The sequence below is a fragment of the Delftia sp. PX-1 genome (assembly GCF_055797465.1).
Genome location: NZ_CP184764.1, coordinates 54,319 through 96,442 on the forward strand (window position 1 = coordinate 54,319; position 42,124 = coordinate 96,442).

Sequence of the window (42,124 nt, forward strand, 5' to 3'; positions counted from 1 at the left end):
CGCATCACGGTTGAAGGGGAACAGAATCTTTCCCACAGGCGCATGCTCGGCGTTGAACACAGTGTCCTCCGCTCCGGGCCCGCCGCCAAGGCGAAGGGCAGCGCCAGGCGGTGGTGGGACCCCATGCCACGCGACCGGCCCACTGTAACCTTGCACCGTCCACGGAGCTGCGTTCCCGCTTCCATGCGGTGCGGTGAACTCTTTCCACAGCTCGTGAGACTCATCCGTCGGCCAGTCAAAGTGGTCTCTGCGCGCACGAACATCCGGTGATGCGAGCCATTCCCGCATTCCGGCTGGAGAGTTGAAATTCGCCGCGGTCTCCGCCACGGCACTAATAGCACCAAGTGAATCGCCCCGGATTCAGTAGACACCTTCGAGCCTCAAACCTGAGGCCCAATAGGAGGTGCCATGACAGCAAAGCAACCCTACCCGGAAGAATTCAAGATCGAGGCGGTCAAGCAGATCACGGAGCGAGGCCACCGGGTGGCTGACGTATCGGCCCGGATCGGCGTGAGCCAGCACAGCCTGTACAAGTGGATCAAGGTCTACTCGGCGCCGAAGGCCGAGCGGCAGGTGCAGGTGTCGCAAACGGAGGAACTGCGGCGCTTGAAGGCTGAACTGCGCCGCGTGACCGAGGAGCGCGACATCCTAAAAAAGGCCGCCGCGTACTTTGCCAAGCAGTCCGGGTGAGGTACGCGTTCATGAAGGCGCACGAGGCTCAGCACTGCGTTCGGCGCATGTGCCGGGTCATGCAGGTGCACCCCAGCGGCTACTACGCCTGGAAGGCGCAACCGCACAGCGCGCGGGCTAAGGACGACCAGCGGCTGCGAGGTCTTCTCAAACAAGCGTGGCTGGAGAGCGGTGGCGTGTACGGCTACCGCAAATTGACACTGGACATGCGCGATCTGGGCGAGCGCTGTGGCAAGCACCGTGTGGCTCGGCTGCTCAAGCAGGAAGGGCTGCGCTCACAGACAGGCTATCGCCGTCGCCCTGGCGTGCGTGCAGGCAAGCCGGCCGTGGTGGCTCCCAACCATCTGCAGCGTCAGTTCAAGGTCGCCCAGCCCAACCAATCCTGGGTGACCGACATCACCTACATCCGCACGCACGAGGGCTGGCTGTATCTGGCCGTTGTGGTCGATCTGTTTTCGCGTCAGGTGGTGGGCTGGTCCATGGGCAGCCGCATCGACACCAGCCTGGTCCTGGACGCGTTGCTGATGGCACTGTGGCGCCGCAGACCACAAGCTGCCGTTACGGTGCACTCGGACCAGGGCTGTCAATTCACTGGTCACGAGTGGCAGACGTTCCTGCGCGAGCACGACCTGGTCAGCAGCATGAGCCGACGGGGCAACTGCCACGACAACGCAGTGGCCGAGAGCTTCTTTCAACTGCTCAAGCGCGAGCGTGTGCGCCGGCAGATCTACGCCACGCGCAGCGACGCCCGTGCCGACGTCTTCAACTACATCGAGATGTTCTACAACCCCAAGCGGCGTCACGGAACCGCCGGCGATACTTCGCCGATCGAGTTCGAACGACGCCATTCCCAACGGCTCACAGGTGTCTAGGAAATCCGGGGCGATTCAACGTCCGCAACCTCTATGACTTGACTGCAGTCGCAGTGAGCCGCTTGAGCCTGGAGGGGGCCATGCTTTGGAACATGATGCGAGCTGTCTGGGAGCGCGAGCCGTCGAGCAACTCCGGGACGGCCACGGCGCTTTCTGACGCGCTGATTCAAGTGACGACCGCCGCACTGCAGGCCGCACCGGGAGCTCGGAACACGGAGCTCACCAACTTGGACGCGTACTACCTGTCACGAGCAAAGTCGCACGTCGCGCGGCACCTGCGCGATGAGTCTCTCGACATTGCGGACGTTGCGCGCGCGGTCGGAATTTCGGCTCGCCACCTTTCCCGGCTCTTCGAAACAGAGCCGGTGACGCTCTCCAAGTACATCTGGAAAGAGCGCTTGGAAGGCTGCCGGCGAGAGCTTTCGCGACGCAGGCACTCCAAGCTCAGTATCAGCGACATTGCCTTCACCTGGGGGTTCACCAGCGCAAGCCACTTCAGCAAGGCCTTCCGAGTCCAGTTCGGCGTAGCCCCTTCTGAATGGCTGACTTCTGGCTGTGCGGAGCCCGCGGCCGCGCATTCGCGCTCCGACCGAAACGCTTGCTAGGCTGCCCGGCGCAGGAACCCGCAGATGGCCTCGACCACGACAGCCGGGCTATCGCGGTGAGGCACATGGCCGAATCCGGTGAGGATTCGAGTCGTCCCTTCTCGGACACCGGTTCCAATCCTGCGTGCGTGGTCAATGGTTCCGTACTCGTCCGTGTCACCGTGCAGGGCCAGCGCCGGAGCGCTGACAGCCGGCAGGACGTCGACGATGGACCACTTCGCGAAACCAGGGTCGAGCCAGTTCTCAATCCATGCGTCGAGAACCCACCGCGCCTTGGTGCCGTGGTATCGCGCGAGGCGCTCGACCTGCGCGGGAATCTTGAAGTTCTCCCTCGCAGCCCGAATGCCTTCCAGCGTTCGGTCTTCGGCGTAGACCTGGCTCGCAATCGTCACCAGCGCCGTACAACCGGCGCTGAACCGTGCCGCTCCCTCGATGGCCATGGCGCCGCCAACGCTATGGCCCAGCAGCACGAACCGACTGAGCTGCAACTGCGCGAGGACGTGAGGCAAAACCTCCCGGGCCTCGTCGGCGACGAAGGTGAGCGCAGGCAGCGCTTCGCCTGGGTCGGAGCGGCCGAAGCCCAGGCGGTCGTAGGCGATGACCTCACGACCCGTGGCAATGGCCAGCCTGGCCGGCAGGTCGCGCCACAACTCCACGCAGCCCAACGAATCGTGGAGCATGACGATTGGCGCCAGTTGCGATGGCGCCTGGACTTTCCAGCGACGGGCGAACAGCCGCCGAGGTCCGTACTGGAGCCATTGGTCGGTCACTTGAACCGAATCTTCGATGACCTCGTTCAAGACCGCTCCTCAGCCGGCAATCGCGCTCAGGCCGCGCAGCTTGAAGCGCTGAATCTTGCCTGTCGCGGTTTTGGGAAGTTCATCGACGAACTCGATGAGCCGCGGGTACTTGTACGGTGCGAGCTTGTCCTTCACGAAGAGCTTGAGCTCCTCGGCACTCGCATGGCGCTCCGCCTTCAGCACCACGAAGGCTTTGGTCTTGGTCAGACCATCGACATCCTCGACGCCCACCACGGCGGCCTCGAGTACAGCCGGATGCTGCAAGATGGTCGCCTCGACCTCGAACGGGCTAACGTAGATGCCGCTGACCTTGAGCATGTCATCGCTGCGGCCGGCGTATGTGAAGGTTCCATCGCCATTTCGGATGTACTTGTCGCCGCTCTTGGTCCATCCACCTTGGAAGGTGTCGCGCGTTTTCTGGCGATTGCTCCAGTACATCATCGCCGCGCTCGGCCCCTTGATGAAGAGGTCACCCGGCTCGCCTTCGGGAACGGGGCCACCGTCCTCGCCGCGCAGGCTGATGTCGTAGCCCGGAACAGGCCAGCCAGTTGTGCCGTAGCGGACCTGGCCCGGCAGGTTCGACAGGAAGATGTGCAGCATTTCGGTCGAACCGATGCCGTCGACGATGTCGACACCAAAGTGGGCTTTCCACCGCTCACCAAGTTCGGCCGGCAAAGCCTCGCCGGCAGAAGACACCAGCCTGACGCCGACGTCTTCCTTCGCAGGCAATGCAGAAGACGCCAGCATGCCGGCGAAGCCTGTCGGAGCTCCGAAGAACACGGTCGGTCTGGGCGCGCCGGTCAAGCGCGCGAAGGTAGCTTCGGGTGTGGGGCGCTCGTCCATGAGCACCACCGTGGCCCCTACGCTCATGGGGAACGTCAGTGCGTTGCCCAGCCCGTAGGCGAAGAACAGCTTCGCAGCACTAAAGCAGGTGTCCTGCTCCGTGAGCTTGAGGATGCGCTTGCCGTAGAGCTCAGCCGTCCAGTACGGGTTCGCGTGCGAGTGCACCGTGCCTTTCGGGCGCCCCGTCGAGCCAGACGAGTAGAGCCAGAACGCGGCATCGTCTGAACGCGTGTTGGCGGGCTTGGCAGCTAGCCCTTGCGCAGCGATGAACGCGTAGAGCTCGCGCTCACCAAAGTCCAGAGGGGCAAGCGGTCGAGACACGATGACTTGGCGCACCTCGTGGTCCGACCGCGTCAGGGCCGCTTTGATGGCGGGCAGCACAGCGCCTGAAACGACGACGGCCTGGGAGCGCGAGTGCTCCAGCATGTACGCGTAGTCGTCGGCCGTCAGAAGCGTATTGACGGCGACCGGTACAGCACCTGCGTAGATGGCACCAAGGAAGGCGACTGGCCAGTCCACCGTGTCCTGCATTACCAGCAGAACACGTTCCTCGCGCTTGACCCCGAGCTCACGCAGCCCCGTTGCAAAACGCCGCACCTGGTCCTGCAACTCGGCATAGCTCAGGCTGGCTTGCCCATCCACGAAGGCCGGTTTGTCGGGCCGGCAGGCATTGGCGAGCAAGAGATGCTGTGCGATGTTGAAGAACTCCGGGGGGGCCTCCACCCCGCCGCGTTCGTCGGTATCGTTGGTTGCCATGCGGGCTCCTCAGGTCAGCTCTGGAACGCTTCGACCACGCCGGGGGCGGCCTGCACGGCGGCCCGCCGATGGTAGAAGTTCAAGGCGCGCAGGCCGCCGAGCTCCTCGCCACCGCCTGCGCGCCCCGGCCCACCGTGGAGCGACTGCGGCATCACGTTGCCATGTCCGCTCTGCACTGCAGCGGCGTCCGGCGTGATGACATGCACGCGACCGTGACACTCTGCAAGCTCGACGGCCGCGCGCGCGAGCGCGCCTTCGTCGGCGCCGTACAGCGATACCACCAGGGAACCACGCCCGCGCCGCACCAAGGCCTGCGCATGGTCCAAGTCGCGGTACGGCACAAGGGTCGCAACCGGTCCGAAGACCTCGTGGTCGTGGACGCTTTTAGCCGCATCTGCGTCGCGGACACCGAGGAGCGTCGGAGCCACGCAGCAGGCGACGGCCGGGTCAGCGTCCACGAAGGCCAGGCCGCTACCGTCATGCAAGGTTTCGGCGCCCTGCTTCAAGAGTGCCAGTCCTTCCTTGACGGCGGCCAACTGCGCGCGGCTCACCAGCGCACCCATGCGAACCGCCTCGTTTCGGGGATTGCCCACGGTCACTTTCGCAAGCCGCCCCCCAATCGCCTGGGCGGCCGCGTCGTAAAGGTCCTGGGGCACGAACACGCGACGGATTGCCGTGCACTTCTGCCCCGACTTGACGGTCATCTCACGCGCGACTTCCTTCACCAAAGCGTCAAACGCCGGCGTGTCTGCGCCTTCGCCTGGAAGCAGGACTGCAGAGTTGATGCTGTCGGCTTCGATGTTCACGCGGACCGAGCGCTCCGCGACCGCGGCATGCCGCCGGATGGTGGCCGCGGTATCGGCACTGCCGGTGAAGGACAGGACATCGAACTCGTCCAACGCGTCCAGCAGACCGGCGCTGCTGCCGCAAACGACGGACAACGCACCGGCCGGAAGCACACCCGCGTCGACCACGTCCTTGACCATGCGCTGAGTCAACCAGGCTGTCGATGTCGCCGGCTTCACCACGACAGGCACGCCGGAGAGCAATGCGGGTGCGGCCTTCTCCCACAAGCCCCAAGCCGGGAAGTTGAACGCATTGATGAACAAGGCCAAACCCTTCGTGGGCACCTGCAGGTGCTGGCTCAGAAACTTGGCGTCCTTGGCCAAGCTGGTGGCCTGGCCATCCACCAGGTAGCGCCTGTCGCCCAGGCTCCTGCCCAGCTTGGCAAACGTCGCGATGGTGTAGATGGCACCGTCGATGTCGACCGCCGAGTCGTTCTTCACAGTACCGCTGTTGGCCGTTGCAATTGCGTAGTAGGCGTCACGATGGGCCTGCAGGACTTGGCCAATCCGCTCGAGCAGTGCAGCGCGCTCCACATAGGTCAGTGCCCGCAGCGTACTTCCGCCCTGCTCGCGCGCGAAGGCGAAACCCGTGGCAAGGTCCAGTCCCGAGGAGTCGACACGAACCAATTCCGTGCCGAGCACCGGGTCAAGCAGCGTAGTACCAGCACCTTTGCCTGCGACCCATTGGCCGCCAAGATGGTTGTTGAGCAGTTCGGTCATGAGAATTTGATTTCGCCGTTGGGAAGGAGATAAAGGACGAGCGCGCGCCCGCCGGTCACTGTGGGGGGATGGGCACTGCCCGCCGGATAGACAACCCAGCCGGCGGGCCGACCATCGAACTTGGCCTGCTCGTCGATAGGCATCACCAGGTCGATTTCTCCCGTGGGATGCACGTGGTAAGGGCCCGCCACATCGGTCATGTCCACCACGTCGACGGAGAAGCCGCCGAGGTCGTCGGCAGCCTTGAAGATTCGGCCGTACTTGATTCCTCCGGCTTCGCGGTTGCACAGCCATCCGTCCCGCACCCCGGCGACGCAGGCATCGCGAATGGCACCGTAGGTGGCCGTGGTAGGCCCATGCGACGCGTTTAGCCAACTCTCCAGTTCGTGGTCAAGGGGCTTTCCCGCCAATTGCGCTGTCAGAACGGCCAGCGTGCTCCGGAAAGTTTCCGGTGTGGATTCAAGCTTCATCAAGGCTCCGTTGTCATGCACTATGCTGCATGCATCATAGTGCATCTCCGAAAGATGCTTGTCAAGGCCGGCGCAACGTCGTCGAGGCCGCCACTCCGCTATTTCCACTCTCAAGATGCAGAAATCCATGGAGCCAGCGCCTACCCAAGAATCCATTCCTACGTAATGGATAAATGCATCATAGTGCTTGCAAACTCGCACATAGTTGCACTATGATGCATGCACATTTCGACAAGGAGCTTCCGTGAGCGACACCCCGCGCGTTGACTATCAAACGAATCCGTCCCAGTACAAGCACTGGAAACTGAGCTTCGACGGCCCTGTCGCGACCCTCGCGGCGGACTTCGACGAGAACGGCGGCCTGCGCCCCGGCTACAAGCTCAAGCTCAACAGCTACGACCTGGGCGTGGACATCGAGCTGAACGACGCCATCAACCGCGTGCGCTTCGAGCATCCCGAGGTTCGAACCGTCGTCGTGACCAGCGCAAAGGACCGGGTGTTCTGCTCGGGCGCGAACATCTTCATGCTGGGCGTCTCCAGCCACGCCTGGAAGGTGAACTTCTGCAAGTTCACCAACGAGACGCGCAACGGCCTGGAAGACTCGTCCAAGCATTCCGGGCTGAAGTTCCTGGCTGCAGTCAACGGCGCCTGCGCTGGTGGCGGCTACGAATTGGCCCTGGCCTGCGACGAAATCCTGCTAGTGGACGACCGCTCTTCTGCTGTCTCGTTGCCCGAAGTGCCCCTGCTGGGTGTGCTGCCCGGCACCGGCGGCCTCACCCGCGTGACGGACAAGCGCCACGTGCGCCACGACCTGGCCGACATCTTCTGCACCACAAGCGAAGGCGTGCGCGGCCAGCGGGCTGTCGACTGGCGCCTCGTGGACGAGGCCATCAAGCCTGCCCAGTTCACTGGCCGTGTGCGCGAGCGTGCGCTACAACTGGCCGAGCGCAGCAACCGCCCTGCTGACGGCCGCGGCGTCGCATTGACTCCGCTGAACCGCAGCGTCGAGGCGAACGCGCTGCGCTATGGCAGCGTGACCGTGGAAATTGACCGCGCGAAGCGCGTCGCCACCTTCACGGTCAAGGCGCCAACCGGCAGCCAGCCGAAGACCGTGCAGGATATCGAGGCCGCCGGCGCGAACTGGTATCCGCTGGTGCTAGCGCGCGAGCTAGAAGACGCCATCCTGTCGATGCGGACCAACGAGCTGGACATCGGTACTTGGCTCATCAAGACCGAAGGCAATGCAGCCGACGTGCTCGCCATGGATGCTGTGCTCGTCGAGCACAAAGACCACTGGTTCGTCCGTGAGACCCTGGGCCTGCTGCGCCGCACTTTTAGCCGTCTGGACGTGAGCAGCCGCAGCCTGTTTGCCCTCGTCGAATCCGGTTCGTGCTTCGCCGGCACGTTTCTGGAGTTCGCACTGGCCTGCGACCGCAGCTACATGGTCGACCTGGGCAGCCAAGACAGCGCTCCGCAGCTGACGGTCAGCGAGCTCAACTTCGGCACCTACCCGATGGCCACAGACCAGAGCCGCCTGGGCCGCCGCTTCTACGACGAGGTCGCCCCGTTGGAAGCCGTGCGCGCCAAGGTGAGCCAGCCGCTCTCCGCTGCAGATGCTCTTGCTCTGGGTCTGGTCACCAGCACGCCCGACGAAATCGACTGGGCCGACGAGACGCGCCTGGCCATCGAGGAGCGCGTGGCCATGAGCCCCGATGCGCTGACCGGCATGGAAGCCAACCTGCGCTTCAACGGTGTCGAGAACATGGCGACCCGCGTGTTCGGCCGGCTGACCGCCTGGCAGAACTGGATTTTCCAGCGCCCCAACGCCGTCGGCGAGAAGGGTGCCCTGAAGGTCTACGGCAAGGGCGAGAAGGTCGCCTTCGACTGGAACCGCGTTTAACCCCGTCCGACTCGGACCGATTCGCTCAGCGCGGGCGAGTCGGTCGAGCCGTCTTGCACACCTCTCTCGCAAACGCACCAAGGACCCAAGATGAGCATCAACTACAGCGAAAAAATCCCGAACAACGTCAACCTCAGCGACGACCGCACGCTGCAGCGCGCGCTGGAACAGTGGCAGCCGAACTTCCTGTCGTGGTGGGGCGACATGGGCCCCGAAGGCAGCCACGGCTTCGACGTCTACCTGCGCACCGCCATTAGCGTGGACCCGCAGGGGTGGGCCCAGTTCGGCCACGTCAAAATGCCCGACTACCGCTGGGGCATCTTCCTGAATCCTGGTGATGCCGACCGCAAGATTCACTTCGGGGACCACCTGGGCGAGAAGGCTTGGCAGGACGTGCCTGGCGAGTACCGCGCCAACCTGCGCCGCATCATCGTGACGCAGGGCGACACCGAACCGGCCTCCGTCGAACAGCAGCGCCACCTGGGCCTGACCGCCCCGTCGATGTACGACCTGCGCAACCTCTTCCAAATCAACGTGGAAGAAGGCCGCCACCTGTGGGCCATGGTCTACCTGCTGCACAAGTACTTCGGCCGCGATGGCCGCGAGGAAGCCGAGGCACTGCTTGAGCGTCGCAGCGGCCAGGAAGACAACCCGCGCATCCTGGAAGCGTTCAACGAGAAGACGCCGGACTGGCTTAGCTTCTTCATGTTCACGTACTTCACGGACCGCGACGGCAAGTTCCAGCTGTGCGCCTTGGCCGAATCCTCGTTCGACCCACTGGCCCGCACGACAAAGTTCATGCTGACCGAAGAAGCACACCACATGTTCGTGGGCGAGTCCGGCGTGAGCCGCGTGATTTCGCGAACCTGCCAGGCCATGAACGAACTGAAGACCGATGACGTACAGAAGTTGCGCGCCGCCGGTGTCATCGACCTGCCGACCATCCAGCGCTACCTGAACTTCCACTTCTCCGTGACGGTGGACCTCTTCGGCGCCGACGAGTCCAGCAATGCCGCGACGTTCTACTCGACAGGCCTGAAGGGCCGCTACGAAGAGGGCAAGCGCACCGACGACCACTTGCTCAAGGGCCAGACCTACAAGGTGCTGAACGCGGTCAACGGCCAGCTGGTCGAGAAGGAAGCCCCGATGCTCAACGCGCTGAACGAAGTCCTGCGCGACGACTACATCAAGGATTCCGTCGCAGGCGTGGAGCGCTGGAACAAGGTCATCGAGAAGGCCGGCATCCCGTTCCGCCTAAAGACGCCGCACAAGGCCTTCCACCGCAACATCGGCGCGCTGTCCGGGGTGAAGGTGGCGCCCGATGGCCGTGTCGTGAGCGAGAACGAGTGGAACGCGAAGTCCCGCGAGTGGCTGCCGACTTCAGAGGACCGCGCCTTCGTGGCCAGCCTGATGGGCCGTGTCGTCGAGCCGGGCAAGTTCGCCAACTGGATTGCCCCGCCCGTCATGGGCATCAACCGCCAGCCGCTGGACTTCGAGTACGTCCGCTTCAACTGACCCAGCGCAACGCCGCAAGCCGCCGCCAACCTGGCGGCGCAACAGGCCCGGCGCTGCCGGGCCTTCTCGTTTCTGAACATGTCGACTCCGGAGAGCCCCATCATGGACATGGCAGTCGCTGCAGTCATCAAGCAGCACCTCATCGACCCCGAAATCTGCATCCGCTGCAACACCTGCGAGGCCATCTGTCCGGTCGGCGCTATCACGCACGACAGCCGCAACTATGTGGTCGACGCCAGCAAGTGCAACCTGTGCATGGACTGCATCTCGCCCTGCCCCACGGGCAGCATCGACAACTGGCGCGTGATGCCGCGGGTACGCGCTTACAGCACCGCTGAGCAGCTTGAATGGGATGTGCTCCCCGAAGAGCTGCCTGCCGAGGAGCTTCAAGCAGCCGAAGGCGCCCTGGACGAAGGTGAAACGACGTTGACCTCTGCCCCGGCCGCACCAGCCGCGCAGCCGGAACCGGAGAAGTTCAACAGCGGCCGCTTCGGCTCGACGACGCCGCCCTGGAGCGCGGCGCACGCCTACACCAATCTTTACGGCCCACGCGCAGCACATAAGACCATCACGACCACCGTCACAGGCAACGTCAGGGTCACCGAGGTCGGCAAAGACTACGACACGCACCACATCGTGCTGGACTTCGGCAGCCAACCGTTCCCCGTCCTGGAGGGCCAGAGCATCGGCGTAATCCCCCCTGGAACCGATGCCGCGGGCAAGCCGCACCACGCGCGCCAGTACAGCATCGCCAGCGCTCGCAATGGCGAACGCGCCGGCTACAACAACATCTCGCTCACCATCAAGCGGGTTCTCGAGGACCACCAAGGCCGCCCGGTCCGTGGCGTCGGCAGCAACTACATGTGCGACCTGAAGGTCGGCGACAAGGTGGAGCTCATTGGCCCATTTGGGGCCAGCTTCCTGATGCCGAACCATCCCAAGAGCCACATCGTCATGATTTGCACGGGAACGGGTTCGGCGCCCATGCGGGCTATCACCGAATGGCGCCGCCGGCAACGCGGCTCCGGAAAGTTCGAAGGTGGCAAGCTCATGCTGTTCTTCGGCGCTCGCACCAAGGAAGAGTTGCCCTACTTCGGCCCGCTGCAAAGCCTGCCCAAGGATTTCATCGACATCCACCTCGCGTTCAGCCGCACCCCCGGCGCGCCCAAGCGCTACGTCCAGGACCTTATGCGCGAGCGTGCGGCCGACCTGTCGGTGCTCCTGCGCGACCCGAATGCTTACTTCTTCGTCTGCGGTCTCAAGGCCATGGAGGAAGGCGTTGTGCTGGCCCTCAAGGACGTGGCGTCCGAGGCTGGCTTGGACTGGGAGGCCATCGGCGCCTCGATGAAAGCCAATGGCCGACTGCACCTGGAAACGTACTGATGAACTATCAAACCCTTCAACTCACCGTCGGCTCCGATGGGCTCGCCACCGTCACCATGGGGCGGCCGCAAGTCTTCAATGCGTTCGACGAGCTCATGATTGCGGAGCTCGCGTCCTGCTTCGAGCAGCTCGGCTCCGACCCGCAGGTGCGTGTTGTCGTGCTTGCAGGTGAGGGCAAGCATTTCTCGGCCGGCGCCGACCTGCAGTGGATGCGTCGAGCTAGCGAAGCCACCCTTCACTGGAACCTCCAGGACGCACGCAAATTCGCCAACATGCTCTCCGTCATCGAGCAGTGCCCGAAGCCGACGATTGCGCGTGTCCAAGGCGCAGCGCTGGGCGGCGGCGTCGGGCTCGCGTGCGCATGCGACATCGCCATTGCCACAGAGGGCGCAAGCTTCGCGGTCAGCGAGGCCAAGTTCGGCATCCTGCCGTCGGTCATCGGCCCCTACCTGACCAACGCCGTCGGCAAGCGTCAGGCCAAGCGCCTTGCACTGACCACCGAGCGCATCGGCGCGATGGAAGCGCTGGCTATGGGGTTGGTGCAGCAGGTTGTGACAGCTGTCGAGCTCGACACCGCGGTTGCGAAGACAGTTGGTGGTCTGCTGATAGGTGGCCCATTGGCCCAGCACGAAATCAAGAGGCTGTTCGCACAGCTTGAGGTGGGAAGCATCACCGCCGATGTGCGCGAACTCACTGCGCAGACCATCGCCCGCGTACGCGGCACCGGCGAAGCCAAGGAGGGCTTTGCCGCGTTCCTTGACAAGCGGCAGCCCAACTGGACGGTGTCCTCATGAGCGGCCCAACCTGGGACTCGGCAGAACTGCTGGTCGTCGGCGCAGGCATCATGGGCGCAGGCATCGCGCAGGTCGCGGCGCAGGCAGGCCACCGCGTCCACCTTTTCGACGCAAGAGACGGCGCCGCTTCTGCAGCCAAAGAACAGCTGCGGTCGACGCTCACCGCCCTCGCGAGCAAAGGCAAGCTCTCCGAAGACGCCGTAGTAGCGACCCTCGGCCGCATCCATGCGGTGTCTTCGCTCGCGGATGCTGCGACGGCAACGGTCGCCGTCGAGGCCATCGTGGAGAACCTGGAAGCCAAGCGTAACCTGCTCGGCATGTTGGAGGACCTTCTGCCCGCCTCGGCGATTCTGGCCACCAACACCTCGTCCATCAGCGTCACCGCGATTGCCAAGGGCCTGCGGCGCCCGGAACGCGTGGTCGGCATGCACTTCTTCAATCCGGTCCCGCTAATGAAGCTGGTCGAAGTCGTGCACGGCTTGCTGACCGCGCCGGATGTCGCCGACGTGGTGTTCGACTTGGCGAAGCGGTGGGGGAAGGTGCCGGTTCACGCGTCGAGCACGCCCGGCTTCATCGTCAATCGCATCGCAAGGCCGTTCTACGCTGAGTCGCTGGCCATCCTGCAGGAGGCCGGAGCACAACCACACGAACTGGATGCATGCCTGGTGGCGGCCGGATTCCGCATGGGTCCCTGCACCTTGATGGACCTTATCGGACACGACACGAACTTCGCCGTCACGCAGTCGGTGTTCGCCGCCAATTTCTTCGACAAGCGCTTCGTGCCGTCTATCGTGCAGAAAGAGTTGGTCGATGGCGGCCTTCTTGGCCGCAAGTCCGGCAAAGGCTTCTACACTTACTCCGGCGCCGCTCCTGGCGCACCTGCCCTACCCCCTGTGCCACCGGAACCACCGACGGTCTCGGGTCACGTCGTCGTTCATGGGACTGGCGTACATGCGGACCGGCTTGCCGATGCGGTCCAGAAGCTGGCCGGTGTCACGCTGGAGCGCCGAACGACTTCTGCGAGGACCGGTCTGTCCACTTCGTCGCTGCACCTGGTCATGACGGACGGGCGGTCCGCGGCCGAACTATCGACCGTTCTCAATGCTCCGCACGTCAGCGTCTTCGACCGCTTCGACGCGTTCGTTGAGATAGGACGAGCCCTCCCGCTGGCTTTTGCCAGCAACGACCTCGACGCCCACGCTGTCGACTCCGTCGCGACGTCTTGGCTTCGGGCGCTTGGCTTTCATCCGGTGAAGGTCAAGGACCTTCCTGGCCTCGTTGTGACCCGAACACTGGCGATGCTCGTCAACGAGGCTGCCGACGCAGTGACCCAGGGTGTGTGCAGCGAGGAAAGCGCTGATGCGGCCATGAGGCTGGGCGTCAACTATCCGAGCGGACCATTCGAGTGGTTGCAGGGCTGGGGGCTGGACGCCTTCGACGGCGCAGCGAAGGTCGCCGCGGTGCTGGACGCGCTGGACGCTTACTACCGCGGCGAGCGCTACAGGGCCAGTCCGTACCTGCGCGCTCGCGCGGCGCGCAACCACGCAGTTGCACAGGAGGCTTTGCAATGAACGACATCAGAAACTGGGAGCTCGGCCCCCACCTGCGCGTGGCGCTCGGTGACGACGGCATTGCCGAGGTCATCTTCGGCCCCGAGGGCGGAATGCCGTTCTCCGACGAGGAGGGCCATGCCCACTTGGGAACCATCTGGGCGCGGCTGCAAGCCACGCGCGGCGTCCGCAGCATTCTCGTGCGCAGCGTCGGCAAGGGATTCTGCGCCGGCGGAACACCGGACGTGGTGCGGTCCATGCTCGACAGCGAAGAGGCGCGCCTGCGCGTGATGCGCGAGGGGCGCGCCATCGTGCAGGGCATGCTCGACTGCGACCTTCCGATTGTCTCGGCCATCAACGGCGCGGCGGTCGGCGCCGGCGCCGCGGTCGCGCTTCTTGCCGACATCTCCGTAGCAGGCCACCGCGCCAAAATCATCGATGGGCACACGAAGTTGGGCGTCGCCGCCGGTGACCATGCCGCGGTTATTTGGCCACTGCTGTGCGGCATGGCAAAGGCGAAGTACCACCTGCTTCTTTGCAACACCATCAGCGGCCAGGAAGCCGAGCGCATCGGGCTGGTAAGCCTGACCGTTCCAGACGACGAGCTGGAGGCCTCGGCCCGCGGCATCGCGCAGGAGCTTACAAAGGGAAGCCCGACCGCGCTGGCGTTCACCAAGCGCACGCTCAACCACTGGCTCCGGGCAGCCTGGCCCGCTTTCGAGAACTCTTTGGCGCTTGAGGTGCTGGGCTTTGCCGGGCGGGATGCACGCGAAGGCTTTGCGGCTTTGAACGAGAAGCGCAGCCCGCGGTTCGGACTTATCAGCTAGTCGATGCGATTGGGGCAGGTAGACTTTGAGAATGCCGTGCCGTCGCACCTGTCTTCCCTCCTTCCCCCGACACGCGTGAGGCCGTATGTTGGATGACCATGAGTGTGCCAACCAAGAGCGAACCGAGCAACCACAGGAACCGCCACGTGAAGCACTGCTGGTCTCGCTCGGCGAGCGCGTTCGCAATCTTCGGGCGCGCCGCGGGCTGACGCGTAAAGCAGTGGCGTCAACTGCCGGCGTGTCCGAGCGGCACCTTGCCAATTTGGAGTACGGCACTGGCAACGCCTCCATCCTCATCCTGCACCAGGTTGCGAGTGCGTTGCAGTGCTCGCTGGCGGAGTTGCTGGGCGACGTCACCACAACGTCGCCCGAATGGCTTCTCATCCGCGAGCTGCTGTCCGGCCGTTCCGAGAATGACCTTCGCCGCGCGCGCGTGGCCATTGGCGAACTGCTTGGCACCGGCACGTCCGACCCGGCCCGAAGCAAGCGCATCGCGCTCATTGGGCTGCGTGGCGCCGGCAAGAGCACGCTCGGCAAGTTGTTAGCCAACGACCTGCGCCTGCCCTTCATCGAACTCAGTGCCGAAATTGAGAAGCTCGCCGGTTGCAGCGTACGCGAGATTTACGACCTCTACGGTGCCAATGCGTACCGCCGTTACGAGCGCCGCGCGCTGGAAGAGGCCATTCAGATTCACAGCGAAGTCGTTGTCGCGACGCCAGGCGGCATCGTGTCCGACCCGGCGACCTTCAACCTCTTGCTCACCTACTGCACGACCGTTTGCCTGCGCGCGTCACCCGAGGAGCACATGAACCGGGTGCTCGTACAAGGCGACCTGCGACCGATGGCGGCAAGTCGCGAGGCCATGAACGACTTGCAGCGCATTCTCGAGGGACGTGCCGCGTTCTATTCCAAAGCCGACTTCGAGGTCGACACCGGCGGACGGTCGCCGCAAGAAGCCCTCCGCTTGCTCAAGCAGTGCCTCGACGACGCGTAATGCGACAGGCAGCAGGCCATCCAGGGCGAAGACCTTTGCGGCGCTGCGCAATCCTCCAGCCGCGCCAGACGCCCTGCACGCCTTGCTGAAACGACAACACCTTCCTGGAGCAACCGCCATGCGCTTCGCCCACTTCCAAGTCGGCCAGCATCTTCAAAGTGAGGGGTACCATGTCACCGAGTCTGAAATCCTACAGTTCGCAAAGCAGTGGGACCCGCAATGGTTTCACACCAATCCCGAGACAGCGCTTGGCGGCCACTTCGGCGGTCTGATTGCGAGCGGCTGGCACACCTGCGCCATCGCAATGCGCTTGGCAGTTCAATCTGCGCTGCACGACTCCGAGTCGCTCGCTTCTCCGGGGCTGCAGTACGTCAAGTGGCCGCGTCCCGTGCGCCCAGGTGATGAACTGACTTGGCATGCCGATATTCTGGAAGTGCGCCGCTCACGCTCCGCACCGTCGCTCGGCATCCTCAGATGGCGTTGGCAACTTCTGAACCAGGACGCGCAGCAGGTCCTGGACCTCGAGGCAACCAGCATGTTCAAGCTGGCCATTGAGCAAGGATAGCCAAGCGGGAAGGCGCATCGCGAGACCGCCAAACGCCTTCTCTGAAAGGGAGCCCCTGCATCTGCTGGAGGCGGCCGCTCGCAGCAACCTGTTCAGTCGGCGCTCAAGGTCGGTGCGTTGTACTCGGTCGGGTCGGCATTGAACGCATGCACCCGCGACGCAGGCTTGGAGTTGAAAAGCAAGCGCACCACATCGGGCCGGGAGTAGTGGCCCGTGGGGTCGTAAGCCGCCTTGGCCAAACCGATGAAGCCGAGGTCTACGTCGGCATAGAGCAAGCCCTCCTGGTCCTCGGGAATGGGCTCGCACAGCGGCTTGGCGTCGGGGCCAAAAATTTGCGCGAAGCCACCGCCCTTCAGCAGCAACTGCTTCTTTGCAGGTGAGTCCACGAGCACCTCCAGCATGGCATCGGACACCAGCGCGCACGGAGCAAGAACGTAGCAGCCGCCTTCCAGCGCGTAGACCTGGCTGGCTGCCAAGTTGGCCTCGGGACTAAGCTGGAACGCAGCACCGCGGTACACGGAGAAGCTCGGCCATGCCGCCACGTGCACTTGCTCGTTCTGCGAGTACATGGCGTACTTGCTGAGCGGCTGAATGTGTTCCGCGCAAGACAGCGCGCCGACCCGACCAATGCTCGTCTGATGGACCGCCAAGTGGCTTCCGTCACCCTCCCCGTAGACGGTCCGCTCGGCGTGGGTTGGCTTGAGCTTGCGGCGTGTCGCCACAACCTCTCCCGCATCGTCGATGATGGCCTGGGCGATGTACAGCGTGGCACCGTCGCGCTCGCAGAAGCCCAGCACCACGAAAATCTTGTTCTTCGCGGCGGCCTGACGCAAGCGGTCCCATTGCGGGCTACCGACGACCAGCGCGTTCTCGTAATGACGCTGCACGAACTGCATGCCCCATGCCGGCGAATCGAGCCAAATCCACCAGGGGTAGCCCGGCAACCAGACCTCCGGGAAGGCAATCAACTTCGCGCCGGCTCCCGCGGCTTCCTCGATGAGCCGAATGGCCTTGTCGATGCCCTTGTCCAGGTCAAGGAACTCCGGGGCGGCTTGTACAGCGGCGACCTTGTACTTCGTAACTTGAGCGGTGCTCATGCCTATCTCCTCCTAGTGGGGACATAGACTGTAAAAATATCGTTGCTCAATGCAAATCGATAGTATCTATGTTACACATCTGACATTTATCTACAGCTTACTCAGCGTTCCGATGAGTTCCTGTCGGAGCCATCGGTGCGCTGCGGAGCTTTCCGAGCGAGCGTGCCAGTGGAGGCGAACCTCGAAATTCGGTAGAGGAACTGGAATCTCTGCTACCTGAAGCTTGCGTTCATTTGCAAAGAGTCTGGCGACCCGCTCCGGGAGTGCAACAAAAAGGTCGCTTTGCTCTACGAGGTCGGGCAGTACAGAAAACTGTGGCACGAGTGCGACCACGTTGCGACGAACGCCGCGCTGGGATAGCGCGCTCTCAATCATTGCGTGACCTGAGACCGGCGAAGCCACCATCACATGGCGCGCGTTCACGAACTCGTCCCACTGGAGGGAGGTGCCTGCCAACGCATGTTCACTGGACAACAGGCAGACGTAACGCTCGTTGAACAGATGCGCCTCGCGGGTCTGCTCGTGCAATTGGGGAAGGTTACCCAGTGCGAAATCAAGTGCCCCGGTTGCCAAGTCGGTTGCGACCGTCTCGGACAGTTGGATGAACTCCGCCTGAATGCGCGGCGCCACTGTTTGGAAGCGTTTCAAGAGCGGCGGTATGAAAAAAAGAGCCCCAATGTCCGAAGTGGCGAAGCGAAACCGCCGAGTTGAGGTCAGGGGGTCAAAGACCATTTGTGCCTCAAGCGTGCCTTCAATCGTCGACAGCGCCACGTTCAACTGCTCGTAGAGGCGCTCTGCAACGGCCGACGGCGTTAGGCCCTGCGGCCCCCGTGAAAACAACCTGTCGCCGTAAAGCTCCCGTAACCGCGCCAAGGCATGGCTCACGGTGGGCTGCGTCAAGCCCAGCCGCTCTGCGGCTTGCGTGACGCTCCTCGTCTCGTAGATGGCGACAAATGCTCGGACCAAGTTCAGGTCAAAGCTGCCAGTTGATTCTTTCATCGTATCTGTCTATATGTAACAGGCATTCTATCGATTGGAGGAATGAAGGGTCAACCATAGCATTTGGTTCAACCCACGAATCGAACAACAGGAGACAGAGAATGGAGCGCTCGTTTGCCGGCGAAGTCCGGTCGCTCGCCCTTGGCCAAGGCGAGACCTTCCACGGTGAAGGCATCTTGGCGGTCACCAAGGCGCTGCTGCAATCTGGTGTCAGTTACATCGGTGGCTACCAAGGCGCCCCGGTTTCCCACCTCATCGACGTTCTCGGCGACTCCCGCGACCTGTTGAGCGACCTCGGCATTTACTTCGAGGCCAACGCCTCCGAGGCGGGCGCCGCCGCCATGCTCGGCGCTTCCATCAACTACCCCGTGCGCGGCGCGGTGACGTGGAAGAGCACGGTCGGCACCAACGTCGCCTCCGACGCCCTGTCCAATCTCGCCTCCGCCGGCGTCAAAGGCGGCGCACTGGTCATCCTTGGCGAGGACTACGGCGAAGGTTCCAGCATCATCCAGGAGCGCACGCACGCCTTCGCCATGAAGTCACAAATGTGGCTGATGGACCCCCGGCCCAACCTGACTTCCATCGTCAACGCGGTTGAAACAAGCTTCGAACTTTCTGAAGCGAGCAACACGCCGGTGATGCTGCAACTGCGCATCCGCGCCTGTCACGTCCATGGCACGTTCGAGTGCAAAAACAACCGCGGCCCGAAGATTTCTACCCGGGATGTCATCGATGCACCGACGTTCGATTACGCCCGCATCAATCTGCCGCCCTCCATCTACGAGCACGAGCGCCAGAAGGTTCAGGAACGTTGGCCTGCGGCCGTTCAGTTCATCAAGGACCACAAGCTCAACGAGTATTTCGAAGGCGACCTTTCAGACGTCGGCATCGTCGTTCCTGGCGGCCTGTACAACGGTGTCATCCGTGCGTTGCAGCAGCTGGACCTGGCCGATGAATTCGGCACATCCCGCGTGCCGCTCTATGTGCTCAACGTGGTGTACCCGCTGGTGCCTGAAGAGCTCCTTGAGTTCTGTGTGGGCAAGCGCACAGTGCTGATGGTCGAGGAAGGCCAGCCCAACTACATCGAGGAATCGCTGCAAGCCGCACTGCGCCGTGCCGATGCTCCAACGGTCATGTACGGCAAGGACCTCCTGCCGATGGCGGGCGAGTACACCGGGGAAGTGCTGGTGCCCGGCATCGCCAAGTTCCTTGAAGTGTCTGCCCCGTCTGGCCTGGACGCGCGCAATGCGGTCGCAGTGGCGAATCAGATGAAGGACGACAAGGAACGCTCCAAGGATGCGCTCGGTGCCGCGGTGCCGAACCGGCCGCCGGGCTTCTGCATCGGCTGCCCGGAGCGTCCTGTCTTCTCCGCCATCAAGCAGATTCAGGAACAAATCGGAAAGGTCCATGTGAACGCGGACATCGGCTGCCACACCTTTGGCACCCTGCCTCCGTTCAACGTGGGCAGCACCGTACTGGGCTACGGTCTCGGCCTTGCAAGCTCGTCTGGCATCGGACAGCTGCTGCCCAACCGCACCATCAGCATCATGGGCGATGGTGGGTTCTGGCACAACGGCTTCACCAGCGGTGTGGTGAACGCGGTCTACAACAACCAGGACTCTGTCTTGGTCATCCTCAAGAACGGATACACGTCCGCGACGGGTACCCAGGCCATCCCCTCCTCGCCCAGCCAACCGGCCGCACGTCCACTGACGCTGGACATCGAGAAGGCTCTGCGCGGAGTCGGCGTCACGTGGATTCGCACAGTCGGCAGCTACCGCGTTGAGGAGATGGTTGAGACGCTGCGCGAGGCCATGACGACGAGCGAAGGTGGACTCAAGGTCATTCTGGCCGACGGCGAATGCCAGCTCGAGCGTCAGCGGCGCATCAAGCCCCAAGTGGCCAAGCAGCTCAAGAGCGGCGAGCGCGTCGTGCGGACCCGCTTCGGCATCGATGACGACGTCTGCACCGGCGACCACTCGTGCATCCGCCTGTCTGGCTGCCCGTCGCTGACTATCAAGCCGAACCCGAGCGCTCTGCGCACAGACCCGGTCGCTTCGGTCAACAGCGGCTGCGTCGGCTGCGGCCTGTGTGGCGAGAACGCCCACGCTGCGGTGCTGTGCCCGTCGTTCTACAAGGCGGACATCGTTCAGAACGCCACCCGCTTCGAGAAGTTCATGGCCCGGGTACGCGGCGCCGTTTTGGAAAGGCTCGCGGCATGACCCGCCCTATTTGCATCTTGGTCGCCGCCATGGGCGGTGAAGGCGGCGGTGTCCTCGCGGACTGGCTTATCGACGCCGCAACGGAAGCCGGCTTCCCCGTCCAGAGCACATCGGTTCCCGGCGTCGCCCAACGGACCGGCGCGACGACCTACTACGTCGAGATTTACCCGGTTTCACGCAGCGAACTCCACGGGCGCGAGCCTGTGCTGTCGCTCACGCCAGCGCCAGGTCAGCTGGACGTTGTCGCGGCCTCCGAGCTGGTCGAAGCGGGTCGCTCGATTCAAACGGGCTACGTCGCCCCGCAGCGCACCACGCTGATTGCGTCGACGCACCGCGAGTACGCCGTCTCGGAGAAGGCAGCGATGGGCGACGGCCGAATCGACAGCGCGAAGGTCATCGACGCAGCGAACCAACGCAGCCGGCGCGCGGTCATCTTCGACATGCGCGAACTGGCGACCAAGAACGGCACCGTCATTAATACGGTCATCTTCGGCGCCATGTCCGGCGCTGGGGTTCTTCCCTTCACGCGTGAACAGTGTGAAGACGCCGTACGTCGGTCTGGCAAGGCCGTCGAAGCCAGCTTGCGCGGGTTCGCGGCCGGCTTCGACGCAGCGTCGGGCCGCATGAACGCTGTCAACAAGCTAGAAGGCACCGTGCGCGCGAAACCCGAGGTGTCCCCGCGCGTCGCGCGCCTCCCGGAGGCAATGCACGACGTCGTGGCCGCTGGCGTGAAGCTCACCACCGAGTACCAGGATGAGCGCTACGCAGACCTGTACCTCGAACGGGTTGAACGGCTGATGCGCAAGGTGAAGTTCGGCGAGGGCGTGGAAGCCGTGCGTGAAACGGCGCGCTATCTCGCGCTCTGGATGTCGTACGAGGACGTCATCCGCGTGGCCTACCTGAAGACTCGCAAGGAGCGGCTGGAGCGCGTGCGCAAGGAAGTCGGTGCCCGTACCGGCGAGCCCATCCACATGACCGAGTACCTCAAGCCGGGCGTGGACGAGATGGCCTCGGTGCTGCCGCCAAAGCTCGCGGCGTGGCTGCGTCGTGTGGCCAACGGCCGCACCTGGCATCGCGGTCTGTACATCCGGACCGACACCATCCGCGGCTTTCTGATGCTCTGCGGCTTGCGGAGCCTGAAGCCTCTGCGCCGACACATGTCCCGTTACTTGGAAGAGCAGGCGAGCATTGAGAAGTGGCTGTCCGCAGTGGAAAAGGCCATGCCGGGCCCGCTCGCACTCGAGCTCGGACTGTGCGGCAACCTGGTCAAGGGTTACGGAGAGACCAGCCACCGGGGACACCGGAACCTGGAGTCCATCCTTAACGAGGTCGCCCGCGCGCCCTCCCCCGAAAAGGTCCGCGCCGCGCGTGTCGCCGCGTTGGCCGACCCCGAAGGCCGACAGCTATCCGCCGCTATCGGGCAGCCTATTGCCCAGCCAATCCGCATCGTCAGGCGCAAGCCAGCAAGCTAAGTTTTCACCCCACCCCCACCAGCACTAAAGGAGACAACATGAAACAAACTCGCCGCAACGTCCTGCTCACCGCAGCGCTCGCATCCATTTCCGGCCTTACTTTTGCAGCCGATGGCCCCATCAAGATTGGTGCCATCGTCTCCGCGACGGGCCCTGCTTCGTTCCTAGGTGACCCTCAGCAGAAGACTCTTCAGGGGTCTCCTCGTTTTCAGTGCAATAAGTGACGGTACGCAAAGCTAGCACTGGCGCGGGGGTGGTCTGGGTAGACCGTTGATTTCATTGACTTTCCTGTTCGCTTTGTAAACGGGTATGGTGGCCTCCCACTTTTGAGGTTCACGATGCAGGGTTGGCACACAACGTTTTTGGGGATGCGTGGGCTCCCCCGCGATATCAGCGACTTCGAGATGAAGGCATTTTTCACCTTCGATGGTGCCGAGCGCGACGCAATCAATGCACGCCGAGGTGATTCCCACAAGCTTGGTCTGGCGCTCCATATTGGTTTCCTGCGCATGAGTGGGCGTTTGCTCGGTGCCTTTCGGGTAATTCCAGTAGCCTTGTGGCGCCACCTTGGCAACGAGCTTGGCATTGCAGCACCAGAAGTCGCCTCGCTGAGAGCCATGTATGAACGCGGGCGCACGCTATTCGATCACCAACAAGTAGCCTGCACGGTCCTTGGATTCCAGTGGATGAGCGAGCACCAGCGCCGCTCACTGGTACGTGAACTGCGCGACGAAGTGGCGCGCTGCGCCGACCGCGATCAGCTACTCGTGCGGGCGCGTCAATGGCTGTACAAGAACAAGCTGGTGATCGTGCACGAGCGGGCAATTCGGACACTGATTGCGGCGGCACTTGCCCAGCTTGAAGTTGAAACAGGCACCGCCATCGCCGCCAGCGTTGATCCAGCAACACTTGATCGCTGGCGAGCCTCAGTTTCAGAGCTGCGCCCAGATGGACAAACCCAGCAGAGTTGGCTATGGGCTGCACCGGCTTACACGCTGGACGTTCATAAGCACCTGGCAGACATCCCCGATCTCATCTTGCGCCGCTACGCGCGCCGACTTGTCTCCAGGCCGCCCTCAGCCGGAGCCAAGATCAAAGAGCCAGCGCGCACCGTGGAGGTCGCATGCTTTCTTCGGTATTGCCTGTTCACCACCACAGACCAGTTGATCCTTATGGTGCAGCGCCGGATCGCCGATCTGTGGCGTCAGGCTGCCGCCGATGTCCCCGCTACCGTCAATTGGGCCGCAATGTACAAAACGCTGCTCGGCGAACTTGTTGCCTTGAGCGCGCAAGGTGCGGTGCCAGATGCTGAGTTGCGTGCCCGTCTTGAAGCCTTGATCACCGAAACCCAGAAACGCAAACCACCGAGCAGGGCCTCCCTGGTCCGCGAGGGATTGATTGATGGAATTCGCCCCGTGCGGTCGTTGCTCGTCGCCATTGCAAAGCTGCCCTGGCAGGCCACCGGCGAGCATCCTGCCATCGAGTACCTTGCCAAGCTGCAAGCTTTATATCTCAAAGGATCCAGAAAGCTGCCAGTTGAAGTGGTGGCACCAAGTCTGGGAATGATCTGGCAGGTTTCGATCTCCAGCCCAGACCGGGAACGGGCGTTTCAGGCGTTGGAGGTGGCCACCCTGTTTGCCCTGCGCCGCGCGGTGCGCAATGGCTCGGTCTGGATTGAGCACAGCCTGAGCTTTCGGGGTCGTGCGCGCTTGTTCTTCACGGACGAGCGTTGGCAGGCAGAGTCCAAGAAACACTATGCCCGTCTATCGTTACCCAGCAAGGCTGCCACTTTCTTGAAGCCTTTGCTGGCCAGAGTAACTGCCGGTGTCGATGCGGTGGCCGCTGCAGCCCGCAGTGGCGTACTGCGCGTGGATGATGAACTCCATTTGTCGCCATTGCCCGCAGAGGACGAAGACCCAGAAGTGACCAAGCTGCGCGCGGCTTTGGATCACCGCATCGGTGAGGTTCAATTGCCGGAAGTGATTCTGGCCGTTGACGCCCAGGTGCGCTTTAGCTGGATCATGCTCGGACGTGAGCCGCGCTCTACCGACGAGCTGCTGATGGTCTATGCCGGCATCATGGCCCACGGCACCAGTCTGACTGCGGTCGAATGCGCGCGCATGATTCCGCAATTGTCTGCCACCAGCATTCGCCAGGCCATGCGCTGGGCGCGGGACGAACGGCGTCTGAGCCAGGCCTGCCAGGCTGTGCTGGAATTCATGCAGCGACACCCGATTGCCGCCACCTGGGGGCGGTCCGATTTGGCATCTTCTGACATGATGACCATGGAGACCACCAAACGGGTGTGGCAAGCCCGGCTTGATCCTCGGCGCAACACACCTTCCATTGGAATCTACTCCCATGTAAAAGACCGGTGGGGCATCTTCCATGCGCAGCCCTTTGTGCTCAATGAGCGCCAGGCGGGCGTGGCCATTGAAGGTGTCATCCGCCAAGAAAAGCTGGAGACCAGCCAGCTTGCTGTGGATACCCATGGCTACACCGACTTTGCCATGTCACATGCCCGTTTGCTTGGTTTTGATCTTTGCCCGCGGTTGAAGGAACTCAAACAGCGCCACCTCTTTGTGCCACGCGGCACCAAAGTGCCCGCAGAAATCGCTGCGGTGTGCGAAGCCAATGTCGACGTCGCTTTGATCGAAAAGCATTGGGATAGTCTGGTGCACCTGGCAGCCTCGGTCATGAGCGGACATGCCAGTGCGGTGGCAGCTCTTGCGCGGTTCGGTTCTGCCGCCCAGGGCGATCCAATCTATGAGGCTGGCGTGCAATTGGGGCGGTTGCTGCGTACGGCGTTTTTGGCTGACTACTTTGTCAAGGACGCTTTCAGGAACGAGTTGCGCCGGGTGCTCAATCGGGGCGAGGCTGTTAACGCCCTCAAGCGCGCCATTTATACCGGCCGGATCAGCCCGGCGCAGGCCAAACGTGTCGATGAAATGCAGGCTGTGGCCGATGCGTTGAGCCTGATGGCCAACATCGTGATGGCGTGGAATACCTCACAGATGCAGGCGGTCCTGGATCGCTGGTCGAACCGCCGCCAGGTCATTCCACCGGAACTGATCGGGAAGATTGCGCCCACCAGGCTGGAGAGCATCAACTTGCGGGGTGTGTTTCGCTTCCCGGTTGACCGCTATGCTGACCAAATCCTGCCTTCGCGGCCAAATGCATCGATAACTGGCACCAATGGATGAAACCGACCACGGTTTGACGCCACGAATCGCAGATTTGAAAGTGAACAGGAAAGTCAATGAAATCAACGATCTACCAACACCACCTCCGCGCCAGTGCTAGCTTTTCGTACCGTCACTTATTGCACTGAAAACGAGGAGACCCCGAGTCCGGAGCTGAGCAGTTCCTTTTGATCCGGTGGTTCCCGAAGTCGCGCTGTCGGTAACAAGATCGGTAGCGCATCGGGTGATGATCTCGCGCAGCCAATTCAAGCCAGGGTCACGATGTGCGGAAGACGCCCAATACAAGCGTACGTCGAGTGCGGGCAGCGACACCGGCGGCTTGGTCAGTCGCAGCGCTTCGGACTGACGGGCAACAAAGATCCGAGCCAGCGTTGATGGCAGGACGGCCACGAGGTCCGTGCCCAAGATCACCTCCGGCAACATAAGGAAGGTCGGAACAACAACTGCGGGTTCAATGCCTCGTCGCACGAACCGGTCAATCACCGCATCGTGTGGAGTGCCGGACATCGACGCAACCGCGTAGCCTGTCGCGCCCGCGCACGAAAGCGGCCCCTGTGCAACCGCTGAGCCTCGCATCCCAACGTAACGGTCCTTGAATAGCGCTGCGGACGCCTTGCGGCCCTCCAACTGCGGAAGCCATCCAAGGGCCAGGTCGAGGCTCCCGTCGTCCAATCGTTCGGCAAGCGAGCCGTCCCATCGGTTCACCGCCTCTAGCCGGACGTGGGGCGCATGGACGAGAACCTGACGCACGATGCTGCCGAAAAGCGTTGCGTGACCAGCGTCGGACATGTAAAGCACGAAGCTGCGACGGGAGACTGCCGCGACAAAGCCCTCTCGCTCGTTCAGCGCCTGCTCGAGTGTGTTGAGTGCCACTCGTACGGGCTGAGACCATCGTTTGGCGAGGGGGGTGGGCTGCATCTGCCGCTGGCCGCGCACGAACAGGGGATCTCCCGAGACCTGCCGCAAGCGTGCAAGCAGCATCGACATCGCGGGCTGGGATATCCCGAGCACGTCGGCCGCTCGGCCAACGTGGCGCACCTCAAGAAGTGTCAAGAAGGCCTTCAGCAGCCTGAAGTCGAGTTGCTCGAGAGTGATGTGGCGCTCCATGAGCGAAGAATCATATCGAAAATCAGATAATTGATACCTCTAATTTCTCATTGATACGATAAGTACAGAGGGCGACCATACGGCTTTCCACAAGGAGCTCCGCATGTCTTCCACTGTCGCCGATGCTGAAATCTCCCGCCGCGTGGAGGCTGACCTCGCTGTCGGGTTCCGGGCCTTTCCCTGGGATCTGAAGGCCTCGTTTTCCCTTGGGTCCCGGCTCCTTGCGCAGGAAGGTCACTCGCGAGCCCTCCTCGGTCAATTCACGGCGCGCGACGGGCATGGCAACTACCTCACCGTCCCGTTTGGGAACGGGCTGGACGAGGCTGACGAGACCACGCTCGTGCACTTCGACAACGATTTGCAGCCGCAGGACGGTGCTCCGATGGTCAACCCCGGCGTGCGTTTCCATGTCTGGATCTACCGCTGCCGCCCGGATGTCCAAGCGATTGTGCATACGCACCCGCCCGCAGCCGTGGCGCTTTCGATGACGCATGAGCGCCTGAGGATCAACTCGATGGACGCCGCAATGCTTTACGACTCTGTCGGCTACCTTGACCACTGGCCGGGAACCCCTGAAGGCGACGCCGAGGGGGAGATCATCTCCGAGGCCCTTGGACAACACGACGCGCTATTGCTGTGTAACCACGGGCTGCTCACTGTGGGATCCTCCATTCAGGAGGCCGTGTACCGCGCAATCTTCTTCGAATGGACCGCTGCCGCCCAACTGCGGGCGCGCGCCGTGGGTGATTTGAAAGAGGTGGAAGAGGCCTCAGCGCGTAGCGCCCACCATGCGATGACGCGCCAAACCTACATCAACGCGACGGTCGCCTACCTGTATCGCAAGGCGCAACGTCGTTCGAGACTCTGACCGGCGCCCTTCGCCGTTGACGCCAGATTACGTGTATATGAGGCTGTCAGAGCGGCCAAGTGAGCAGTCTCGTCGGTAGTCGGTTACATCAAGGGCAAGAGTGCGATTTATCTGGCCACCGTTATGGTGGTCGTAATGACGGGCGTTTTTTATTAAATACCCGGCACAACTAAAGTCCCTGGCCTTGCTAGGGGATACTTACTTGAGGAGCAGGAGAAAATGGGCGATACCTACCGTCAATTCAAAGTTGCAGCCGCACAAGGCGCTTCAGTATTTTGCGATCGTGAAGTCACCACGGAAAAAGCCTGCGAGATGATCTTGCAGGCCGGACGTGAGGGTTGCGAACTAATTGGGCTGCCCGAGGCCTTTATTCCTACATACCCCTATTGGCTACTCACAACTCCAGTAACTAGTTGCATTCAGCTGTTTAAGCGGCTTTACGCAAACTCCGTTGAAGTTCCCAGCCCTACGACAGATAGGCTCTGCGCAGCAGCAAAACGTGCAAATTGCAACGTCGTTGTCGGAATAACCTTAAGGGAATCAAATGGGCCGCATTATGGATGCTTGTTTAACGCTCAATTGTTTATCAGTAAAGAGGGCGAGATTCTTGGCGTGCGCCGAAAGCTAACACCTATCAATAATGAACGCTCAATCTGGGGCGTTGGTGATGGCAGCGATTTACAGATTCATGACATGAGTGTTGGGCGTGTTGGCGCGCTGGTATGTGGTGAGCACACTATGAGTACGTTCAGATACGCACTGGCGGCTATGGGCGAACAGATACATGTGTCCAATTGGCCTGGACTACTTCGAAAGGGGCGCGTATGGGACTGGCAAGGCTTCGGCGAATCAGTTGTACGCAGCCACGCGATGATGAGTCAGGTCTTCTTGATTAACTCGTGTTCGATCATTGACAAAGATCTTATGAGCGCCTTTGAGAAAGAAGGAATCGTAGATACGGAAGAAAAGCGGAACCTCTTGGAGGGCTTCGTTGGTTTTAGTTCCGTCATTAGTCCGTTCGGAACTTATCTAGCCGGCCCAGAGGTAAGTAATGAAGAGAAAATCATTACAGCGGAGATTGATATGGAAGACATTATTGAGGCGAAGTACGCGCACAATCCGTTAGGCTATCATGATCGATGGGATGTAGCTCAGTTGCGTTTGAATACGGAGCGAACCAGCGCCCTCGTTGGTTTCCCTGAAACGGTAGAGGCTTGCATTCAACGGAACAAGAATGGGGCCCATGCAGATACCGTCGAGACGGGCAGTGCAGCCCACGTTGCGCCCGAAAATGCGTCTGGACGCGGGGTTTGACGTGCACGCTGATTTTTATGCGAGAAAGAGACGCCGTCGGGTTTGGGCGGCGTCTCTTTTGACTGGCCTCTCAGGGTGCGCCCATTAGAGGGAGCAAGTCCCTTGCTCGCGCGGTACAGGAAAGAGTCAAGCTGGTGCCCCCGCCGCGCACGCACCGCCACCGCTACTTTGGCGTGCTGGCACCGAACTCACCCTTGAGGCCTGCCGTCACGGCGCTGGCGCGTGATGCAGCGGTGAAACCGGCGCAGGTGCAAGCCGAGCCAGCCAGCACGGCTGCAGGCGAGGGCGCACTTGGGGTAAGAAGCCCACTGCCAACCCAGACCGAGCCCGCCCAGCCGGTGCCACCCAAGCGCCCGGCGCACTATTTGTGGGCGGTGCTGATGGCCCGTATCTACGAGGTGTTCCCGCTGCTGTGCCCCATCTGCGGCGGGCAAATGCACATCATCGCCTTCATCACACACAGTGCCGATATCCGCCAAATACTGGAGCACATCGGGGTGGAGACGGAGCCGCCGCACATCACCCCGGCACGCGGGCCGCCACTGTGGGACGAGTGCGACGCGCAAGCCGCAGAGGGCGTGGAGCCAGCCCCAGACTGGGATGAAGCGACCCAACCGGCCCCGGACTTCGAGGTCGATCAGCGCGTCAGTTGGTAGGGTGGCAACAGCGGTTAACAGTGGTTTTGCCAACGTTGCGAGGCAGCGCTGCGCCTGTCACCGCCAAAAACGGGTCATACCGAAAAATCTCGGGCAACTGGCTTTGAGAAATCAACCCAGCAGTCCCCTGTGTGCATGCCTGAGACGCCCCAAACGTGTGCTATACTTGTGCTCATGCGGTTGGATTTCCTATCCCCCGACCTGCCATAGCCGGCGCGCCCCACCCTCAACCTTTCCAGGCGGAGCCCCCCCATGACCCAGACGCCCAACCAACTCGCCGAAGCGATCTGGGCCGCCCGCCAGGCCGGTCGGACACTGGACGCCGCAGCCACCATCGGCACGCCCGACCTCGCCACCGCCTACGCCATCCAGCGCGCGCTGCTCGGCCTGCGCCTGGCCGCCGGCGAGCGCGTGGTCGGGTGGAAGCTGGGTTACACGTCGGAAGTGATGCGCCGCCAGATGGGCATAGCCCGGCCCAACATCGGGCCGCTGACCGACCGGATGCTGCTGAACTCGGGCGACGCGGTGCACGAGCGCCTGGTGCAGCCGCGGGTCGAACCCGAGATCGGGCTGCGCCTCCAAACCGCCCTCGACGCGCGGCACGCGCCCGTCGACCGCCACACCGTGGTCGCCGCCGTGGAGGGCGCCTACGCCTGCCTCGAAGTCGTGCACTCCACCTGGACAGGCTACCGCTTCAACCTCGAACAGAACACCGCCGACAACTCGTCCGCCGGCCAGGTCGTCGTCGGGCCACGCCTGCCGGTGACCGACCTGATGGCGGCGGGCACCGTGGCGGTGCGCCTGCACGACGGCAGCCACCACACGCTGGGACAGGGCGTGGGCGCCGATGCCGACGGCCACCCCCTGGACGCGGTGGCGCGGCTGGCGCGGGAGCTGGCCGCGTTTGGTCAGCGGCTGGAGGCGGGTGATCTGGTGATCACGGGTGGGCTGACAAAGGCTTGTGAGCTGGAGGTGGGGGGGAGGTTGACGGGAGTGTTTTCGTTTGGGGACGCTTGGTCGGTAGATGTGACTGTGCGGCGTCTGTGAAACGACACTTGATAGGTGCGGATCGCCTGCACATCAACCCGGTCAACGAACGGCTCCATCAAAGACGCCAGTGCAGCGTGAGCGGTCGCGTGACACCTTGACCAGTGAGCGGCCGGTGGAGGCGCCTCTACGATGGCCTGCAGAGAGGTCGAGTGACAGCCACCAGCCTTGTGCGGACTTCGGCCGCGATCAAATGAAGCGCTGCCACGGGTCGGCGCCGAGCCGACCGCGCAAGCCCTTCCTCAAGCAACTGTATGCCTGCAAGGGGTATCCGCTTAGCTCCATCAGCCCCATTGACACTGTGATTTCATCCAGCAATGGTATCCGATTGCCTCTCCCCGGTGTTCTTGCTCACGACATCCCCATACGTCACTGGCGGCGTCACCACCGCTTGCTGCAGCAAGCGTTAAAACAGCATCCCGCGTGAGCTGGATGTGCGCCGGTTGAAACGGAACACGAATTCATCGAGATAGGCGTCCAGGTGTTCGGGTTGCACAGAACCGTGGTGCGTTCCCAGCACCCAGCGCTGTACCAACGAGGCGACCCGGTGCACTCCCGCCATGGAGACATGGGGTCTCCTCGTTTTCAGTGCAATAAGTGACGGTACGCAAAGCTAGCACTGGCGCGGGGGTGGTCTGGGTAGACCGTTGATTTCATTGACTTTCCTGTTCGCTTTGTAAACGGGTATGGTGGCCTCCCACTTTTGAGGTTCACGATGCAGGGTTGGCACACAACGTTTTTGGGGATGCGTGGGCTCCCCCGCGATATCAGCGACTTCGAGATGAAGGCATTTTTCACCTTCGATGGTGCCGAGCGCGACGCAATCAATGCACGCCGAGGTGATTCCCACAAGCTTGGTCTGGCGCTCCATATTGGTTTCCTGCGCATGAGTGGGCGTTTGCTCGGTGCCTTTCGGGTAATTCCAGTAGCCTTGTGGCGCCACCTTGGCAACGAGCTTGGCATTGCAGCACCAGAAGTCGCCTCGCTGAGAGCCATGTATGAACGCGGGCGCACGCTATTCGATCACCAACAAGTAGCCTGCACGGTCCTTGGATTCCAGTGGATGAGCGAGCACCAGCGCCGCTCACTGGTACGTGAACTGCGCGACGAAGTGGCGCGCTGCGCCGACCGCGATCAGCTACTCGTGCGGGCGCGTCAATGGCTGTACAAGAACAAGCTGGTGATCGTGCACGAGCGGGCAATTCGGACACTGATTGCGGCGGCACTTGCCCAGCTTGAAGTTGAAACAGGCACCGCCATCGCCGCCAGCGTTGATCCAGCAACACTTGATCGCTGGCGAGCCTCAGTTTCAGAGCTGCGCCCAGATGGACAAACCCAGCAGAGTTGGCTATGGGCTGCACCGGCGAAACACTCAACCCGCCAAATCAGCGAGGTACTGGAGCGCATCGACCTGCTTTACACGCTGGACGTTCATAAGCACCTGGCAGACATCCCCGATCTCATCTTGCGCCGCTACGCGCGCCGACTTGTCTCCAGGCCGCCCTCAGCCGGAGCCAAGATCAAAGAGCCAGCGCGCACCGTGGAGGTCGCATGCTTTCTTCGGTATTGCCTGTTCACCACCACAGACCAGTTGATCCTTATGGTGCAGCGCCGGATCGCCGATCTGTGGCGTCAGGCTGCCGCCGATGTCCCCGCTACCGTCAATTGGGCCGCAATGTACAAAACGCTGCTCGGCGAACTTGTTGCCTTGAGCGCGCAAGGTGCGGTGCCAGATGCTGAGTTGCGTGCCCGTCTTGAAGCCTTGATCACCGAAACCCAGAAACGCAAACCACCGAGCAGGGCCTCCCTGGTCCGCGAGGGATTGATTGATGGAATTCGCCCCGTGCGGTCGTTGCTCGTCGCCATTGCAAAGCTGCCCTGGCAGGCCACCGGCGAGCATCCTGCCATCGAGTACCTTGCCAAGCTGCAAGCTTTATATCTCAAAGGATCCAGAAAGCTGCCAGTTGAAGTGGTGGCACCAAGTCTGGGAATGATCTGGCAGGTTTCGATCTCCAGCCCAGACCGGGAACGGGCGTTTCAGGCGTTGGAGGTGGCCACCCTGTTTGCCCTGCGCCGCGCGGTGCGCAATGGCTCGGTCTGGATTGAGCACAGCCTGAGCTTTCGGGGTCGTGCGCGCTTGTTCTTCACGGACGAGCGTTGGCAGGCAGAGTCCAAGAAACACTATGCCCGTCTATCGTTACCCAGCAAGGCTGCCACTTTCTTGAAGCCTTTGCTGGCCAGAGTAACTGCCGGTGTCGATGCGGTGGCCGCTGCAGCCCGCAGTGGCGTACTGCGCGTGGATGATGAACTCCATTTGTCGCCATTGCCCGCAGAGGACGAAGACCCAGAAGTGACCAAGCTGCGCGCGGCTTTGGATCACCGCATCGGTGAGGTTCAATTGCCGGAAGTGATTCTGGCCGTTGACGCCCAGGTGCGCTTTAGCTGGATCATGCTCGGACGTGAGCCGCGCTCTACCGACGAGCTGCTGATGGTCTATGCCGGCATCATGGCCCACGGCACCAGTCTGACTGCGGTCGAATGCGCGCGCATGATTCCGCAATTGTCTGCCACCAGCATTCGCCAGGCCATGCGCTGGGCGCGGGACGAACGGCGTCTGAGCCAGGCCTGCCAGGCTGTGCTGGAATTCATGCAGCGACACCCGATTGCCGCCACCTGGGGGCGGTCCGATTTGGCATCTTCTGACATGATGAGCATGGAGACCACCAAACGGGTGTGGCAAGCCCGGCTTGATCCTCGGCGCAACACACCTTCCATTGGAATCTACTCCCATGTAAAAGACCGGTGGGGCATCTTCCATGCGCAGCCCTTTGTGCTCAATGAGCGCCAGGCGGGCGTGGCCATTGAAGGTGTCATCCGCCAAGAAAAGCTGGAGACCAGCCAGCTTGCTGTGGATACCCATGGCTACACCGACTTTGCCATGTCACATGCCCGTTTGCTTGGTTTTGATCTTTGCCCGCGGTTGAAGGAACTCAAACAGCGCCACCTCTTTGTGCCACGCGGCACCAAAGTGCCCGCAGAAATCGCTGCGGTGTGCGAAGCCAATGTCGACGTCGCTTTGATCGAAAAGCATTGGGATAGTCTGGTGCACCTGGCAGCCTCGGTCATGAGCGGACATGCCAGTGCGGTGGCAGCTCTTGCGCGGTTCGGTTCTGCCGCCCAGGGCGATCCAATCTATGAGGCTGGCGTGCAATTGGGGCGGTTGCTGCGTACGGCGTTTTTGGCTGACTACTTTGTCAAGGACGCTTTCAGGAACGAGTTGCGCCGGGTGCTCAATCGGGGCGAGGCTGTTAACGCCCTCAAGCGCGCCATTTATACCGGCCGGATCAGCCCGGCGCAGGCCAAACGTGTCGATGAAATGCAGGCTGTGGCCGATGCGTTGAGCCTGATGGCCAACATCGTGATGGCGTGGAATACCTCACAGATGCAGGCGGTCCTGGATCGCTGGTCGAACCGCCGCCAGGTCATTCCACCGGAACTGATCGGGAAGATTGCGCCCACCAGGCTGGAGAGCATCAACTTGCGGGGTGTGTTTCGCTTCCCGGTTGACCGCTATGCTGACCAAATCCTGCCTTCGCGGCCAAATGCATCGATAACTGGCACCAATGGATGAAACCGACCACGGTTTGACGCCACGAATCGCAGATTTGAAAGTGAACAGGAAAGTCAATGAAATCAACGATCTACCAACACCACCTCCGCGCCAGTGCTAGCTTTTCGTACCGTCACTTATTGCACTGAAAACGAGGAGACCCCGTGCTGGTGCGCGCCGACGCCGCGTACAAGACGGCCGAGGACCTGCTGAACGCGGCCAAGGCCGCGCCCGGCAAGCTCAAGGCCAGCGGCACCGGCCAGGGCGGCATCTGGCACCTGGGCCTGGCGCAATGGCTGGTCGACAACAAGGCGGCCAGCAATGCGATTGCCTGGGTGCCCAGCCAGGGCGCGGCACCGGGCCTGCAGGACCTGCTGGCCGGCGGTGTGGACGTGGTGTCGTGCTCGCTGCCCGAGGCCCGTGCGCTGATCGAAGGCGGCAAGGTCAAGCCACTGGTGCTGATGGGCGCCAAGCCCGACGGCATCTTCCCCAAGGTGCCGCTGTACAAGGATGCCAGCGGCAAGATGTGGAACGCGGGCATCACGGTCGGCAATCCGCGCAACGAGGGCGTTCGCATGGGCTCGCTGGTGAGCCGGGCGCAACTCGATGCGGTGCGCGAAGGGCTCGAATCGCTCAAGGCGCAGGCCGAGGTGCTGCATGACGGCAGCGCGAAGTCGCTCGTCGATGCCGACCCGGCCATCGCCGCCTGCATCGGCCCCGTGCTGCTGGGCGCGCGCGATGCCGACGCGGCCGACCGGGTGCACGACGTCGAGGTCTTCGGCCCGGTCGCCACGCTGCTGCCCTATCGCGACCTGGATCATGCAATGGCGCTCGCGCACCGCGGGCAGGGCTCGCTGGTGACTTCGCTCTATGGCGCCGACGACGTCGCGCTCGGCCTGGTGTCGGTGCAACTCGCCGCCAGCCATGGGCGCGTTCATGTGATCACGCCCGACGTCGCACAAGCCCAGACCGGCCATGGCAACGTGATGCCCATGTCGCTGCATGGCGGCCCCGGCCGCGCGGGCGGCGGCGCCGAACTCGGCGGACTGCGGGCGCTGGACTTCTATCACCGCCGCAGCGCGGTGCAGGCCAGCCCGAATGTCATTGCGAAACTTGGAATCGCATAGTCCAACGCTGGGGATCGAAGTCCTGTGTTCGCCCCGAAGCGAACTGCGAGCTCCTGCCCTGTAGACCAGAAAAACCGCTGGGGACCTGCGACTTGGCGACTTGGCCTACCAGCCCTCTATTGACGGCAAGCTCGTGCAGCAGTTGGCCTGTTGCCATTTCATCGAACACGGCGACAACGTGATCGTGCTGGGCCCACCGCGACATGCGGCTCTGAGACCAGACCATAGCGAGCCATGACCGAGATCAAAGCTGCCCCGTCCGGCAGTCTGTCGGCGTTCGCGACGGCGCGAACATCTCGAAAATACTGCGCACCAATATCCGGCGACTGCACGATGCCCACCGTAACAATTGGCCGTGCCCTACTTCGTCCCGTCAATGATGTGCAATGCGACAAGTTCGAAGTGAGAGCCATCGACCCCATGAAAGTGCAGAGGGAACCGGCCCGCATATATCGCGCGGAACGTCAAGGAAGTGGCGCTACCTGACAGAATTGGCGCGATTTCTGAAAGTCCGTGAACCCCAACTGCGCCTTCGACAGGCGATTGAACGTCCAGTCGAACGACGTCATCCTTTTTCACCAGAATCACACGACTAGCTTCATTCTCGAAGCGTGGGGGCACCGCAGGAACTTCGACCGAGATAGCGTTGTTAATTGCAGCATCGTTTGGCACCTTAGCCTCTGACGGGAGAGGCAAGCAAAATTGCTCGGCCACAATCGAAGCGGTGAGTTGGGGACTGATCCTCGATGGCGAGCGCTCAAGAATTGCGACAGCAGCCAGGAGCACCGCGACTGCCATGCCTGCGACGAAAAAGTGTTTCAGCTTCACACTGTGGCCCGTTGAAGATCAACTACTTAGTGATCCACTACCGATTGAACTGATACGACCTGCCATCCGCTTGACTTCTTCTCGGCAAGGACAATGATCTCGTCGTACGGGGCATGACGAATCTTCGCGATCGCGGCACTGCGCTCGTTCCCGCCTTCAGTAGCCGCCGGTATCACGCGAATAACATACGGAAGTATTGGCGACGGGTAGCTCTCGATCCCACGCACAGGAAGCAGCGCGTCATTCAATACAGCATATGCAGCGTAAGCGTCTGTAGTCCTTGCCCGACTTTCCACGGCTCGAAGATCTGCCTTGCTAAGTGCGCCTTCTTTATGGAGCAAGGCCGAAGCGCTCCCGTGATCGCGCAGCCTCCAAAGCTTGAGCCTGGCGCCTAATTGCGATGCGTGCGCAGGGTCTGCGTTCTCCACCACAGCTGACGCCGGGTCGCTTGATGTTAGCCACCGGAGAAAGAACCGATGGAAGAAGCTTTTTAGATCCTCGGGAACATCGTACTGAAGCGATCTTGGCTCGGTAAACTTCGGCAGAATTCGGCTCTTCGGTGGAAGAGGCCAGTTTCCCGCTCCACTGGGCAAACTAATAGCCGCCAAGAAGCTCACGTCATTAAGGCCCTCGACCCTAAACCAAGCCGCCGACGCCTCTTTGGTGTCTGCCTTCAGTAGCGTGATGAGACTGTTCTCGACGTCCACCCACGGCTTTGACGATCTTTGATGTCCCTGAACTGCGGGAAAGCTCCTCAGCAGTACATAGGTCTGCTTGGCCATCTCAAGCGCCGAACTTGGAGAGGTGTGAAGCAGGTCGGCCCCGTGACGCTCCGGCCCCCCTCGGGTAAGGGGCGCAGTTGTCCACAACGGGGCTTGACAGTTAGGCAGCCCTAGGGCAGCAGGCGGCCCACTTATTGCACCGGCGTGCGCCCATGAGTCCTGAAACGAATGCAAGGCCGCGCCAAAAGCCAAGAGCAGTTCGCCTGCTCGCGAAGACGTTGCCGCCTTGGTCACGGCGGTGACGCGCTGACGCGCTGCGGCCCCTCCGGCCACCACGCCCTGACCCTCGGGGTCGGCGCCTCCGACTGGGTAATGGGATGCACGCATCTCCTCCGCGGACTCCTTGTCCGGCCTTAGGCATGCGTAGTCCGTAAGGAGGCGAATCGTCTCGATGGAGCCAAAGTCCACCCGCTGGTTGCCTGTGGCAATTAGTTCGGCTTGTTGCTCGGGAAACCCTGCCTGCAGCGCAAGCCACTTAGTCAGCCCATAGTGCACGTCCGCCTCATATCCCCAAGCGGGGCCATACACGGCGCAAAGACACAGCACTAGCGAGCGCCAAAGGCGGAGCGAACTGGCGACCAAATATTCCGCAAACGGTTTTGTCATGTTATGCAATAGGCAACGACAGGATCCAAAGACCAAAGGTCGTCAAGAACAACATCAAGAATAGCATCGGTAACTGGCTCACCAGTGCCGCCTTGCGAGTGCCAAACACCGCCAAAGCATCGACATGCGCCCAGTAGACGCCTAGAACGTGTCCTATCAAAATAAACGACACCTGCAAGTGCCAAATTATTCCCGTGTCAAGCATCAGCGGCGCCGGATCAACGTTCGCCGTTCCAAACAAATTCCAACCCCAGCCAAACGGGTCGGAAACAATGCGCACCAGTTGGGCACCCTGCGAGAAAATCAACGTGAAGTAATGTGCGACGTGGTAGACAAATGCAACAGGAATAAGCGAAAGTGCGAACCTATTCATGAGCATTTGGATTGGATGCTGCGAACGCGCCACGAACCTGGCCATCCAGATGAACGCGGTATAGACAAGCACGTAAAACACCAACATAACCAATAGCATTGCCCACTGCCAAACATAGTAGAGCGAGGTCGCGAGCCCGCGCGTGTTTGCGCCTAGCGCTTCTAGCAAGGGGGACATGAGCGGAAGCACCCAGACCCAATACAGATGAGCGAACGGCAACGTCGAGTGCACTCCGTCGAAAGCGGTTGACGAAAGCATGAATATCACAAAAACAGAAAGGCTGAAACCGACGGCGGTTGCCGCCTCTTTGGCGAAACACGCATTCCTCGCCCTTCTTAAAGGCGCGAGAAATGCAAAAAAATGCATCATGACACCAAAGAACTCGCAATAGCGGAACCAGTCTCGAGAACCCACCAGCCATGCACCGCACAAATTGGTGACGGTGTACGCAACAAGGCATAGCGACAGCCCACGCGGCGTCAAAGCCCCAAATAATTCGAGCCAGATAAAAATTATGTAGAGTAAAAGTGCCGGATAGTGCCCTAACCCTTTTGGATAAGAAAGTTTTCCCGCAAAGGAAACTCCGAGCACCTTTTCGAGGGTATCGACGATCGCCAGCCAAGGATTGACTTTGGAATAAAAATTTCCCAGCAGCGCGACCGCGTAAGGAATCACCAGCACAAATATGATCCAGAAGAAGGACATATTGAAATTGGTGAACGGATTCTTCGTGCCCACTGCCCCTGTGGCAATACACAGCACTAGAAGCGCCACACTAAGTACCCGGCCAACACCCGAAGCCCATCTGGCAAGCCTTGACGCAGGAACCGGGCATCCTGCCTCAGGGGCGCTTGGTCCAAGCGTCGGAACCGCGGCAAAGACGCCTATCAGAAGAAAGGAGAGTCCCAAGGCCAGCCCCACCGCTAGTGCGTATACCTGGAACGGCACCGGCATTGTGTACGGCTGCGCGAAGAAGTGCGCAGACGCTGAAAGCGGCGCGCTCAGGGCGCCCAAAAGAAGTATGCGAACCCCGAGCACGGCCATTCGGGCACAGGTAGGTTCGCGACGCTCACTCATTCACTTGTTAACTGAGAAGCGCGCAACTACCCGGTAGGGTAGCGCGGCGCAACTAACGATCCGAAGATTGACGCTTTACTGTTGCAGAGCAGATGCCACACTCTGTGCAAACGGCCATGTATTCGGAGCGAACTGAAGAACTTGAACCCCGTTGTCCATGCACGCTGACACTAGCTGTTTGCGATCAAAGTCGAAATGGAGCTGCGCGCCACACCAGTCAGGCCCCTTCTCGCGCCACTGCTGCAACGTCGCGTGAACCGATCCCGGCAACAACGGACCGCTAGCGGGATTGAAGTACGCGAGTTCCTTCGGTTTGGCAGGATCCCGAATGTCAAAGACGCGAATGCCGGAATTAAAATAGGCACACGCAAGTGCTGTGGCGTTCTCGCGATTGTCCACCGAGCAGAAGTGACTGCCATAAGCATATAAGCCGAGTCCCACTACGTCCGGAGCGACCTTGGCGCAGTTGGCGGGATCGTGCGTTTCCAGCATGAGCTTAGAAACAAGCTTCGGGTCGCTGTCGTCCTGTATGTCGTAGATTCGAGCCATCGGAAACGGTGGCAGTTTGGCGGCGCACGCAGCCTTGAACCCGGCGTCAGTTAGGACGCCGGCCGATCCGCCCTCGTCGACCTGCACCAGATACGACTTGCCCGCGACCTTCATAGGCAAGGTGTGCTGTGCCGCTGAACCGTCCTTGTGGAAGGCTGTAGATATGAGCGTGATAGCCGCGTTCGGCTTGCGCGCTTGTACTTCCGAAGTGTCGAGCACAACAAACCCGTTGATGGGATACGCGGCCGGGTCGGCAACCTGCGCCAATGTAGGCTGTCCGAACGCAGCTGCGTAAACCCGGTTGCCGTCTGCGCTCACGGACAGACCATGCGCTTTGCCGGGAAGGTCCTTCATGTCAAATACGGCGATCTGCTTCGGCTTGGCAGGATCCGTAATATCAATTGCCCGGTAGACGTTATTCGTCGTGTCTCCCATGTAGTACGTCAGTCCGTCAGGGGAAATGGCCCCTTCATGCCCCTTGGACAATGGCGAATTGGGTGTGTAAACGCCACCGTCCGCTCCGGTCCCGACGGGCGCTGAAGCCAGAAGCTGGGGAGTGCGACAGTCACTAGACAAATCGTAGACGTCCACCTCCGAACCGCCGACGCCTGCGTAGCCGTTGCTCGCCACCAAAATCTGTCGTTGCCCGTTTAGCCGCATCGACTCCAACGGATCGATCATCGCAATCGAGGTAAGTGATGCCGTTCGGATGGGCGTGGCCGGGTCCGTGATATCCAGCACGGTCACGCCCGGGTTCTGCAAGCCAACCGGTTGACCACCGACGAGTGCCGGCGTGGAGGTCGAATGGTAGGTACACGTGCGTCCCGCATGATCCTTGAAGGACGCAAAGGAAACACCGGCGCCGTCACCTTTGTAGCTACCCACGAGGTCTAAGTTGCAGTTGAATCCATTGAAGCCGTTCGCCCGGAGGGACGCGTCCACTTGGCCCTGCAGGCCCGTTTCCGGGCGGTTTCCAGTGGCGCAACTTGCCTTGGCAACGGTCAACGGCTCGGGTGCCGGCGCTACGACTGGGTTGCCCCCGCCCCCCCCGCACGCAACCAACGCTACTGTACTGACTACCGCAAGGAGCGGCAAACTGAGATGAACGCTGGTCTTCATTGTTGTTTCCTTTGAATTTAGGAAAGGATTCGCCTGACACCTTGCGGCTAACACGCCTTAGAGCAATACACTTCTGTACGGACCATGAATCATATTGTTCTGGCTGGCTTTCGCCGCTGGGGTTTACACCAAGAGCAGAACTACCTACCCGCCCGCGCGCCGCCAAGAAGAGCAGCACATCGCGTCGCTCCACCTGTCCAACTTGATCGAGCGTGACTCCAAACTCTGTCTCCAAGGCTATTGCCATGTGCGGGCCCGCATACACGGTTCGATGCTGCCCGGGGAACGGCCTCGCGTTTATGCGTGCTGTCGAAGCCGCTGCGCCAGGCTAAGTGCTTGTGATCGACGGCTTTGGTACGGATCGCAGGACCTGCGGGGGCGGAAGCGCCGCGATCCGCGCAAAAATCCGAGGGATCGCGGGAGTGTTGACGAACGGGCGGTTCGTGACCTGGCTGCCATCGACGCGGCCGGGCTGCCCGTATGGGCGGCCGGCGTGTCCATCCGTGGTGGTCTGGCGAATCACTTTGGTTGGCACAACGACCCCGTTTCAGTCGGCGATCTCACGGTCGAACGAGGCGACATTGTCCTGGCGGACTCGGACGGGATCATGGTCGTGCCGAGTCAGAGGCGGACGTGATCTTGAACGCTTCCCGGATTCAGCACGAGCACGAACAAAATGCCGAAGAGCGACTTCGAGCCGCCGGTTCCTATCATGATGTCCTGACCTGGAGAGCATCTCCAAGCTCTCGGTCGTCGACTAAGCGCTTAGCCCGCTTCCCGCGCACGGCGTGAAGCCACTGCACTCGGAGCGACGGCGACCCCATCGCTCGGACCGGCACAATTGAAGCCGAGACCTCCTCCGAAGGAATGAAGGAATGGCAATGACCAAGCGCAAGGTGCTTCTGACGGCCGCACTGCTTTTTGGGGGGCATGCTCACGTTGGCCAGGAGGACAAGCTGTACTACCGTCGAGGGCGAGTTAACCGGCAACATCTGACGGAGCGCATCGTGCGCATCATTCGCGAAATGAACATGGAAACCGCGACGGCCGCAGAGGACCCTCCCTAACCGCATGGTGATGAGCGGCATTCCTACCCGGCTTGAAACCAGGAGGTGCCCGCTCGAGCACAATATTGGCCGGCTGCCGAAAACGAACTAGAAATTGCATAGCACTTTGCGTGGATTTGCCGACTACCACCCTCGAGGCGCGCCTTGATAGCCTACGCCACCGAGTTGAACAGCGATTGGAGGATGAAGACCCGCCGAATGACGGTTCCGTTCTGCCGCCACTTGACGGTCGCGTGCGACTTCTTTGACTGGCGTCGCCATGCTGCAGTCGCAGTGCGCTCCGTCCGCGTAAACATCGAAGACGACAGCATCAACTCAGCGGTACTGTTGCCCCGTGAGTCCGCAGGGTCACCCGCTTTCGTCCGAATAGTTGCCGCGGTATCTGCACTTCCGGTGAAAGAATGGATGTCAGACTCCTTCGGCGCATCGGCGCGTCGGGACTGGGGCCGCGCAGCCCGTCAGCGCGCCCTCCGCTCCTCTTCGGGGCGTGCGCTTAATTAGCCTGCCGGACAACTCGGGCCTGAACGGCTCTATAGTGCGGCAAACGTGCATACTTGACTGTATGTTTCATCTTCCAGGTGCGCCCTCTTCTCGACCGGTTAAATCAGCCACCAACTACCGACCTGACGTCCGGTCGGTCGAGGGGGTTGCGGCAAAGTTTTTGGCGAGTGCCTTGGCTAACGCGCCCCGCCGCGGCCAAAATCGCACTCGCCTCGAGCCGAATCATCAAACTATTATCTGACATGCCCACCAAATCGCCCGTCCGCGTCGACGCTAAGAGGCCCGCCGCGTCCAAGAAGCCTGTGCGCTCGGCCAACGCCGAGCGCACGCAACTTACTCCGGATGATTAGATCCAGGCGGCTACCGAGCTT

At 61.7% G+C, this 42,124-nt stretch carries 33 protein-coding genes and 3 pseudogenes; 24 read left to right on the top strand and 12 right to left on the bottom strand.

What is annotated here, in order from left to right:
• The first annotated feature begins 408 nt into the window (after nt 1-408).
• Both ACN20X_RS29345 and ACN20X_RS29350 read left to right on the top strand, forming a co-directional pair.
• Nucleotides 409-1,562, top strand: a protein-coding gene (locus ACN20X_RS29345; RefSeq protein WP_473210837.1) for an IS3 family transposase whose coding sequence is annotated in 2 segments (ribosomal slippage) — nt 409-649 and nt 649-1,562 — 1,155 coding nt in all. Because the reading frame shifts where the segments join, the coding sequence is not laid out codon by codon here.
• A gap of 80 nt (nt 1,563-1,642) precedes the next feature.
• Nucleotides 1,643-2,167 (top strand): helix-turn-helix domain-containing protein, encoded by a 525-nt coding sequence (locus tag ACN20X_RS29350; protein ID WP_473210838.1) that lies wholly within the window; start codon nt 1,643-1,645, stop codon nt 2,165-2,167.
• Here the strand turns inward: ACN20X_RS29350 and ACN20X_RS29355 are convergent.
• The 4 genes from ACN20X_RS29355 to ACN20X_RS29370 are packed head-to-tail and all read right to left on the bottom strand — an operon-like array spanning nt 2,164 to nt 6,601.
• On the bottom strand, nt 2,164-2,967 hold the full coding sequence (locus ACN20X_RS29355; RefSeq protein WP_473210839.1) for an alpha/beta fold hydrolase: 804 nt from the start codon (nt 2,965-2,967) through the stop codon (nt 2,164-2,166). The two genes, ACN20X_RS29350 and ACN20X_RS29355, sit on opposite strands and share 4 nt — an antisense overlap.
• 9 nt (nt 2,968-2,976) lie before the next feature.
• A complete protein-coding gene (locus ACN20X_RS29360; protein WP_473210840.1) occupies nt 2,977-4,566 on the bottom strand; it encodes a benzoate-CoA ligase family protein in 1,590 nt (529 codons plus the stop codon).
• A gap of 14 nt (nt 4,567-4,580) precedes the next feature.
• A complete protein-coding gene (locus ACN20X_RS29365; RefSeq protein WP_473210841.1) occupies nt 4,581-6,131 on the bottom strand; it encodes a 3,4-dehydroadipyl-CoA semialdehyde dehydrogenase in 1,551 nt (516 codons plus the stop codon).
• A complete protein-coding gene (locus ACN20X_RS29370; RefSeq protein WP_473210842.1) occupies nt 6,128-6,601 on the bottom strand; it encodes a 4-hydroxylaminobenzoate lyase in 474 nt (157 codons plus the stop codon). Before ACN20X_RS29370 ends, ACN20X_RS29365 begins: the two co-directional genes overlap by 4 nt.
• Before the next feature lie 244 nt (nt 6,602-6,845).
• Between ACN20X_RS29370 and boxC the strand changes: the two genes are divergently transcribed.
• The 8 genes from boxC (at nt 6,846) to ACN20X_RS29410 (ending at nt 16,129) form a co-directional block, all read left to right on the top strand.
• The gene (gene boxC, locus ACN20X_RS29375; RefSeq protein ID WP_473210843.1) at nt 6,846-8,501 is read left to right on the top strand and encodes a 2,3-epoxybenzoyl-CoA dihydrolase; all 1,656 of its coding nucleotides are present in this window, start codon (nt 6,846-6,848) and stop codon (nt 8,499-8,501) included.
• Nucleotides 8,502-8,591: 90 nt separating this feature from the next.
• The gene (boxB, locus tag ACN20X_RS29380) at nt 8,592-10,016 is read left to right on the top strand and encodes a benzoyl-CoA 2,3-epoxidase subunit BoxB (RefSeq protein WP_473210844.1); all 1,425 of its coding nucleotides are present in this window, start codon (nt 8,592-8,594) and stop codon (nt 10,014-10,016) included.
• 102 nt (nt 10,017-10,118) lie between these two features.
• Nucleotides 10,119-11,399 (top strand): benzoyl-CoA 2,3-epoxidase subunit BoxA, encoded by a 1,281-nt coding sequence (gene boxA, locus ACN20X_RS29385; RefSeq protein WP_473210845.1) that lies wholly within the window; start codon nt 10,119-10,121, stop codon nt 11,397-11,399.
• Nucleotides 11,399-12,193, top strand: a complete 795-nt coding sequence (locus ACN20X_RS29390) for an enoyl-CoA hydratase-related protein (protein ID WP_473210846.1) — start codon at nt 11,399-11,401, stop codon at nt 12,191-12,193. Before boxA ends, ACN20X_RS29390 begins: the two co-directional genes overlap by 1 nt.
• Nucleotides 12,190-13,764, top strand: a complete 1,575-nt coding sequence (locus ACN20X_RS29395) for a 3-hydroxyacyl-CoA dehydrogenase (protein WP_473210847.1) — start codon at nt 12,190-12,192, stop codon at nt 13,762-13,764. The genes ACN20X_RS29390 and ACN20X_RS29395 overlap by 4 nt, the downstream gene beginning before the upstream one ends.
• Nucleotides 13,761-14,570, top strand: coding sequence for an enoyl-CoA hydratase/isomerase family protein (locus ACN20X_RS29400; protein ID WP_473210848.1), 810 nt, complete (start codon nt 13,761-13,763; stop codon nt 14,568-14,570). Before ACN20X_RS29395 ends, ACN20X_RS29400 begins: the two co-directional genes overlap by 4 nt.
• Before the next feature lie 88 nt (nt 14,571-14,658).
• On the top strand, nt 14,659-15,564 hold the full coding sequence (locus ACN20X_RS29405; protein ID WP_473210862.1) for a helix-turn-helix transcriptional regulator: 906 nt from the start codon (nt 14,659-14,661) through the stop codon (nt 15,562-15,564).
• A 118-nt stretch (nt 15,565-15,682) separates the two neighbouring features.
• On the top strand, nt 15,683-16,129 hold the full coding sequence (locus tag ACN20X_RS29410) for a MaoC family dehydratase (protein WP_473210849.1): 447 nt from the start codon (nt 15,683-15,685) through the stop codon (nt 16,127-16,129).
• A 92-nt stretch (nt 16,130-16,221) separates the two neighbouring features.
• On the opposite strand, the gene ACN20X_RS29415 is transcribed toward ACN20X_RS29410, so the two are convergent.
• Together ACN20X_RS29415 and ACN20X_RS29420 are read right to left on the bottom strand one after the other, a co-directional pair.
• The gene (locus ACN20X_RS29415; RefSeq protein WP_473210850.1) at nt 16,222-17,226 is read right to left on the bottom strand and encodes a carbon-nitrogen hydrolase family protein; all 1,005 of its coding nucleotides are present in this window, start codon (nt 17,224-17,226) and stop codon (nt 16,222-16,224) included.
• Between the two features lie 90 nt (nt 17,227-17,316).
• On the bottom strand, nt 17,317-18,225 hold the full coding sequence (locus ACN20X_RS29420; RefSeq protein WP_473210851.1) for a LysR family transcriptional regulator: 909 nt from the start codon (nt 18,223-18,225) through the stop codon (nt 17,317-17,319).
• A 101-nt stretch (nt 18,226-18,326) separates the two neighbouring features.
• Here ACN20X_RS29420 and ACN20X_RS29425 point away from each other — a divergent pair, with 101 nt between their 5' ends.
• From ACN20X_RS29425 to ACN20X_RS29440, 4 genes are all read left to right on the top strand, one after another.
• The gene (locus ACN20X_RS29425) at nt 18,327-20,447 is read left to right on the top strand and encodes a thiamine pyrophosphate-dependent enzyme (RefSeq protein WP_473210852.1); all 2,121 of its coding nucleotides are present in this window, start codon (nt 18,327-18,329) and stop codon (nt 20,445-20,447) included.
• Entirely contained in the window at nt 20,444-21,919 is a 1,476-nt protein-coding gene (locus ACN20X_RS29430) for an indolepyruvate oxidoreductase subunit beta family protein (RefSeq protein ID WP_473210853.1), read from the top strand. Before ACN20X_RS29425 ends, ACN20X_RS29430 begins: the two co-directional genes overlap by 4 nt.
• A 38-nt stretch (nt 21,920-21,957) precedes the next feature.
• Nucleotides 21,958-22,143, top strand: a complete 186-nt coding sequence (locus tag ACN20X_RS29435; RefSeq protein ID WP_473210854.1) for a hypothetical protein — start codon at nt 21,958-21,960, stop codon at nt 22,141-22,143.
• Nucleotides 22,144-22,257: 114 nt separating this feature from the next.
• Nucleotides 22,258-25,122 carry a Tn3 family transposase gene (locus ACN20X_RS29440; protein WP_060733853.1) on the top strand — a complete coding sequence of 955 codons (2,865 nt, stop codon included), beginning with the start codon at nt 22,258-22,260 and terminating at the stop codon, nt 25,120-25,122.
• Nucleotides 25,123-25,218: 96 nt separating this feature from the next.
• On the opposite strand, the gene ACN20X_RS29445 is transcribed toward ACN20X_RS29440, so the two are convergent.
• Nucleotides 25,219-26,229: a LysR family transcriptional regulator gene (locus ACN20X_RS29445; RefSeq protein ID WP_473210855.1), complete on the bottom strand. Its 1,011-nt coding sequence runs from the start codon at nt 26,227-26,229 to the stop codon at nt 25,219-25,221.
• Between the two features lie 103 nt (nt 26,230-26,332).
• On the opposite strand from ACN20X_RS29445, the gene ACN20X_RS29450 reads away from it, so the two are divergent.
• From ACN20X_RS29450 to ACN20X_RS29470, 5 genes and pseudogenes are all read left to right on the top strand, one after another.
• Nucleotides 26,333-27,097: a class II aldolase/adducin family protein gene (locus tag ACN20X_RS29450; RefSeq protein ID WP_473210856.1), complete on the top strand. Its 765-nt coding sequence runs from the start codon at nt 26,333-26,335 to the stop codon at nt 27,095-27,097.
• A gap of 25 nt (nt 27,098-27,122) precedes the next feature.
• A pseudogene (locus tag ACN20X_RS29455) lies at nt 27,123-27,214 on the top strand (IS200/IS605 family transposase); the annotation flags it as partial.
• Between the two features lie 102 nt (nt 27,215-27,316).
• Nucleotides 27,317-28,411 carry a carbon-nitrogen hydrolase family protein gene (locus tag ACN20X_RS29460; protein WP_473210857.1) on the top strand — a complete coding sequence of 365 codons (1,095 nt, stop codon included), beginning with the start codon at nt 27,317-27,319 and terminating at the stop codon, nt 28,409-28,411.
• A 131-nt stretch (nt 28,412-28,542) separates the two neighbouring features.
• Nucleotides 28,543-29,067, top strand: a pseudogene (locus tag ACN20X_RS29465) (IS91 family transposase); the annotation flags it as partial.
• Nucleotides 29,068-29,319: 252 nt separating this feature from the next.
• On the top strand, nt 29,320-30,114 hold the full coding sequence (locus ACN20X_RS29470; RefSeq protein ID WP_008328897.1) for a 2-keto-4-pentenoate hydratase: 795 nt from the start codon (nt 29,320-29,322) through the stop codon (nt 30,112-30,114).
• Nucleotides 30,115-30,421: 307 nt separating this feature from the next.
• On the opposite strand, the pseudogene ACN20X_RS29475 reads toward ACN20X_RS29470, so the two are convergent.
• Nucleotides 30,422-30,685, bottom strand: a pseudogene (locus tag ACN20X_RS29475) (transposase); the annotation flags it as partial.
• 144 nt (nt 30,686-30,829) lie between these two features.
• On the opposite strand from ACN20X_RS29475, the gene ACN20X_RS29480 reads away from it, so the two are divergent.
• The 3 genes from ACN20X_RS29480 to ACN20X_RS29490 all read left to right on the top strand — a co-directional run bounded on the left by ACN20X_RS29480 (nt 30,830) and on the right by ACN20X_RS29490 (nt 35,089).
• Nucleotides 30,830-33,745, top strand: a complete 2,916-nt coding sequence (locus tag ACN20X_RS29480; protein ID WP_003049965.1) for a Tn3-like element IS1071 family transposase — start codon at nt 30,830-30,832, stop codon at nt 33,743-33,745.
• Nucleotides 33,746-33,894: 149 nt separating this feature from the next.
• Nucleotides 33,895-34,851, top strand: coding sequence for a tripartite tricarboxylate transporter substrate-binding protein (locus ACN20X_RS29485; RefSeq protein ID WP_417926451.1), 957 nt, complete (start codon nt 33,895-33,897; stop codon nt 34,849-34,851).
• 133 nt (nt 34,852-34,984) lie between these two features.
• Entirely contained in the window at nt 34,985-35,089 is a 105-nt protein-coding gene (locus tag ACN20X_RS29490; RefSeq protein WP_231909773.1) for a hypothetical protein, read from the top strand.
• 122 nt (nt 35,090-35,211) lie between these two features.
• On the opposite strand, the gene ACN20X_RS29495 is transcribed toward ACN20X_RS29490, so the two are convergent.
• From ACN20X_RS29495 to ACN20X_RS29510, 4 genes are all read right to left on the bottom strand, one after another.
• Entirely contained in the window at nt 35,212-35,679 is a 468-nt protein-coding gene (locus ACN20X_RS29495) for a hypothetical protein (protein ID WP_473210858.1), read from the bottom strand.
• 26 nt (nt 35,680-35,705) lie between these two features.
• The gene (locus ACN20X_RS29500) at nt 35,706-36,461 is read right to left on the bottom strand and encodes a hypothetical protein (protein ID WP_233392219.1); all 756 of its coding nucleotides are present in this window, start codon (nt 36,459-36,461) and stop codon (nt 35,706-35,708) included.
• A gap of 607 nt (nt 36,462-37,068) precedes the next feature.
• Nucleotides 37,069-38,517, bottom strand: a complete 1,449-nt coding sequence (locus tag ACN20X_RS29505; protein ID WP_150126576.1) for a hypothetical protein — start codon at nt 38,515-38,517, stop codon at nt 37,069-37,071.
• Between the two features lie 75 nt (nt 38,518-38,592).
• The gene (locus ACN20X_RS29510) at nt 38,593-40,185 is read right to left on the bottom strand and encodes an LVIVD repeat-containing protein (protein WP_473210859.1); all 1,593 of its coding nucleotides are present in this window, start codon (nt 40,183-40,185) and stop codon (nt 38,593-38,595) included.
• A 271-nt stretch (nt 40,186-40,456) separates the two neighbouring features.
• Here ACN20X_RS29510 and ACN20X_RS29515 point away from each other — a divergent pair, with 271 nt between their 5' ends.
• Nucleotides 40,457-40,822: an RraA family protein gene (locus ACN20X_RS29515; RefSeq protein ID WP_375294357.1), complete on the top strand. Its 366-nt coding sequence runs from the start codon at nt 40,457-40,459 to the stop codon at nt 40,820-40,822.
• Nucleotides 40,823-41,060: 238 nt separating this feature from the next.
• A complete protein-coding gene (locus tag ACN20X_RS29520; RefSeq protein WP_060733818.1) occupies nt 41,061-41,252 on the top strand; it encodes a 3-keto-5-aminohexanoate cleavage protein in 192 nt (63 codons plus the stop codon).
• Nucleotides 41,253-42,124 lie beyond the last annotated feature (872 nt).

Excerpts from the sequence above, each read along its gene's own strand:
- ACN20X_RS29390 (WP_473210846.1), top strand. The coding sequence starts at position 11,399 with ATGAACTATCAAACCCTTCAACTCACCGTCGGCTCCGATGGGCTCGCC.
- ACN20X_RS29435 (WP_473210854.1), top strand. The coding sequence starts at position 21,958 with ATGAAACAAACTCGCCGCAACGTCCTGCTCACCGCAGCGCTCGCATCC.
- ACN20X_RS29515 (WP_375294357.1), top strand. The coding sequence starts at position 40,457 with ATGCTGCCCGGGGAACGGCCTCGCGTTTATGCGTGCTGTCGAAGCCGC.
- ACN20X_RS29440 (WP_060733853.1), top strand. The coding sequence starts at position 22,258 with ATGCAGGGTTGGCACACAACGTTTTTGGGGATGCGTGGGCTCCCCCGC.
- ACN20X_RS29505 (WP_150126576.1), bottom strand. The coding sequence starts at position 38,517 with ATGAGTGAGCGTCGCGAACCTACCTGTGCCCGAATGGCCGTGCTCGGG.
- ACN20X_RS29445 (WP_473210855.1), bottom strand. The coding sequence starts at position 26,229 with ATGGAGCGCCACATCACTCTCGAGCAACTCGACTTCAGGCTGCTGAAG.
- ACN20X_RS29430 (WP_473210853.1), top strand. The coding sequence starts at position 20,444 with ATGACCCGCCCTATTTGCATCTTGGTCGCCGCCATGGGCGGTGAAGGC.
- ACN20X_RS29480 (WP_003049965.1), top strand. The coding sequence starts at position 30,830 with ATGCAGGGTTGGCACACAACGTTTTTGGGGATGCGTGGGCTCCCCCGC.
- ACN20X_RS29350 (WP_473210838.1), top strand. The coding sequence starts at position 1,643 with ATGCTTTGGAACATGATGCGAGCTGTCTGGGAGCGCGAGCCGTCGAGC.
- ACN20X_RS29420 (WP_473210851.1), bottom strand. The coding sequence starts at position 18,225 with ATGAAAGAATCAACTGGCAGCTTTGACCTGAACTTGGTCCGAGCATTT.
- ACN20X_RS29410 (WP_473210849.1), top strand. The coding sequence starts at position 15,683 with ATGCGCTTCGCCCACTTCCAAGTCGGCCAGCATCTTCAAAGTGAGGGG.
- boxB (WP_473210844.1), top strand. The coding sequence starts at position 8,592 with ATGAGCATCAACTACAGCGAAAAAATCCCGAACAACGTCAACCTCAGC.
- ACN20X_RS29470 (WP_008328897.1), top strand. The coding sequence starts at position 29,320 with ATGACCCAGACGCCCAACCAACTCGCCGAAGCGATCTGGGCCGCCCGC.
- ACN20X_RS29360 (WP_473210840.1), bottom strand. The coding sequence starts at position 4,566 with ATGGCAACCAACGATACCGACGAACGCGGCGGGGTGGAGGCCCCCCCG.
- ACN20X_RS29510 (WP_473210859.1), bottom strand. The coding sequence starts at position 40,185 with ATGAAGACCAGCGTTCATCTCAGTTTGCCGCTCCTTGCGGTAGTCAGT.
- boxA (WP_473210845.1), top strand. The coding sequence starts at position 10,119 with ATGGACATGGCAGTCGCTGCAGTCATCAAGCAGCACCTCATCGACCCC.
- ACN20X_RS29395 (WP_473210847.1), top strand. The coding sequence starts at position 12,190 with ATGAGCGGCCCAACCTGGGACTCGGCAGAACTGCTGGTCGTCGGCGCA.
- ACN20X_RS29400 (WP_473210848.1), top strand. The coding sequence starts at position 13,761 with ATGAACGACATCAGAAACTGGGAGCTCGGCCCCCACCTGCGCGTGGCG.
- ACN20X_RS29365 (WP_473210841.1), bottom strand. The coding sequence starts at position 6,131 with ATGACCGAACTGCTCAACAACCATCTTGGCGGCCAATGGGTCGCAGGC.
- ACN20X_RS29415 (WP_473210850.1), bottom strand. The coding sequence starts at position 17,226 with ATGAGCACCGCTCAAGTTACGAAGTACAAGGTCGCCGCTGTACAAGCC.
- ACN20X_RS29520 (WP_060733818.1), top strand. The coding sequence starts at position 41,061 with ATGGCAATGACCAAGCGCAAGGTGCTTCTGACGGCCGCACTGCTTTTT.
- ACN20X_RS29450 (WP_473210856.1), top strand. The coding sequence starts at position 26,333 with ATGTCTTCCACTGTCGCCGATGCTGAAATCTCCCGCCGCGTGGAGGCT.
- ACN20X_RS29460 (WP_473210857.1), top strand. The coding sequence starts at position 27,317 with ATGGGCGATACCTACCGTCAATTCAAAGTTGCAGCCGCACAAGGCGCT.
- ACN20X_RS29500 (WP_233392219.1), bottom strand. The coding sequence starts at position 36,461 with ATGGCCAAGCAGACCTATGTACTGCTGAGGAGCTTTCCCGCAGTTCAG.
- ACN20X_RS29370 (WP_473210842.1), bottom strand. The coding sequence starts at position 6,601 with ATGAAGCTTGAATCCACACCGGAAACTTTCCGGAGCACGCTGGCCGTT.
- ACN20X_RS29425 (WP_473210852.1), top strand. The coding sequence starts at position 18,327 with ATGGAGCGCTCGTTTGCCGGCGAAGTCCGGTCGCTCGCCCTTGGCCAA.